This is a genomic window from Mucilaginibacter sp., from assembly GCF_965277465.1.
Classification (GTDB): Bacteria; Bacteroidota; Bacteroidia; order Sphingobacteriales; family Sphingobacteriaceae; genus Mucilaginibacter.
Window position 1 is genome coordinate 2,248,506 of the sequence record NZ_CBDICW010000002.1, and the last position, 57,671, is coordinate 2,306,176.

Genomic DNA, 57,671 nt, shown 5'->3' on the forward strand with positions numbered 1-57,671 from the left:
CCCATGGTTTTAGGACCACCTTCACGCAATCTTCCTCTTTCTTGTCAAAAATCTCGTATCCATGAGTAACCTCGCTTAATGGTAAACTGTGACTGATGATATCATCTAATACCACCTTTTCTGTTTTCACCAAATCGATCAGGTGGTCTATATAATTCAAAACCGGTGCCTGGCCCATTTTTAAGGTGATACCTTTATCAAATAAGCGATGTAACGGAAAATTATCATAAGTAGAACCATATACACCCATGATGGAGACGGTGCCCATTCGGCGCACGGCTTTAAATGCCATATCTAGCACCTTCATGCTCCCGACTTCGAAATTGATCAGGGCTTTCGCTTTATCCATGATGTCGCGTTCCGGCTCAAAACCAACTGCATCTACGCAAACGTCAGCACCGCGGCCATTAGTCATGGCACGGATAGCCTCTACAACATCCACTTCATGCGGATTAAGGGTTTCTACCTTGTTGACTGCTTTCGCTTTTTCCAGGCGATAATTAAGCGGATCAATAGCGATTACGCGGCTTGCTCCATTCAGCCAGGCTGCTTTCTGCGCCATCAAACCAACAGGGCCGGAACCAAAGATGGCGACAACCTCACCACCTTTCAGTTGGGCCCAATCAATTGCCGACCACCCGGTCGGGAATATATCGGTCAGGAACAAGACCTGTTCGTCTGTCATGTTTTCCGGCACTACACGTGGGCTGATATCCGCATAGGGTACACGAACATATTCAGCCTGTCCGCCTGAATACCCGCCGTACAGGTCAGTATAGCCAAACAGTGCGGCACCTTTCTGATCGGCCATATCGCCGTTTGGCCCGTAATGTTTGTAGTTGGAATTTTCGCAGCCGGGTGAAGCTCCATGGGTGCAAAAGAAACAATGCCCGCAGGCAATAGGGAACGGCACTACCACACGGTCGCCCTTTTTTAGTTTAGTAACGCCTTTTCCCACTTCCTCTACTATACCCATAAACTCATGGCCCATGACCATCGGTTTAGTTTGCGGCACACCGCCGCTGAGAATATGCAGGTCTGAACCACATATGGCTGTGGACGTAACCTTTAAAATAACATCCGTGTCCTGTTCCAGTCGCGGATCTTCAACGGTATCATAACGGATATCGCCTGGTTTGTGAAATACTGCTGCTTTCATAGATGTTTTTCATTTTTGATGTTTATAATTAACTGGAAGGAAATTTATTTGTTTAAGAATATTTAAAATAATCCCAAACAGATTATTAAGGATTTTGTAATAGAAATATGGCAACGAAAAAAGAACCCAATATTTTCCGCGACGGAGCACAGCAAAGCCCTTGGCAAAGTGCTTTATCTACTGTAAATCGGCATAAAGCCATGGGGCAGGATACTGTTTATGATGCTATTATTATAGGCGGCGGCATAACCGGACTTACAGCCGCATTGTTATTGCAGAATGCCGGGGGCAATATCCTGCTGGCTGAGGCGCACACGATTGGATTCGGAACTACCGGTGGGACAAGTGCACATATCAATACCTTCGCAGATACCACTTATAAGGAAGCGGAAAGTGCTTTTGGGAAAGAAGGTGCGCAACTTTTTGCAGATGCTATCAATGAAGGTTTTGGACTGATTAGTTCCAATATTAAAAATTACCGGATCGAATGCGATTATGAAACAAAAACAGGCTTTTTATATGCCGAAGATGAAAAGCAGGCCGACCAACTGGATGATATATTTTCCGGGGCTAAAGCAGTTGGTGTCGCCGTAAACTACACGATCAAAGTCCCAACCCCGCAAAGTTTCCAGGCCGCGCTGGAGTTTGAGAGGCAGGCGCAATTTCACCCTACGAAATATGCTCTTGCTTTGGCTAAAGCCTTTACCGATGCCGGTGGTATTATTTTACAGCATACCAATATAGAACGCGTAGAAAAGGAAGATGAGAACCACATCGGTATATCCGGGGGTTTAAAGATCAAAGCGAAAAAGGTGATCTACGCTACGCATATTCCGCCTGGTATTAACTCTTATAGCTTGCGTTGCGCGCCTTATCGTAGTTACGTTCTCGGTGTTAAGCTGAAAACAGATACCTACCCGGATGCGCTGATCTACGACATGCAGGAACCTTATCATTATTTCCGAACACATGAGATCGACGGTGAAAAATTATTAATTGCCGGAGGAAACGATCACAAAACCGGGCATGATAGTCCGGAGAAAGCGTTTGCAGACCTGGAAAAATATGTACGTAAAAACTACAATGTATCATCCGTTAAATACCAATGGTCAAGCCAGTATTATGTACCTGTTGATGGTTTCCCTTATATTGGGCAAATGCCGGAAGCCTCAGAAGGTGTTTATTGCGCCACAGGGTATAACGGCAATGGGATGATGCTGGGTAGTATCGCCGGTAAAATATTATCTGATCTGGTTCAGGGGAAAGCTAATAAATATGAAAAAGTATTCAGTCCTTCAAGGTTAAAGCCCGTTGCAGGTTTTAAAGCTTTTGTTCAGGAGAATGCAGATGTCGCCTATCATTTTGTAGCGGACAGGTTCGGCATTCATGAAACAGATTCCCTTAAAAGAATGCAGCCTGGCACGGGAAAGTTATTAGAGATAGATGGAAAAAAAATCGCGGCTTATCGTGATGATCAGGGGGAAATATTTGCGCTCAACCCTGTTTGTACCCATGCCGGTTGTATCGTCAACTGGAACGGCGAGGAGAAAAGTTGGGACTGCCCTTGCCATGGCGCTCGCTATGATGTCCATGGACAGGTGTTGACCGGACCGGCCACGCTCTCACTTGCCAAAATTGATTTTAAAGATAAGCAATAGGATTAAGCATATTGAAGTGTGAATATTGTTTACGTCTGCTCCGGGAAATAGTCGATGTGTGAAAAATGCTGACATATCGGCTATCGTATCGTTAAACTATAAATAAATGTCTTGCTATCTATAGTTGTTAATGTGTACAGGAGAGAGGAAGACTTCATCAGCTTAGCCTTTTATTGTCAAAATAGCGTTCAAAAAAAGTAATTACCCGTTAACAACTTCTCCTCCGTTGACATGAATTACCTGCCCGGTAATGAACGACGCATCATCCGACGCCAAGAATACAAAGGCAGGACCGAGTTCGGAGGGCTGGCCGGCTCTTTTCATGGCCGTTTCTGAACCAAACGAGCGGATCTTTTCCTGGTCAAATGTTGCCACTATTATCGGCGTCCATACAGGTCCTGGGGCGACTGCATTTTTACCTCAGATTTATATCAACGCGACAATATCAGCGTTCCAGTCAATTTTGCGAAGTTTTGAATGCCGGGCAAAGGCGGCCGGAGAAGTTCCGCTATACCTTTTGAATTCCCTGGTTAGATGAGACCTGTCTGTGTAACCAAGATCCTGCACCAGTCTTGCAATGTTTGAATCCGGGTGTAACCATAAAAGATTCCTTACCTTCTCAAATCGCATAAGACACGATATATCCTTAACAGAATAGCCGGAGCATTGCTTAAAATTTCGTTCCAGTGTACGTACTGTAGCGTGAGCTTCGGCGGCCACCTGGCTTACACGAATAGTGCCGTGTTTTCGCTGCATGGCAATTCCGGCTTTAAGTAATAAACTGTTTGCATTCAAACGTAATCGCACATTGAGGAAATAGCGCTTAACCATGTCCAATCCTTCATCTAAGTTACCGGTTCTTATCTGAACAGCTAAGGTATCCCGAAGCTCTGCTAGAGGATGATCAAATATGTGCACATGGTCCTTACCTGGAGGCAATCCGAGTAAATCAAATACCGTCCATGGAAAGCATCTCACTCCGATAATTTCCAGACAATTTTCACTATTAAAAATAACCGGCTTGTTCAGCAACCCGACCATAAATGGTGACGGCAACGCCTGATATAAGCCATTATAAACTGTGCTTAAATCGCTTCCGAAATGAAATATAATTTCGGCATAGCTGTCAGGTTGAACTTCAAAACTGGATCGCATATCTTCAGCATCCCTTTTGTTATACCAAAAGCATTTAATTATATCCCGTAGCTCTTCAGGAGGTTCAAATTCTTGATGCCGCATTTGTTAAAGATACAATATTTTCAAATCATCGATAAATATTAAGGTAATTTAATGACACCTCAACCGAAAATGCAGGACACTAAAAATATTCCGTTACCACAATTTTTCCACTAGTCCGCAGATTGATATTAGATTTTGTGCATGTGCGGTATCCTGCAGGTGAATCGTACGGGGAGATCTAACCTTGATTTTGACGGCCTCCATTAGTTCTCTGCCAAATTCCAATTTTCTATCAGCGGATTCCAAATTGATGAACTTGTGCACATACCTGTTATTTCGAGATAGTTCGGCCGATGAAGAAATTGCGGCGCATAGCAATTTGCCACCACGCTCAATAATTTTAAATGATTTTCCTATTTTTTGCCGCCAACCAGATCAATCACCCAGTCGTTATTTTTAACCAGCGCACTGAAATCTTGATTTTGTAATTAATAACCTTGTCTGCACCATCTGATTTGCAAGCGGAAGCGTTCGCGCTCACGAGCTAAAAGGTTTTGATCGCTTGAACTATTACAGGGTCTACCCTCCTGCAGCATTAACTATAAGTAATTATTATAACAGCTGTATTTGCTCGCCTGCTGTCAGAAGCAATAGGCAGGTACGAACGAAGTAGCCAAAGGGGCGGCTTCTATCTAATCAATTTGTTCGGATTAATCGCCGCCTGATTTTCGTGAACAACAACATATACGGCATAGGTTTCGTTAAGAGTGGTGGTAAAAACTTTATGCAATACCTTGAATTGTGTAAGGCTACGTGAAATCTGCTCTATGGGCCTGACAGCCATCTTCAGCGGATAGCTCGCAGACAAAGAGGGATATGCTCCTTGACTGCTCCGCGACGAATTGGTATCTCTAACAAATTAACTGTTATCGCTGAAATCTTTATTAGCAGAAATTCATCGCCTGGCTCGGGCCTTTCAACTTTAGAATACTTCAGCACCTACATCACCATGCACTGAAAAATTTATCTTATTCTTCATAATTTTAATTTGAGCCCCCGAGGATGGTCGCGGAATGGCGTAAAGGCCAGGTTTACTGTGAATTCAGTAGATAACAATTCATCCAATAACTACTATAACAAAATGTTGACCGAATCCTTCTGATAACTGCAGAGACTTCAGGAGTCGCTAAAAATGGTGCTGTATATTTTGTCGTGTTTATACAAGTTTTGGAAACAGGCATTTTGATAATTTTGCGGCTAAATAATTTATAATATGATCAAAATTGAAAAAACCGATGTAACAACAAGTCAACCTATATACGATGTGCTCATATCCGGCGCGGGTCCTGTTGGTCTTCTTCTAGCCTGTGAGCTTGCGCTTGCACAATGTTCAGTTCTCATACTAGAAAAAGCAGAAAATCCGCATTCACCTTTAAAGCAGGTGCCCTTTGGGATTCGTGGCCTTTCTGCACCTACTATCGAGATGCTTTACCGCCGGGATATCTTAAAAGACCTTGAACTACATAAAAAGGTCAATGACTCTCAAAAAAGCGCGGGAGAACAGCAGAAATCAAAGCCCAGGCGTCAGGGTGGGCATTTTGCGGGCATTCCATTTTTGGACAGTAATATTGACCAGTCGCGATGGAAGTTTCGCATTCCCGGTTCTACTGATACCAGTCTTATTTCAGAAATGGCAGAGATAGAACGTGCCCTGACCCGGCGGGCTGAAGGCCTTGGCGTAAAGATCAGGCGCGGAATTGCGATAAGCGGATTCCATCAAAGCGATGATTTAATAGCTGCGGAATCAAGCGGAGAAACATTCACCGGCAAATGGCTTGTAGGCTGCGACGGCGCCCGCAGCGCTATACGAAAAGCGAGCGGGTTTAAATTCGAGGGTACTGAACCTGAATTTACAGGCTATTCCATTTCAGTGGATCTGGCTGATCCCGAGAAACTTCAGCCTGGCCGAAACGTAACACCAGATGGGATGTATATGCAATCACAGCCGGGCTATATTGTGATTCAGGACTTTGATAGAGGGGTATTCCACGACTCCGGTCTGCCTATTACGCTTAAACACCTGCAGCAGGTACTTCGCCGCGTGTCCAACACGGATATAGGCATCAAAGAAATATATACGGCAACCACCTGGACTGACCGTGCGAGACAATCCACCCGCTACCGCGACAGACGGGTGCTACTAGCTGGCGATGCCGCACATATTCACGCGCCTTTAGGCGGCCAGGGACTTAATCTCGGACTGGGAGATGCCATGAACCTTGGCTGGAAACTTGCGTCAACTATTAAAGGTAGAGCTCCGGAAGGTTTATTAGATACTTATTATGCGGAGCGTTTTCCAATCGGCGAAAAGGTGCTCGAATGGTCGCACGCGCAAGCCGCGGTGATGGATCCGAGCCCGCAAGGACGGGCGCTAAACGCAATCATCCGCGACCTCATGGACACTGTCGACGGTGCTACTTATTTTGCAGGCAGAGTTTGGGGTGTAAACTTTCACTACGACTTCGCCGGTGATCACCCGCTGGTCGGACAGAGCGTTCCCAACTTTCAATTTAAAGCGGGTAAAAGCATTGGCGAACTTATGTATGATGGTAGGGGTATCCTGCTTGACTTCGACATGAATGATACACTACAAAATCTAGCTAATGAATACGTGAATGAATTTAATTATATCGCTGGTAAAGCTAATGAGCAATTAGGTTTGGGAGCACTTTTGATACGGCCTGACGGAATTGTCGCCTGGGCCGCCGATCAGGAGCATCCTGATCCTGAAGGCGCAAAAAAAGCTGTTGAGAATTGGTTCCTCAATTAATACTATCGTTTACAAGAGTTGAATTCACTGCCTTTTTTACAGGATCCGCTACATGAAAAATTCCCTGATCGTTATTTTTACCGCTATTGCGCTCGATGCTATCGGCATCGGTCTAATCTTTCCCATCCTGCCCGGCCTTCTCAGAGAAGTGACCCATGCTGGAAATATAGCAGCATACATAGGTATTACAACGGCCTCATACGCTGTTATGCAATTTGTCTTCGCACCTGTTCTTGGCGCACTGAGTGATAAGCTTGGACGCAGGCCGGTATTGCTCCTGTCATTGATTGGCGCATCGATCAGTTATGTATTTATGGCATCTGCAACAACGCTTTGGATGCTATTTATCGCACGTGCCATCGCCGGATTGACCAGCGCGAATATAGCAGTTGCGACTGCATATATAACCGATATAACACCCGAAGAAAAAAGGGCAGCTGTATTTGGAGTATTTAATGCCATGTTTGGCATTGGTTTCATCATCGGTCCTGTGCTTGGTGGTATTTTGGGAGATTACTGGCTTCGGCTCCCATTCATTTTTGCGGCAATTCTTAACCTCTGCAATACGTTACTGGCGCTGTTTTTACTTCGGGAATCACACGAGCCACAGCGAGGCAGAATAAACCTGTCAACATTGAATCCACTACTACCAATGAAATGGGTTATATCAATGAAAAGACTGGCACCTCTCATCATTCTGTTTTTTATTTTTGCGCTATCAGGTGAAGTTTATGGTACGTGCTGGACGCTCTGGGGCATGGATACATTTAAATGGAACGGTTTGTGGATAGGACTTTCGCTGGGCACGTTCGACGTCTGCCAGTCTCTTGTGCAGGCTTTTCTAACTGGCCCGGCTGTAAAGCTGCTTGGAGAACGTCCGGCTATCTTGGGGGGCCTCGCGTGTTCATGCTTTGCTTTGATAGTGATGGCTTTTGCGAAACAAGGATGGATGATTTTCGCTATTATGCCCATTTTTTCGCTTGGCGGCATCGGCGCGCCAGCGCTGCAATCACTGGCTACAAAACAGGTCGGAGAAGGACAACAAGGGCGATTTCAGGGCATTTTATCATCAGTGGTCAGCATGGCAGCAATTCTGGGGCCGATTGTTTTCTCTTCCGTTTATATTCTGGTTCGAAAACAATGGCCCGGCGCGATTTGGCTTTCCGTTGTTTTTATTTACATCTTCAGCATGCCTTTAGTAAGCAGATTGCGCCTTAAAAAGCAAGATCGCGATTTCATCTGACGGAATAGTACCGTCGAATAAGGATGGTAAGATATTTTCGTAGACAAGCTGTTCTCATAATAAAAAACGATTTTAATCTTTAAAATTTCGTTCAAAACCAAAAAGACGTATTGTTATTACGTGAGCCATCAAATCTTTTGCCCGCTCCGGCCAACTGGAATTTTGATCTTAATGATTGCGACAAGATCTTGCGTATTGATTCTGCCGATACGGTAGGCGAAGCAGTAATTGATATTTGCAAAACTGGGGTTTTCAATGCATCGAACTCGCTAACTAAAATATGCAACGAATGGCTGCTCTTGCTATTACCATTAAAGATATTACAAAAAAGGCCTCTGCAAAATTATGGTATATCTTGAGGTGACACACTATGCCCACAGGAGCTTTTTTGTATATTACAGATACAGCGCACCATCGCCTGATAGTTGTCAACGGTGAAGGCTGGTTTATTGAGGTAGACCTAGCCTCTATTACGGAGAATTGCAGAAACCTGCTTGAATATAGTCAAGGTCTTCACAAGCCAGTAATTCTGGTTACATCTCAGTTTCTTCAGCTTGAAAAATTGTTTCTCGATTGTTTGAAAGCGCTCCTGAGTAAAAAGACAGCGTTTTTCAGGAACGTATTCAATTAGCAGTATTACAGTCCTTTATTTTTTATCAGCCAGAATATATGAGCAGAAAGTTAAAGGAGTATCACTCTCACCTAATGGGAAATTTGCGAACAATTTATGCAAATTTTAAAATGGGATCTGCTAAAGGATCAGGCAACATGGAAACAAATGGTTTGCTCATTACTTATTGATACATCATGAAATTGTTCTTGAAGCCAAGCGGCATTTCTACCATATGTATTTGAACGTTAAAGAATTTGCCCATCTATTCGGCTACGCAAATTTTTCTTACTATCATCGCCTATAAAGTTAGTGTTCAATTACTATATCTTCTTAGGTGCTGCATCTCACCTTTTAATAATGGTAAATTAGGTAATTCAATTTGCCGGCATCAAAAAAATCACCTTTCTGTATCGGGCACCTATTAATTAGCTGGCAGAAGCGGAAGTGTATAACATGAGGACTATCTCCTTTGTCATTAACATAAAGTCTGTAACAGATTACAGATTTATTAATTTTTAAGAAATTTTATGCAAAATAATTTTTAAACAGTTTATGAGCGCGTTCAGTTACACCGTGGTAGAAAATATCAGCATTTCTTCAACCGCTTTCCGGATATTTTCATCGTATTGCTTTGCATATGATCGCCTCGTATCTTGGCGCTTTAAGAGAGACTAAAGTGGTTGGAAGTTACTACTCTCAAAAATAATGTTTAGACTATTTGCCACTCTTTTAACGGGCTTATACCAATCACAATCGCTATTTCTTTTATTATCATAAGTAAGCTTTTGTATCCACCATTTCCATGCCTTTCAATTTGTCAGCGTAATTCCGCTTAAATTCCTGAGCCTGGCAATAATGCCCCAACTATAAAAGTTATTTACCACACCAATTAGCAGTGTATTTGAACCGGCTTTAAGAGGGATGTTGACCATCGAATTATCAATATTTAGGCATCCGTTCGGAAATTTGGCGAGCGGAAGTCCGAATTGATTTTTATCGGCATCAATTAATTTATTATTCGCGAAAACATAGACTTCATCACAAAAACCAAGTTGCATCTGCATAACCTGATCCTTTGTTGAATTAATGGTGGTTTTCAACCAAACGTAACGGCTGGTGTCGCTTGCTCCAAATTTGCGGGATAAGTTGACAACCCCGCGCCTTTCCGCAGTAATCCCGTTCCATTGCGTGGAGTCTTTGGGCAGATCACCGGTTGTTAGTTCTCTTCCTTGTCCCTTGATCCTTGAGGAAGTAACATCCCATTGCCGGATATAATTCATATCGTGTTTAGTAGGGTCAATTCCTTCCAGGGGAGATATATTTCCTACATCATTTGGCTTAATGGTCAAATTTGCAAAATAGGCAAGCCCGTCAAATCCGATTGTTCCTGCTTTGCTGCTACTTTCCAATCTTGGAATTTCTAAAACGGGCTCATTCATATCATTTACATACATGCGCATTTGCATACCGGAAACTACCAGCTTAACATGGTTCCATTCCTTGTTGTGTACAGGTGCCGGCCCATCATAAGGCGACATCATATTAAAGAGCAGCACACCGTTTACAACCGGTGCATATTGGATATCATCGTTGTCGCGCTTGCTATCATCCCTTTTGGTTCGCAGGTAAACGTATTCGCTTTCCTTTACATTCTGCTGACGGAAGTATATGCCTATCGGACCGAAGCCCCTTGTTTCCGCATCGATCGGCTGCGTATCGAACTCGATGGTGCCATTAGTAAAGATTAATCCTTTCAAATTGATTTGTCCGCCGTTGGGGTGCATTTTAATAGCTTTTACACCTTTGTAAGTGACAAATTCCGCTTTTGCACCGGTAGTATCCCACCTGGAAGTTTCAAAAGGAATGATTGTTGATTTTTGATTGTTTTTGAGCTGGGCATTGCAGCCGAAGCAAAAAAACAGCATTAAAGGCGCGGTCAGGAATAAGTTTTTCAAATCCATGTTTGATGATTTTGGGATAAAGGAACACATATTTCAGGGAGGAATTTCCTTTTTTCTTAATAAGAAATCTAATGCGCCCTTTTTTTTTCGTCCTCATTTGAAGTTTCCCTTTTCTTCGCATCCTTTACATTCTTACCGAATTTGTAGCTAAATGACAGGCTAATATTTCGTGTATCGCCTTTCATGAGTGAGCCATTATCCTGGTTCAGGTAGTGTGAACTCACATTAAATGAATTTCCATAGAAAATATCACTTGCGGCCAGTTTCACCGTTCCGTCATGAAAAACTGTTTTACGGATACCGAAGCTAACATCATAAGTTCGTGCGATATCAAATATTCCGGCAATATGCGGCGTGTTATACCAAGCGTTTAATTCTGCTTTCAACCCCGCACCTTTGTTTATGGTAAAGGCTTGGTCAACGGTCCCGCTGAAAGTTAACTTATGGTAATCGTAACTTCCCTGCAAGTATGCTGACCTTTCAGTTTGCCGGGAGAAATCAGCCGTGGCGTTAACCTCCCACCATCCTGCCGGATTAAATGGCGCTGAAAGGCGGACACCTGCGTTCGAACTGAAGCCGAGATTTTGCTGGGTAGTATAAAGGAGATGATCCACGTTATCCTGTACCGTTGCGTAGGTGAACATGTCATGTGTAACATTGTAATAACCTGTGATGTTGTACTGCTTCTTCCAGGTATAGCCAAGTTCTATATTCTGAACAAATGAAGGCTGTAATGCAGGATTTCCCTCAACAAATGAATAAGGTGTAACATAGGTTTTAAAGGGGTTCAGCCTGAAATATTCGGGACGCTGAATACGGTAGCTGTAGGTCAGTTGCAGATCACTGTTGTCGTTTAGTTTATAAATCACATAAGCGGTAGGGAAAAGCTTAAAGTAACTACGTTTATTTAACGAATCAAGTGTAGCTGAAAAACCCCGGCTGTTTGTGTATTCACCGCGTAAACCGCCTTGGAATGTCCAGTTACCTACGGTTCCATTAATGCTGGTGTACAATGCTGCTGTATTTTCCGTGTAGGTAAAATGATCGCTCTGGTTACTGGCCAGAACGGGTACCGCACCTGCGTTGTTAAAATAATTAAAGGTATTGTCAGTTTTTATGCTGCTGTACTTTATTCCTGATGTCAATGTCCAGCGCTTAAATAATTTGCTGGTATAATCTGCCTTTCCCGAGTATATATTGATACCCTGAGTGGTTGGGGTATATATATGATAAGGGGCTGATGCAGGGCTACCGTCAGGCAGGAAGGAATAATTATCCAGAAACTGCCTGTTAGTTGACCTAAATGGAAGGTAATCAAAATCTACGGTCAAACTTTTTCCGGTTGTATCGATTTTCAGCGTATAATTCGCGTTAAACCCGATCTGGGTGGTATTGCTTTTACTGTTCGTTATGGTATGAAGCAGGGAATCAGGTGTTGCGTTGCTGCCGCCTGCTACGGAAGTGTTGGTTTCGCTATGCCCGTTACCAGCCGCATTATAGCCGGTAACCAGAAATCCGATTACCTGGTTTTTACTGAGCCGGTAATCAGCCCCAAGTTTATAATTATTGACTGCTGATTTCCGGTGATTAACAACATCACTGTTCCAGAAAGAAGGATTACCTGGGGTATTGTAGTTTACAAAGTCTGTTTCTTTATAATCTTTATCCCTGTTGCTGTAATTGTAACTGCCGAAAACATTCAGTTTATCCTTACGGTAATTGAAAATCGCCCCGGCATTATAGCTTCCATAGGTCGCCTGTGTATAGCCGGAATTCAGGGTGACATTCAATCCATCCGATTTTGATTTTTTGGTTACGATGTTAATGATCGCCCCACCTTCTGCATCATATTTTGCCGGCGGGTTTGTAATGACCTCTATTTTTGAAACCGCGTCTGAGGGAAGCCCCTGAAGATAGGTGGTCAGCTCATCGGCCGATAAATGCAGCGGCCGGTCATCGACATATACCGTTACATTTTTTTTATCAGCAGCCAGTGTATTGCCGCTGTTCAGCTGAACGCCCGGTGCTTTGGTCATGGCATCCCAGGCACTTCCGCCGCTGGCGACAATGCTGTTTTCTACATTAAATACGACCCGGTCAATTTTTCTTTCAATAACCGGTCTCGCGGCTGAAATGGTAACCATGCCTAACTGCTTTGCATTTTCCTCCATAATAATAAGCAACGTGTCTTTAGGCAGCGTAATAGACTTTATAACGGGCTTATATCCAATAAGTGTGGCAGTGAGGGTAAAACTACCGCTACTCTTTGTATTCATAGTGAAGCGCCCTGAATCCGCAAGCGCATAAGTCGCCGCATAATTTTGCTGGCTCAAAGCTATGGTTACCGCATCAAGCGGATTCCCCGACCGGTCGGTGACCATTCCCTTAATCCGTGTTTGAGCGATTAACAAAAATGGCAGATTTAAAATGAACATTATCAGTAACTTTTTCATACAGCAAACCTACCACGGGTTAAGATAAAGGCGGGTTAAGTAAGATTAAATAAGGTTAAATCTTAAGTATGCTGAAACTCAGTCACTTTTATTGACCACTTTTGTTCTGTGAAAATTATTGCAAACAGGTATTTAATTCCAATTATGTCCGGCATTATCCTGCTGGCCGTCTGTCTGCAGCTGATTTGGCTTGACCAGCTTTTTAAAAAACAATATCAGCTTGTTGAAGAGGAACTGGAACAGGTGGTGAACAAAGCTTCAAGAGAGACGATGTACAAGAACCTGTTGGGAGATATAAGTGGAAACGGCGACTACCGGCAATTTTTTTTGTCCCCCAGATGGATCAATTTGAAAACTGCGTTTGACGCGATCACTGACAGCGAGGTTAACCGTTACTTAAACAGCTCCTTTGCTTCTTCCGCGTTCAGGGACAGTGTTGTGGTTAATATTCACTTACAGGTTTACAGCGGAAAGGCTGCGGTGAATCATGTCGCAATGGCTCCTAGTTCTCCAAAGCAAGTAAGCCCCGGAATGTTAGCGATTGACCAGCGTTCTGTGTTAAAGATGGACAGCACCGTAAAAGTGTTGCTGAAACAGGCTGATTTAAATGTGGACGCCTATTACGGAGCCTTCCGATACCGGAACAATGACGAACAAATAACATATAGTATCAACAATCCGGTAACCCATCCTGCTTTCCGTTCCCGTAAATATAGTTATGACCTCAGATCCAAAAATAAATACGAACTTATCGTGCCAGGTTTGGACAGTCTGGTTTTATGGCGGATGCGTATTTACATCTGTTCAGCATTTGTCCTTATCCTGCTGATTGGTTTCGCCTGTTATTATATCTTGAAATCCATCGCCAACAAACAGTTGTATGCAGAAGCTAAAGCGGCATTTACCAATAACATGTCCCATGAACTTAAAACGCCGCTTGCCATTATCGAAGTTGCTCTGGATTCTATCACCCGCTATAATTTATTGGCTAAACCCGAAAAACTTAACACTTATTTAGAGATCAGTAAAACAGAACTGCAAAGATTAAAACAGATGATTGATAAGGCACTCCGGCTGGATGATTTAGATAAAGGAAATATTAAACTGCACCAGGAACTTTACGACGTTCAGCAATGCCTAAAGCTTGTTGTAGCTTCGATGAGCGTTCAGGTCATTAATAAGAATGCGACAATTATATACGAGCCTTTGGAAGAACCCTGTTTTGTTAGCGGAGATCCTGTTCACTTGACCAATGTCTTTTACAACCTGATTGAGAACGCGCTGAAGTATGGCCAGGCGGGTGTACATGTTGTGGTTGTCTGTACCTCTGATGCAAATACAGTGAAGATCAGTATCAAAGATAACGGGCCGGGTATTGAAGCGATCTACCATGATAAAATATTTGAACGTTTTTTTAGGGTTTCCAGCGCTTACGATGTGCCGCATGTTGAAGGTTCCGGGCTCGGCCTGAATTATGTAAAGCAGATCATTGAAATGCACGGAGGCAGTGTTAATGTTCAGAGTGAGAAGGGAAAGGGAAGTAAATTTATGGTGTATTTACCAGTATTTAAGCAGCTATGAAAGTGTTATATGCGGAAGATGAGCCGGTTTTATCCGGTATCATTACAGATGGCCTGGTGGAAAGCGGTTATGAAGTTTTGCAGGCGCGTAACGGGCAGGAGGCTTTTGATCTGTTTAAAAGCGCGCAGCCGGATATTTGTATACTCGATATTATGATGCCTTTAAAAGACGGCTATAAGCTTGCTGATGACATAAGGGGGCTGGGATCTAAAACACCTATTATTTTTTTAAGTGCAAAATCACTTCCTGAAGACATTATCAAGGGCTTTAAGAGTGGCGGGAATGATTATCTTAAAAAGCCATTTAATATGGGGGAATTATTGGTCAGGATCGAATCCTTGCTGAAGCGGTTCGGGTCAGATGCGTCTATCGATAAGAAAGTTACCGTTTATCATTTTGGAAATTGTGAGCTGGATACGGTCAGCCAGAAATTGGTAACCAGTTCGGGAGAATACAGGCTGTCTTTTAAAGAAGTTGCGCTGCTCGAAATGTTATTGCTTCATAAAAATAAAATATTAAAACGGCAGGAATCGTTGCTGGCGATATGGGGGGATGATAACTACTATAATTCTAAAAGTATGAACGTGTTTATGGCTCATGTGCGCAGGATGCTTAAAGATGAGCCGGGCGTAGAAATTGTCAGTTTACGTGGCATGGGTTATAAATTAATAAGCAATGATCATTAACAGCAAAATTATCTGGCACTTCAACAACCTGGGTAGGGTTTTGCTGACATGTGTTTTATTCTCAACTCAAAGATATATACATTCATTGGTGTCTTAGCCGTCTATATAGTGTTTGCATATTAGCGGAGTTTTTAACCCATGACTTATGCAAATAATTGACAAATGCACCTTACCAAATGGCTGTATACCAAACTTTACTTTTACAAATAACCAGTATAGGAAGAACCGCCTGCGATTTTTGCGGCAGCTTTGCAATGCACGCAAACTATGTACCCCCCCCTATAAAATAAATCACAAGTAAACCCAACTCAGTCCACATTAGTAGAAATTTCAGACCCGTGCTACCATATTTATTGTATCTTTAAGAAATTTGTTTCACGTTCTCTTAAACTTTTAATATGCCAAAACAAATCGACCACATCCTTGAAAGGGAATCCTTGCGTTTTGCTTTCATTGAACAATCAACGATTCTTTATAATGCGAAATACAGCCTCATTGTCAATCTGCCAACATTGATCGGGCAGGCTACTTTTAAAAATTTAAAACATGCGTTACAGGAGAATCTGGACGACTCTAATACCCAGATGGCAGCTTTAAAAGAGATCTTTCGTTTGATGGACGAGTCCTGGCTAACCCAGGAATGTTTAGGCATAGCAGCGGTTGTTGCCGAAGCGCTGCGACAGGTGAGCTTTAAACAGGACAATCACTATAAGAGCGATATGTCCATTCTATTTTATTTATCTGTGATAGATAATATGCAATTGGGAGCTTGCAAAATCTTAAACCTGCTGGCCGTAAAACTTGCTTTTCAGCCTTACGCACAGTTGGTTTTGGAATGCCTGGACAATTCGCGAGAAAACTCAAAATTAATTCACTTTGTGGCCGAAGAATATTTTGCTAATTGATCAAGCTGCAAATTGCAACGTTAAGACAAGAATCCTCACAAAATAGCCCAGTCTTACAAAAGCCATGTTCTCTACCATTGCCAACTTTCTTGTGCGCACAACTATAAGCTCAGTATTTATACACCTAAATAGTTTACTTTTTACTTTTTTTAAAGACATCCCGAACTTCCAGCATTTAAATATTACTGCAAAAGTCTGACAGGAAAAGACCAATCCTTTGACGGCATACCAATAACCTTTTCAAAATGCCAAGGGTACCGTAAAGCAAAATGAAGAACCTACTCCTTCTTCGCTTTCCACCCAGATCTTCCCCTTATGGTCAGTGACAATTTTTGAAGTGATGTATAAGCCCATCCCCAGCCCGGTATGACTTTTTAAGACATCTTTTGCACGGTAGAATTTTTCAAAAATAGAAGTCATGGTTTCTTTTGTCATGCCGCGTCCTTGATCGCTGATCCTGATCGTTACCTGCTTGTTATCTGACATTTCCGTCTCTACTAAAATCCTGGTATGTTTATCAGAATATTTTCCGGCATTCCCCAGCAAATTGGCCAGTACCTGCTCCATTCTTAACTCGTCGATCAGGACCGTTAGTTCATCGCAGTAATTTGTCACAAATTCATGATGCGGCAAAATGTGTTGCATCACAGCTACCTGCTTTGTAAGGAAGCCATTTAGCCTGACATTAAGCATATGATACTGCAAATTGCCATTCTCTATTTTGGAAATGTCGAGCAATTGCTGGACAAGGGTCAATAGCTTATTAGATTGCAAGTCGATCTTGGACAATAGTTCCAGCAGATTACTGCTGATTGTCTCTTTAGTCGATTTTGCCATTTGGGTGTAAGCTTTCAATACTGTTATGGGTGTTTTTAACTCGTGACTCGCTATTGAAATAAACTCGGTTTTCTTTTCATTTACCAGCTTTGAGCGCCGCAGCTCTTCATCCTTTTCAGTAGACAGGTGGTTCAGTTTAGCATTCCGCTGTTTGATCTCTTCGTAAGCATTGATCGGCTCCTCTTCCTCAAATTGTTTTTTAAATGTTCCGATCATTCCCGGATTAAGTTTCAAGTATTTGGGCAAACCAATTTTCATTATAATCGTATTTGCTGTGCTGGTTTCGATAATTTCAAACTCAGGAACTAGTTTTTGCGCGTAGTAAAAACCCGTATCCGCACTGGTAAAACGGATATCAGGGTCGAAAGAAACTGTTGCCATCAGGCTGTAGCGCATTTCATTCTGCACCAGGCCAATGTAAAGGATACTTTTATCGGTGTGTTCAATCACCGTACGGGCAATCTCAGAGACGGAGTACTACTGGTTTATGATAACGTTCGTAAGCGTCCTTTAGCAATTGACTAAAAGGTTTCCAGCGAGGATCAAAATCTTCATTGGCCCATTTTAAGAAATCTCCCGTTCCAATAATCCACTGATTATTATAATAGTAATTGAACCCCAGAATATCTAAAAGATCGGGTGAGCCACCCAATTCTGGACACATAGCGCTCGTCAATATATCTACCGATTGAAACTGGTTTAAATGAGCATTTCGCGCGCTGACCTTATCGTCCTCTGAACAGTTAAGTGGCGGTATAACGTTTACTAAAGGTTCAGTGCTTAAGATATAAATTCCTGGCATTAATTCTTTCATCGCTTTAACCCCTGCGATATATGCGCGCATCAGAGCGTATTTGACTTCCCATCCTAAATGTACACCATAAGGTGAAGTGCCTCTTACGTCACCGCCTAACCAGGATATAAAACTAACTTCATTAATAGGTGTAACAATCAATGTTTCCCCTGGGTATTCAGCTTTAAACATCTGTACAAACGCTTTGCAAAGGCCGACAAACCTGCCTGTAAAATGCGGATGAAGCGGGGTCAAATCAACTGGATAACCAAAATGACAGATATCCCACACCTGCTGAATGCCTTGTCTATGAGCCTCTTGCAGCATAATTTTAACTACGCTAAAATCATAATTATAGGGAATCCGCTCGACATAACTCCACCTTATTCCTTCTCTTACGGTGCTGATCGCGAATTCTGCAAGGTTTCTGTAATCACTATCTATGTTTTGTAGATGATTAGTAAGTTCAAGAAAATCAACGCGGTTTCCAAATGCGTTTAAGTGATCCGCGCATTCGAATCCACCCATCCAAAACGATCTAAAAGGATTTGTCATTCGTTGTCCTGGCTAACATTTACAATTAGACCACGATCAACGTTTACATCATTAACCTGCTTTATTTCTTTGAAAACCGATAATACTTGCGCTACCACCTGATTCATATTGTAATATTTATATGTTGCTAAACGCACTACCAATAGAATATTGCTTTGCACGGCTAGAGCCTGATATCTTTTGTACAACTCATTGTTTTCTGGTCTCGGTATTGGATAATAATGGCCCCCGTCGCTTTTAAGAAATTCGTACACTACATTCGTCTTTTTGTGCTTTTGCCCGGTCAGATATTTAAACTCTGTTACTCGGGTAAAGTCATAATCGTTAGGATAATTGATTGTCCCGGTATAATAAATATTTTGATTAAGTGTCTCAAATTTAAAATGAATGGAGCGATGTGGTAATTTACAAGACAAAAGTCAAGGTATTCGTCTACCGGTCCTGTAAATATCATTTTTCGAAAATAGATCTTATCTACAATTTCGTGATTGTCCGTGTTGAGTATGATTTTAAAATTAGGATGCGACAACATTCTCTCAAACATTTTTATATATCCATGAAGAGGCATTGCCTGATAGGTGTCTGTAAAATACCTATCATCTTTATTGTTTCGGGCAGGAACGCGGGCGGATGCATCGAGCTCGGATGGGTTCAGATCCCACTGTCTTTTTGTGTAATCTTTAAAAAAAATCTCGTACAATTCACGCCCAACTGCTTTAACTACGACATCTTCAGATGTTTTCACTTGAGTGACACTTTCGTTAATTGAAGAAAAATAATCAGTTAAATCTAAAGAATTCAAGTTCATCCCGTCCAAATTATTTATAGTGTTAAGATTGATTAAGGTTGGAATATTGTCCGTGCGTGTGGGCTACCACCTTGTGCTGGTTATTTCTCCACGCTGTAAACTTGGAAAGATAATTAAATGTAGCAGGACTATTGGTATGGAATATATGCGGCTCGTACTTATAATGAGAATACCCGCTTTATCGTAAAAATCATATACGTTCACGCCAATGTGATTCCGTTTATCGATTATTAAACCTTTCTTTCCCCCAACTGCAGCCAGTGTTTCGGCAAGGACGCATCCAGCAAATCCAGCACCGACGATCAGATAATCAAACATAACGCTCCGCAGCTAAAAGTTGATTTTTCTGTTCGATAACTTTAAGCATCTCATTTTTTATGCCCTCAAATGTTTCGTCCCAGGAATTAAGTGCGAGAAATGCATCTATGTCAACTAAACGGTCAACATCATCGCGTTCATCAGCCAAAATTTTTTCAGCGAGTTTTATAAAATCGGCAGCAGTTGTACCTATGCTCACTAAACTATTTAGTCCATAGGGGTTTATGACGTCGATGATGGGAGTAGAAATCACAGGTAGTCCCGCGGCAAGGTATTCAGGCGTTTTGGTTGGGCTGGTGAATCTTGTTGATTCATTCAAGAAAAATGGAATTAGTGCAATGTCCCAGCCAGCGATATAATCCGGCAATTGATCATATGTTTTAGGACCCAAATATTGAATGTTGGAATGGCTTTTTCCAATAACTCCTTTTCAAGAATCTGCAAATTATGCGGCGCAAATTTAAATGCTGAAAGTTCGTCCATACAATCATAAATGACCATCTGAGGTTCGTAGTTTGCGGAAAATTCCAAAGCCATAGGAGTGTAATACCAAAAAGCAGTTTCGGCTAAGTTGAACATTTTTATAAACTCTCCGAATAATTGAGTTAACCCCGCTATCGTAAATTCATGATTCAATCCAGGCTTTAGATGAGGAACTATTACAAGTACCTTATTTCTTAAAACACTTTCAAGGTAAGTCTCCTCATGAGCGTCAAAAACCGGTTCCTCAATGTAATAAACTGTTGAAAATTGTGCCAAGCGGCTGGCAAGGTGTTGCGGCCGCTGATAAACGAAATCCCATCTTAAATGTGAAAATATAATAAGCTGTTTAGGAAACATCGGAAAATTGTTTGTAAAAGTCTGATTGAAGTTAAATCCATTAAAGTTTTCTTATTAAGACAAACTTTAATGAATTTTGTTGTTGATTTCTAATTAAATATTTATATTTCTATTTAAAAAAGATTTTGCGAATCAGCCAATTTTTCTTTAATTCATAAGAGCGATATTTCATTAAGAAACAAAATTTTGTCTTAAATAGCCGAAGAGATTATCGGAATTACATTTCTAATTTTAAACTAATCGATCCTGACCTATATTTAGAAACTATATCAGTTGTATTGTTGGAGATGAGCTGAATATGGTATTGTAACTTAAATTATTATAATCATTACTCCCTTCACTACTATCGAATAATGGTTGTAAATAGCTAAATAAGTGGAATATACTTACGTTTATTCCATAATCTAAAATAAGCTTTACCTTCGGAAAAACGGTAAAAGCAAGTCGCTCGAATGTGTCCAGATTGTGGGATCATTAGGGTAACGCAATGACCTGTTGGTAGATTGATAATTTGATGAATATCTGTTGCTTTGACGAAATGTGATGTTCCGGGAATGCGTTCGATGTCAGTAATTATTACTTCATTAAAATTGATAGTATATATGCGCTCAATATATCCGCCGCTTAGGATATGAGTTACAAAATCGAATGGATGATCGTGTGGATCACCCATATCTGTTGCGTTAAACTCATTTAGGGATGCCGCAAAAGGTAACCCTTCGATATGATATTTTTTAAATACTCGCGAAAGTTTTTCCGGTCTAATCAATAATTTCATACACTCTACGTTTACTAAAAGATTCAAAGTCAAATCAAGTATTCTGAATCAACTAATCAAAGCTTTTAAAATTCACTATCCAATTTCAGCTTTGATTATCGCAGATAATCTAATTTACATATTATATTCTTAAAACTGGCGACACGGTTTCTTATCCGTTAAAAAACAAATAACAACTTAACTGTATTATGCTAATTTGAGATTGAGGGGTCTTCAAGTAATTACAGCGTTGTACAATATTGTACATTGAACAATTAAAAGGAAAAATTAATCTCCTAGGAGTTAGCAATTTCTGAATTGCCAAGAATATGTCTTATTTATCATCTTCTTAATTCTTCTTCTTAAAATTTGCTCAGGTAAACTCTTTTCGACAAGTTTGACAGCAACTTCAAAAGAATCAAAAATTATTTCTCCTCCCTAGCAAGAAACAGGCGTTCGGTTCCTGTATTTGAATTAATATTTCCATGTACATTTTTTTTCGACTTAAAACATTAAAAGTGATAGTTTGATCGAAGAATTTTAATAATCCTGTAATGTAAGAATCAATGGTTTATTCTTTTAAATAATAACCCTCCATAAGAAAGATTAGTATCCGCAAAGGAAAAGGCAGAAGCTACTTTTTTATTAACTTTAAATATAATTATAGCGTCAGCATCTAGATCGGGATTTTGCCATTTAACGTAAAAAATATTTTTTCCCAAAGGTTGCAAAACACCTCGTAGCTGTGGCGATCGCTCAGAAGCAAACCATAAAGAACTTTTATAAAGGCTTACTTTTACATTGCCAAACCATTTATCTTTATACAATCCAATATAGCCTCTTTTATTAACAGTTTTGCTGATATTATAATTTTGTATTTGTGCGAGTATTTTGGTCTTCTCCTGATGTGCAAATTGCTCGCCCGATTTTAATCGCTTCAGCGAACTTTCGGATTCATCTACGCCTTTTATGTCAAGGTAGCTATCTAATATTTGATAAGTGATAGCATCTATTGCATTGCTTTCATTATTGCTTAAGACAACTACGCCTAAGCCTATCTCCGGTATCATCGCAACTTCTGATACCATGCCAACATCCTCGCCAGTATGCATGACCTGTTTGTAGCCACCGACATCCAAAATAAACCAGCCTAAGCCATAATCGGCGAAATGTGTGCGATAAATACCGCTGTTGCCAACGGGTATAATGGTTTGCGGCGACCAAAATTCATTTGCAGTTCGTTCTGTAAGGAGCTGGCGTTCCAGGTTAAGGCCATATTTTCCATGATTCATTAGCATAAGCATCCATTTGCTCATGTCTTCTACGTTAGAATATATGCCACCCGCAGCATCATCTTTTTCAGAAGCATATCGTGTAACTACTCTAATCGAATCATTTATTTTTTTATGCGCATCTATAATATTGGCATTTTGTTTACAATCATTATATGATGCTGCGCTGTTTACCATGCCTAATGGCTCCAAAATTTGCTTTTCAACGAAATCTTCCCAACGCATTTTTGAAACTCTTGCAACAACTTCACCGGCTACTAAGTAAAGATTATTATCATAAGCAAACTTACTTCTGAATGAATAGGCAGATTTGATATAACGTAAATTGTAAATAATCTCGTTTACCGTAAAATTTGTAGAATCGGGATCGTGCATTATATCCCCGACACCGGTCGCCAACCCGCTTCGGTGGCAAAGCAGATCCCTTATAGTAATTTCTTGTGTTGCCAAGTTATCGTAGAGGCGAAATTCTGGAATATAATGGGTGACTTTATCATCCCACTTGATCTTGCCCTGATCAACCAATATACCAAGTGCAGCAGCGGTAAAGGCCTTAGTATTCGATGCTATACCGAAAATGCTGCTACCTCCCTTCCCTATATTTTCTGGCGTTCTTCACTGTTCCATTTGAATAAGCGTTTGCTTGGTTTGCGACAGTAATTCTTAATCTGAAGGTAGCAAATCATCCGGGTGAGTGGCGGAGCCCGAGCGTAAGCATACGAGCGTTAAGTTTCCGTCTTACTGAGGGCTGCAACCTGCGGAAAAATGTATTACATTCGATAGATAACCTTTCTGCCTTTCTAATTTCGGCAAGGTCAGTTTCATAAGATTGCTCCTGCGCCTATTTAAATCTTTAAAGTTTCAAAGAGAGAATTTTTATTTATTAATAGGTGAAATAGCTACCCAACAGTTAAGTAAACGGGTAATATGACAACTATCTACACGGATATATATTATATATGAAGAACTAATCGAAAATACTAAATAAACATTGTGGGAATAGCTTTATTGCGGTATATAATTTATAGTTTCACCCTGACGGCAATCATCAACTCCGTAAAGAGATAACATATATTATTATTAAATATTATACTTCGATAATAAATGGATTACTACCGGGAAACGAATAATTTTTTTGCTAGCTCTTCTTTTTTCTACACAATCGCTATCGGGATGGACAGCAAGTACCTGTATGTCAGCGAGAATTACAACCATAATTTTGATCTTCTTGGTGATTCTCTTCTCGGTAAAAATTTTTCCATCACTTTGCATCCTGATGATATTCCGCTTTGTACAACTGCCGGCTTAAGCTGTTTCGAAAACCCAGGGAAGCTCATACCTGTTACTCTTCGTAAACACAATGGTGAAGGAGGTTTTATCAGCACACAATGGGAGATGAAGGCATTCTTTAATGGTAATGATGAACCTAAAGGAATATTTTGTGTAGGATATAATATAACTGAATTGGTTACCGCTAAAATAGAAATCGAAAGCAAAATTAACCAGCTTTCTGAAATAGGTTTTATTCAGTCGCATGGTGTCCGCAGACCACTTGCAAATATTTTAGGACTTGCCGAATTATTAGCTGATGCTGATCCTTCTCCTAATATAAAACATCTTCATGAGCTACTTTTCAGGAGTGCCCGGGAGTTGGATTTAATAGTTATAGCTATTTCTAATAAGGCAGATCAGCAATCAGAATAGATAGAATTAAATAACGTAAAATTCACCTAATTGTCGCATAACATTTCTTTTAACTTGTTTTCAAGCGTCAACTTTTTAATTCAATATACCCGAAGATGTGCAGATATGGATAAATACGAGATATATTTTTATAAAACAAATTACCATTGATATTTATTTCTGACACGGAAAAATTAGCGGGCATTAGTGGACAAGTTGTAGTTATAACAGGTGCAAGTAGCGGTGCAGGACGTGCAGCAGCATTGAAATTGCAGAACATCAAGCATATTTGGTGTTAGCCTCCCGAAACGCAGCATCACAAAGTTTAGTCCAAACAGCATGTGAAAGCTTGGGTGCCGAAACCGTTAACGCGGCTATTAAATGGAAAGACAAGATTGATATTTGGATTAACAATGCTGGCATTTTAGCACGAGGGGATTTTGATACCAGCCCGATGGCGGTACATGAACATATTATCAGAACTAATCAGCCGGTAATCCCGCTACGCTTCGGTAGCCGTCACTTATAATTCCTAGCTCCATTGCCTTTGCAGTAAATGGTGCGAGGTTTTATCACTGCTACTTTGCCAGCATGAGAACCAGCCTGAGGGACGTGCCATAGAAATCAGCAACGGTCCTGAAGATAAAGAGTACAGGTCAATATAATAAAGCGCTGCTACCCTGAAGATCGATCCCTAGCCATTCCAACACATCAATTCAAAATTTATTTTGAAACACGGCTCGTTCCGGAATTATCGCTTGAAACCTCTGAAGGATTTCGCTCCGCTTTTCGAAAAGCAAAAGTCATTAAGAAGCGCTGGATGCTAAAAAAGAAAAGCCGCTAGAAAATCTAAGCGGCCCTCTCAAAACTATTTAACTTATTAAAAATTATTTCATGCTGTCATGGATTTTTTGAATTGCATTCAAGTGCATTTTTAACGTTGGCAGGGTCTTAATTGCAAATGCTTTCAGGTCGGCATCTTTCAGGTTTTTACTGGCGTCTTCAAACTCTTTGATGTCATTTTTATGGTCGTCGATCATGTCGTTGACATAGGCCTTATCAAAATCAGCCCCGGACTTAGCCGACAAATCATCTTTTATTTTTTGCTCCTTGTTATCAAGTGCTACAGGAAGCGTAATTCCTTTAGATCTCGCTAAAGCCTTTAACTCGTCGCCGGCTTTCGTATGATCCGTGATCATCATCGTACCGAAATCTTTAACTTTGGTATTTACCGCTTTTTCCTGAACCAGTTTACCTAATTCTACCTCTGCCATTCCTCCATTGGCGGCGGCAACCGCAAATTTGGCATCGTCTTTATCGACTGCCGCCATAGATGAATCTTTCTTGGCTGTATCTGCTTTTGCCGTGTTTACGCTATCCGCGCTTTGCTTACTGTCTTTTGGTCCTGAACAAGCTAACAACAAGCCCGCTACGGCGAAAGCTGAAATAATCAGATTTACTTTTTTCATGTTTTTATTTTTTAATTTTTAAAATTTGATGCTAGTGCTATCAATTGCCGGATAAGCGACGATTGATATGACTATTTAGTTTTCTGTTTCTATACTTGCACTGTAATTGACATGGTTTTCGGCTATTTCAGTTAATAACGCATCAGCAGATTTTTCCTCATCTATTGTCAAAACCAGTAGTTCTGCTATCTCATAATATCCAAGCGTTTTGGCGAGGCTGATCATACCTCCATAAGAAGCAATTTCGTAATGTTCAGCTTTTTGACCCGCAAAGATCAGGCCTACGTCCCTTTGAGCAGTACCTTCTTCCGTAAAGCTGATGATATTATCTCCTTCCTCTACAATACCGGCCATTGCATCGCATTTGGTTGTATCCGGCTCAAGCCCTAATATTCCAAAGGCCTGCTCCAGGCGGCTAACGTGAACTTCTGTTTCCTGCAAATGATTAGCGAAAGCAGTTTTTAATTCCTGTGTTGTAGCAGCCTTGGCCATATCAGGTAAAATGTCAACTAATTCTTTTTCGGCCCATAACAGATCTTTCAGTTCTTCTACAAAGAATTTCATCAATTTTGAGTTCGAACAGGCATTAGATTGTTGTTCTTGCCAATCTTGTTCTTCAATAATACTGTCAGTTTCCGGCCCCGATGGACTTTGCGCGGACTCAACTTCAGCACTTTCAAATTTAGCAGGTGCGCCAGTATAATCCTCTCCCGGATAGTCAGGATTAGACGCGGCAGCATTATGCCGGAAATCATCCTCAATTTCGCTTACGCGGGCTTGGTCACGAAAAGATTTGATCAGGTCATGACCTCCATTGATACCGATTAATTGTTGTTTCAAAATTGCTGTTAATTCCGGATTGAGCGCATGACCAGGATCAAGCGCAGATTTATAAGCGCCCTTAATTGCATCCTCTCCGCATTCGCACTCACTAAGAATTGCTTCCAGATCAGCCCCAGTAAATACAGATTTTACATCCAGCCATGCCCGGTGCAGCGATCCCGCGGTACTGGTGCCCTCTTCAGCGTCGGCACCGGATTGCTGAACGATTTGGGTCAGCTGATCAGCGTTTGCCTGGCTTTCACCTGCAAGCTTATTGAATACTGCCGTTAATTCATTGTTTTCATGTTCGAGATCCTGAATTGCTTTTTCGAAGCCTTCAACACGATCGTTGTTAATGTGAATGAGATCATTGATCACATCAATTTCATTAGCTGAAAATGCCATAGAAAATTGATTACTGCTATTTTCGCAAGCTGTTTTGTCATTAAGTTTCGCGGCGATGTCGCTGGCATGATGAGCACGAGCGTCAATTTCTTGTGGTGATTCCTGCTTTAGGTCGGTAGCCAGGTTTTCTTCAATTTCACCCCGAACCTGTTCTGCGGGTAAAGTAGTGGTTTGCCCATTATCAAGTATAAGGATCACTTTGCCGTCAAATATTGTTAGTACCTCCCCTGATCCTTCAGGAGAGGTAATTCTTCGTCCTACCGATAAATTATCCATTGCTGTTAAATTAATAATCGCTCCACTGAACAACGCCATCCGGCTCCGCAGTTTTCACTTCTTCGCTTTTAGCTTTACTCATTCCTTTATTGAGCTTTTCTGTATCTTTAAGTTCTTTACTGAAATTTTCAGGCAGCTTGGTTTGCCCTTCTGTTTCCTTCACCTGTGCTAAAGGATTCTCCACAAAGATGAATTCCTTACCCGTTCCCTTGATCTCGCCTTCATTCCATGGACCGCGGACCGCTCCGTCAGAAAGATTGTAAACGTTTTGAAGATATCTTGGATCAGCAGCCAAAACACCTGGAGGGAAATTCGGCTGAATACTCTCCAATGCAGCCTCAAACATTTTGTAATGGGTTACTTCGCGGGTCATCAAAAATGAAAGCGTTTCTTTCACATAAGGGTCATCTGTAAATTTCATTAAATGCTCATATACCAGCTTCGCTCTTGATTCAGAAGCCAGGTTTGTTCGCAGATCTACAGTGAGGTCGCCATTTGAATTAATGTAAGAAGCGCACCATGGAATTCCCTGGCTGTTTCTTGGTGTTGGACCGCCACCAGTAATAATCGGGAATTGTGGGTTAGCAGATAACGCAGCATGAATTACGCTTTCCTTTTCAGCCTTGCTATTCATAGCAACCATGATCTCGCTCTGTTCAGCCGCATCTTTCAACGCCCCATTGACTCCTTTTAATAACATCTGAATGGTAGCCCCTACTATCTCCAGGTGACTGAATTCCTCGGTAGCGATATCCATAAGCATATCATACTTGTCAGGATGAGGTTGTTTGGCGCCAAAAGCTTGCGTAAAATACTGCATGGCTGCAGCAAGTTCTCCATTTTCCCCGCCGAATTGCTCCAGCAATAAATTGGCAAAACGCGGGTCAGGGCGGGATACCCTGGCGTTAAATTGTAGGTCTTTTACGTGATGAAACATAGTGTGTTTTTTGAGTGAATATTATAGTTCTAATTTATTTTATTAATATTGAATTAAATTCTCTAAATACAACTCGATGGGAGGTTCATTGTTTCAGCAGTTAATAAATTTATTTTAACGCTGCTAAAATCTCATTAATTGAAAATTTTGCACCGCATAAAAACTCATCCGCTGCTCCATAATAGAGCGTCAATTCATCTCCGTTAACAATATGCCCGTTCGTAAAAACCACGTAGCCAAAAAAGCCACTTAATTCATAAGATGCTGTTGGAACCATTATCGGTTCAATAGTTCTCGACAGAATTTTTGATGGATTATCTAAATCCATCAGAAATGCACCGAGGCTGTACTGATGAGACTCATTGGCACCATGATATATTTCCAGCCAACCCATTTTTGTTCTTATGGGCGCTGCGCCGGCGCCGACGCGGATACTATCCCAATGACCCTGTCGGGTTCTGATCAGACATTGATGATTTCCCCAATGCTCACCATCAATGGAATCAGCCATCCAGATGTAATTACCACCGATCTCCTTGCTGCTCGGTCGGTGCAAAGCATAAAATCTCCCATTTATCTTTTCTTCGAAAATTGCACAATCCTTATTATGCGGCGGAAAGATCATCCCCCTATTTTCAATATGTCACCAATCTTTGGTGGTACGAAGGGCTACGCCAACTCCACTATCAGAAACAGCAGTATAAGTCAGGTAATAAGTTTCCCCGATTTTGGAAACCCGGCAATCCTCAATCCCGAAGCGTTCCAGATTACCTTCGCCAAATAGTAAGGTTTGCTGATCCGGTTCACTAAATGAATTCCATCTTTACTGTTCAATAAGCGCAGGTGTGAGATTGTGGTCAAGTAATCCAAACCTTTGTAATTAACTACCCGGGCGTCGGTAGCAATCAGATCAGGATCGTTCAACGGGACTTCAACGATCTCGGTATTCCCGGTCGCATTGATCACCGGAAAGAAAATCACTCCTTCTTTTTGAGCAACACTTTCAGCTACTCGGACGAGCAACCATATCTTTTCCTGAAAAATGAACACTCTTGGGTTCATCCCTGCTTGGTTTAAGGTCTTTGGGTAGTAATAATGGATTTTCAGGAAAACGACGCGCGAGATCTTTCATTCATGTTAAACCCTTTATTTTTAAAATAAGTTTTCTTTATAAACTATTTATTAATTACAAAACAAATGCTTAAAGGGAAAAGTTATTGGTAAGCTATTTATCAATGCCATTATCTTTCCGGAAGAACAAAAAATGTTTAACGGTTATTTTTTACGATGAATGCCCGATTACGCTTCATCCATCGACTGTAAAAGTAGAAGTCCGAATTGATTACAGCAATAAACCGATAATTTATAAACTAAAAAAATAAATAATAACCTAAAACGATCAATTTGGAACAGAATTTGTAAAACTATAATTTAAAAAACCTATGGAAACAACTGAATTAAAAACTGAATTGTTGAATGACCTGATTGAAATTAACAATGACAGGATCAATGGCTATGAAAAAGCTATTAAGGAATTAAGTCCGGCAGACGAGGATTTGAAAGGTTTATTCGTTTCGATGATAAGTGAAAGTCATCAATACAAAATGGAACTGGCGACCGAAGTGGCTGCAAGCGGCGCTGATATTGAAACGGGTACAACCGGAAGCGGCAAAATATATCGTGCATGGATGAATTTAAAGGCTGTATTTACAGGGCATGACCGAAAATCAATTTTAGAAAATTGTCATTTCGGTGAAGATGCTGCACAAAAAGCATACATATCTGCTCTGGAAGAAGAAGGGTTGCCAACCTATTTACGCGAGATAATAGCAGATCAGCAAGCCCAACTCAAAATATCTCACGATCGTATTAAGGCATTGCGCGAAGAGATGATTTAATTATCACAAGTATTAAATCTGTTCTTATCTGAATTACATATTTGCCAAAAATCTAAATAATTCCGCTGCCGTAGAGCTCAATAAGCAATTAACATTTTATCAAGGGTCGCATTCGCGACCCTTATTGATCAAAATTATGAATACACCACCACGTAACCCTAATACTAAACCCGATCCCCAGGAATTAAAACATTTTTTTATCAGTCACCTGAACCGTATTTTTTGTGCTAAAAGTCAGTTGGTAGAAAAATTACCTGAATTAAGCACAAGATCACATTTCCTTGATCTTAAACAAGCTATTGATGAAACGGTAGAGATCGTCAATAATCAGATGGGCAGGATGAAGCAAATTTATATCTTACTTGATGCGTGGTACCAACCGGAAAGCTGTGTTGGACTGACAGGGATCCTGGATGAGGCATTTCAATCTATTGGAAATCCGCATGAAAGTGCTCCCTTAAGAGATTTATCTATCCTTTTTTATATGCAAAATATTGAAAGTATTGAAATAGCATCATTTAAAACTTTGATGAAGGTTATTGAAAAACTGGACGAGCCTGAAGTGACGCAATTGTTACTTGAATCTTATGATGAAGCCAGAGAAGACAAAATATTACTCAATCAAATAATTGAGCACTATTTATAACGCTGTTGGGTTATGAATTGCGCGTATTTTATTATTAAATTTTAACTAACATTAATTAATAGGCAAATTAAAATAAAATATTGATCCTTTACCAATTTTACTCTCTACCCAAATTTCACCTCCATGCTGATGTATAATCTCGGCACTCAGGTATAATCCGATCCCGAACCCGGAAATATGACTTTGACTAGGATTTTCAACCCTATAATATCGGTCAAATACATGGCTTATATCATCCTCTTTTATACCCAAGCCTTCGTCGGCTACACTTACCTGCATCTTATCATTTATCCTATCGCAACGTACAATTATCTGTGTTCCTTTAGGAGAATATTTTATCGCGTTACTAAGCAAATTGGAAATCACAGAGCCGATTTTATCCGCGTCAGCAAATATCAAAATGGGCTTACAAGCAAATAATTTTATAACATGCGAAGAAGAAGTTAATTTAGACTCATCAATGATGTCACTTACCAAATCTTCCATCTGAAAGTTCTTTTTATCTAATTGAATTTTACCAGACTCAAGTCTGGTAACATTCAAAAAGCCGTTAATCAGATTGGTCATTTTTTTAACTTGATTATTAGCATTAGTCATAGCACTTACTAAAAATGAATCTTCACTATTTTTTAATTTGGCGCTGCTAACTTGTACCATTGCAGCTAATGAAGTAAGCGGGGTTTTTAATTCATGGCTAACCATTCCTATAAAATCATTTTTTCGAAGATCATCTTCTTTTTGTTCGGTAAGGTCAAAGATTGCACCGGTTATATAAAGGGGCTTGCCAGATTCGTCGTAATAAGCCCTGCCGTTAGCTTTAAGCCATTTAGGCTTGCCTCCATCCATTGGATTAATCCAATATTCTTCGCAAAAATCTTGCTTGGTTGCCACTGCCTTATTGATGCCGGCAGTCACCTTAGCACGATACTCCTCGAAAATTAATCCAAACGCAGTTGTAAGCGTTAGTTGTTTAGTTCTTGGAATGCCATGGATTTCACGACTTCTGGACGTTATAATTAACTCATCAGTAATCAAATTCGCCGTCCATATCCCAATACCGGAAGCTTCAATAGCTAATTCCAGACTATCCTGCGTTTTTCTAAGCTCTCTTTGACCGCTTATAATATCTGTGACCTCAAATACAAATACAAGGATCCCATCAACATTTTCGTTGAGATCGGTTCGGGCCTGATAAATGAAGTTAAAAAACCGATCCTCAATAGGACCACCTGTATTCCTGGCTAAAGGAATCAGTAAAGCTTCGCCTTCAAAAGTTATACCGGTTTGATATACTTCCTGAAGAATATTCCAGATCGGCTGATGTTTGATTTCCGGGACTGCATCTAATAATGGTTTTCCTAATAATTGACGGCCCGGAAATAAGGCTTGATATAAAGGATTGATCAGTTCAAACGTTAAGTCACTTCCGTTGAGTACACAAATGCCAGCAGGCGCTTGCATAATAAATTTTCTCAGGCGGTCACGCTCTTTTTGTATGGTATTTTTAGCAGTTTCTTTATTTTTCCGGTCTATTACTTGCGAGGTATTTTCAAGTACCCATACTGCTATTTTATTTACACTACCCTTATCATCCGGAATAGGGGCATAAACAAATGTGACAAATATTACTTCTTCTTGATTATTCCGTACCAGCGACAATTCTACTTCATCCGCATAATAAGGTTGACCCGTTTGAACAACATCATTTAACGCATATTCGTAAATATTGCGAACTTCTTCGAATGCGTCCCAATAATATTTGCCTATAATACTTTCGTAAGTTTTACCGGCAACCTGGAGGAATTTATCATTTACCAGTTCAGCAACAAGGTTTTTTGCATCAAGTATGCAAATGCCAATCGGGGCATTTCGAACTGCATGTTTTAGATTCTCTCCGTTAGTAAATTGCATGCGCTACAGTTTTATAGAATTTTTAAATTTATTGAACATTAAACTTTACATTTTGTTAGTTAAAAAAATGCTTTTATGTACAATTAATTTAATTTAACGATTATTTATAAATACCCTGTGCTTTTTTAATCGTTTTTTCCAAATCAATTACAGCGCCTAAGACACCTTAAACAGATCGCCGGTCTCTTTAAAACGGCCAATGGCATTTCGAATATTGAAATCTTGTATGGTTAGTCCGCGTTTTACTTCATCTCAGATTAGGGGTGTAGAAACCGTAGCACCTGGCTTTGGCCGTAATGAATAAGGACCGGCAATGATCGCACCCGGGCGGTTCTGTAAAAAGTCAAAATACATTTTCCCATTTCGTGCCGCAATGCTCCACTCCAAACTTGTATAATCCGGGATTTGTTTACGAACTATTCTAACAATAATATTAGCGAAAAGCTGGCTTTGCTGACAAGTATATTTGCCTTCGAGAGGTATATATATATGTGCATCCAGGTAGAACCGGAAATTTTGGGGTATGACGGCACATCAATAGCGTCTAAAAACTCTTTAGTGATCCGCGCCGCTTCAACCACCTGGTCGTAAGTATGTTTGTCCAGATCCAAATCGATTAAGCAATAAACCGGATCATCCGGTATTTGTGCACGGCGAAACCGGGGATTGATCTCAATGCAGCCCAGGGAGGCCATCCAACGTAAGCTGGCTTCATCAGTTCCGACAAAGTATTTGGAGACCTTCTTCATCGGTCACATGATCAAAAGTTTTTGCCCAATCAGGTGCTTTATCAGTAGCATTTTTTGGTAAAAGCTTTGTTTATGTATGCCGCCCGGAAAGCGGTTAAACGACACAGGCCTGTTCTTTAAGGAAGGCATTATGTATTCTCCGACCTTGTAATAATAGTTGAGCATCTGCCCCTTGGTGATCTTACCTTCCGGCCAGTAGAGTTTATATTTCAATACCTATTCCAGAAAATTTATCTGACTAAGAAAAATCTAATCAATGACTCGGTGAATGTAGTAACATCGCTCATATCATGCAAACCATATGCGCCAACTGTTGTTATTCATAAATAATTGAGAAATGGATAATAAGCAAAATATAGGGGTTCATGACCGAGATCTGGTCAACACCAGTGAATATTACGAATTAGAATATTGGTCAAATAAGTTTGGCGTGAGTATAGAAAAATTAAAATCAGCGGTTAGAGCGGTTGGCAATTCAGCTGAGGCTATTGAATCGCATTTGAAAAGTAAAAAGTAATATGGAAAAGCTATACTTTTAAGCAGAACAGGAATTTGGGTGTAGAGCTGAAAGCAAAGATTATAATGGCGTTCCACCTGAATTCTTGAAATGGGCAGCGTAGTACCGGCAAAAAATTCAGAAATGTATATCGCTAGTTAGCTAAAATAGATTTCAAATGCAGGTCTACTGAGTCAAAATAAGACCCGACGAATAGACAGGATTCATTTTTATTTCTAAAGATACCTCGTCGATAAGTAAGTTATATTTATTGATTTTTTGGAAAGCCATATTGATAATAATTTTAGCTGAGCTTGAGAATTATAACCAAATAAGTTAGCACGATGATTGCCGTCAACAATTTTTAAATTTCGACGTTGAGGGTTAAATAGAAATCTTACATGACTAAGCACATCTGTATTATAGAAGACGACGCAAACCTGGCCTTGACCATAAGTACTATTCTGGAAAATAAGGGTTATTTTGTTTCCGTTTTCGACAGATTTCCTACAATGGAAGATTTAATACTTTCTGAACCGGATCTTTTTATCATCGACGAAAGACTTCCAACGATCGGCGGACATATTATTTGTATTATGCTACGATCGAATTTAAAAACGAAACATATTCCACAATTACTTATGTCAGCCAGCCCTATGCTTTATAAATATGCAGAACTTGGCGAAGTGAATGACTATATAAAAAAGCCTTTCGACCTGAAGGAGTTCTTACAAAAAGTAGCTTTGCTGGTCATTACAAACTCTAATGGCCTGATGGATATGTGACCGTAACGCATTTGAAATGGACAGAAATTTTGTTCGGACCTTTGGATTTGACTATATATAAAATCAAAGAAGAGTTTATTTATGTACTTAATCATAGAGCCTTTACAATACGCCTCATAAATGGAAGGCTAAGTATAACTTAAAAGAATTATTTTTTGGTAAAGCCGTAAAAGTCAAATTCAAACCAGGCAATTATTCATAATAGCTGAGGAAATTGTCGCAAGGATGTAAATTATATTATTTAAGATAATGGCTTAGGGATTGTGAATGAAGATCTCACTAAAATATTTATACAATTTAAAATCATTGCTAATGTAAAGAACACAGACAAGTGCTGTGTGGGCTCAGCAATAGTTAGACTATTATTAAAAGAAATAAGGGTTAAAAAACGTGGGAGGGAATTAGGGGAAGGTTCTGTCTTATACCATTTTTTTAAAATAGTTTCCACCTACGGTGTTTATTATATAAGCTGCAAAGGTCCTGACGACAAATCAATCATAGATGCATACTTAACTCATCCTGAATATTTTATAGAAAAGTAAAAAACTACATGGTTCAAAACTTCGAAAGATAGTCACGGAAAGAGACAAATGAATAACAAAATAGGTCATAGGAATTTATCAATACGGTGTCTCCATAATTTTTATAATTGACAAGAATTGTATGTGGATAACATTAAAAGTTTTTTAACATAAGAGCATTAAAATCGCTTTACAATTTTTTCAAAAGCAGCATTTTAAACGTTTCACAAACAAGCGCCGTATACAATACAATTACAGTGGCATTTAATCACTTAATTGATAATAATGAACTACTCACTTTAAAAGTAGATTAAAAGGTTCGTATTTGAAGCCTTTATCACCATGCTCGCGGCTAATATTGGAGAATTGATCTGGTGGGAATTCCCGGCATGTCCTTGTCTATTCTCACCTACCCTCCTGAAAATGAGCGTCGAAATCTAAATTTTGAGGAATAAATTTAGGATATGTGGAATCCAATCAAACTTTTCCTATTAAAATTAAAATTAACAAAACGATTTTGAAAGATTTGAAACAAAAATGCTAAATTATACTTATAAAATAAATTAAAACAACACTCATGAACTCATTACTTTACATTTTAGCAGTTATCCTCATCATTGGCTGGGCCATTGGAGCATTTGTTTATTCAGTTGGCGGGCTAATCCATATCTTGCTTGTCATAGCAATTATTGCCATTATAATTGGTATTATTCGGGGACGGTCAGTTATTTAATGACCTAAAAATTATGCGAAAATAGTTTTAAAGCCCGTTAAGCCGGGCTTTTTCTGTATCATACCTCATATTTTTATCCTAGAATTAAGACGATAAAATGAATTTTCTACATCAAAATAAAATCGCAAAATGGAATAGAATCTAATACTTTTATTGCAAACATTTTGATGAAGCTCCTCCCAAAAACATTGCTGATAGTAATTCCACATCGTTAAAAGAACTTTAGAGATAGAATTTGATCGATTATATAATTAGTTTAATGAAAATCTAATTAATATTAATAACCATGCCTTAATATGCCTACCGTCAATGAAACTAATCCGAAAAGTAAAAACAAATGTATCAGTGGCCCTTTAGATAAAACGAAATAACAAATACCCCAGGTGACAATTGACAATATTGCAAGAAAGTATATAAAGTTAGTCATTCGCACGTTATTTATAATAATATACGCTTTACGGATATGATTGTTTTAACGTGAAAAGTTTTATCATAATTGGATAAATATTAAATTATCTATTCTATTTTGGCAGAAAAAGATGTTTTTTTTTATTTAAGAGGCGTATTTTTTTTAATTAAAAAAAGCCTACTTAGAAAAAATTCAATTTTTTTGTAAAATTTTTCAAATGCTGTTAAGGATAAAAGATAAATAAGAGCGATTGGAAATGCTATAATTACAAAATTGTCAACAATATTCAGGTTCCATTTAGAAAAATGAGCTAAAAATGTTGGAAAGAAAAAACCATGAAATATATATATAGGCAAAGTCCGTGAACCAGCTGATGTGAAAAACACTTTTTTAGATGGTGTAAGTATAATGAAAGATATTCCTATTAACACTACTGAAAAGAATAGGCCTATCCTATTAAGAGCACCTTTCAAGTTAGAAAAGCCTTCTGAATGATAAGATTCATCCCATAATAAGGTTCTGAAATTTATATTGTTAAGATAAAGAATGCAATAAGCGCCTATTAATATTATCAAAATACCAAAAGGCATTAAGAATTTCTTTTGGTGTATGGTATGGATACGGCTTAAGGGACAAATGACTCCCAATACAAAAAAAGGAAGTAATCCGAAAGCCCTGGATAAAACGGCACTATAACCAATTGTTGCGTTTAAGCCAATTAAAACTGAAATTGCAAGTGATGCAATAAATGGATATTTTATTCTATTGATAATAGGTATACTTAATTTCCACAAAAATAAACACAGTAAATACCATAAATGATAGGGCGGGTTGAAAATGTTGAAGCTAAATGTTTTAAAATGTACTGCCTCCTTTAAATCCCACATTAGACAAAAAAAGATATAGGGTAATAAAATTGCCGATGTAAGTTTATAGGAGTTAGAATCGTTCTCTGGCTTTGAAAAACAGCCTGAGATAAATACAAAAAGCGGCATATGAAAAAAATAAATACAGGTAGTCAACACCTTGAAAAACCGATTTTGATCCATGTAAGCACCATAAAAATGGCCAATAACAACAAGCACGATTAAAATAAATTTAAGGTTATCAATTAGATAATCGCGTTTACCAGCGGGTTGCAAAGTTTCCATATTTACCAGTAGGATATTGAAATGTTATATAGTTCTAAAGCACTTTTTTTCCAATTGTATTTTTCAGCCTGAATGTAACCTATCTCTCTTAACTTCGTCCTTTCATTGTCATTTTCCAGTAATCTGGTTATAATTTCAGCTATTTCGGTCGTGTCGTTTGGGTCAAAATAATAACACGCATTTCCTAGAATTTCTGGTAGCGACGATGTAGCAGAAGCCATTACCGGGCAACCGGATAACATAGCTTCAATCGGTGGGATACCGAATCCCTCGTAAAAAGAGGGAAAAATAAAAAGGGCAGCGTTGCAATACAGAAATTTTAATTCGGCGTCGCTTACGTATCCCAGATAAGTGACATTATCGCTAGAATCCACGACTTTTAAAGTTGACATTGTGCCGCCTGCAATCAGCATGTTATACTTTTTAAAATCACTTTTTACGATTGCCTCACTTAAGCCGTTAAAATTCTTGTTTAAACTCAGGCTACTTACTGCTAAACAGTAAGGCTTAAGGTTACTGATTTTTGTTTTGAAATGAAAATCCGGTTCAACGTTTTTTAAAATGTGTTCCCCGGCATTATAAATAACTTTAATGGCATGTCGTTTAAATCCGGCGTGTTTAACCAGTTCATTCTTTGAAAATTCGGAAACTGTAATAATACACCTTGCGGTCTTGCTGAGCCAAATCAGCGCAAACTTATACCAGATTCGAAAAACAGGTGTAAAGAAAGAAGGATTTACAAAAACAGAAGCATCATGAATAAAAACTATTTGCTTTCGTTTTATCAAGCAAGAAATAGTGCAAAAACTTAGCAGTAAACAGCCATAGGTGTACATAGGCAATTCAATTTGTTCCCAAAGATTACCTTGCAAAAAACCTTTCTTCAACAGCTTGATATGCTTTAAGCTAATTGAGTTAACCAGTTTGCCGGAATAAATCAAAAAGAAGGTCTGTTCATTTTTAGGGATACTTCCTTCTTCCAAAAGTTCATCGAGCGCTAATACAAGTTCAAAAGCCACTCTCTGCACCCCCGTTATAGGTTGCGTTAAAAATCTGCCATTTAAATAAATAATTTTACTCATGTCTAAAAATTACTTCCAGGAGATACGATAAAGATAAAAAAGCATAATTAAAGCGGGTGGGATAGCAAACATATTCATTAATGTAAACCCAACTATTGGAGTTGCCACAGCGCCAAAGGCGATAATTGCTGTCGCACGAATAATTATCGAATCATATTTCAACACCCAACTCTTTAATATACCGATAAAAACACCGGTTAAAAGCCCAGTAAAAAAAGAGAATAATATAACCCCCAACCATTGAAAGGAAACATAACCCCACAATGGAAGTGGCAAACGTAACCCTCCAGATCCAACGTCATTGACATCACGTCCCGGTGCGATAATTCCCAGCGTATAAACTGACGGATTCCATTCATAATGTCCAGGAATCAATCCGCCATACATTGTTCGGCCATAAGTCCAAACAGGTTTTTGATCAAATTTGACCATAAATTGCATTTGATCATCAATATCCGGCGCACTTCTTCCTATAACTTCCCATACATTTTCGTTGCCTTCAAAATGCCTGACACCTACGATGTAGTAAAAAAATGAACTAAGAACGAATATGCCAATTAGTATCACCATCAAAACGACAAAATGGGCTCTGCTTTTAAATGACATTACAATAATGAAAGCAAATACAACCCCACCAAATGCACCACTTCGTTCCAAGGAGGCGATCATCAGAAACAATCCCAGACTAGTTAGAAATAAAAACAACTTCGATCGCTTTTTATACCAGATTATACAGGCGATTGGCGTAATGGTACTTATTAAAAAGAAGGAAATTCTGAAAAGGATAGCAACTCGAAGATAAGGCTCCTGGTATTGACCTCTGAACAGTTTTGCCGCAATTGGCTCAGCGGCAAACATAGGCATAAAACCCATGCCTATATAACTGGCAATCAAACCGGCCACCCCAATTACCATAAAGATTTTCGTAACTTTTATAGCTCTTTCTTCGTAGGCTTCCCTTGTCATAATATCAAAAGAAAACTGAGTTGGCAATCGTCTGCCTATTACGAATCCTATGATCAGAGCCGGAAGGAAAAAAAGAATGCCCAGAACGAGGACCTTGGTATATAAATCGACTATTGCAGGCGGATAGTTATCGGGAACGCCAAGAATCAATGCAGGTACGATTATTGAAATAAAGCCACCTGCCACCATACCATGTGTAACGACGTTATATCTGCTTGGCCATACAATATAACCAGAAAAGCTAAACAATGTAAGTGCTACGAATATTAAAAAACTGTCCAATAGGTTAGATTTAAATTAAATTACCAAAAATTAGCTCATTATATGTTTTTGCCATTATCTGAACGTTGAATTTCACTTTAACCTTTTTTCTGGCAGCTTTCCTAACATAATCCAGTGAATTAAAATCATCAATCACAGCTTTCAAAGTTTGGACAAGTGCGGGTGAACTATCCGGAGTAAATAAAAATCCATCGATCTGGTTATTAATTATCTCAGGTGTGCCGCCGGTTGCAGACGCAACCACTATTTTTTCGCATGCCATAGCTTCATAAATTGTTGTTCCTAAAGGTTCGCTATCCTTTAAATTACTATTGCTGATTATAATGTCGCAGCCATTGTAAAAACTAACCATATCGTTTATAAAGCCGATGTGCCTGATTTGAGCATTCTCCGCGATTGCTGTAAAAAACGCTTCTGAGTAATCTGGCGTCGCTTCTTCAAAACCTCCTGCAAATAACAGAATTACATTTAAAGATGGTTTCGCTATAACCTTAAAGCATTCGATGAGTTTAAGCTGCCCTTTGCGTTCATGAACAACTGCAGGCATACCTAAAATCAAACAATTTTCAGGGAGACCATGAAATTCTCTAAAATCAGCGCGCTTAGCAGGATCGGCTTTGAACAAGGAAATGTCCAATCCATTGTAAAGAACGAAAACTTTTGGATTTTCTCGGTACTTTTTCTTAACAGGTTTAGAGACTGCTAATGTAAAATCATAGACTTTTGCGCAAATTTTTGATAATTGGTGCTCAAAACGTGAATAATAAGTAATATCATGATCACTCCAAATCCATTTCCGTGACCGATAAAATATCCTGGAATAGGCAATCACCGGGATCAAATATGATGCAGGCATTATTGTATTGGCATGAATTATTTTTATATCATTAATTTTCAAATAGCGGTGGACTTGATACGATAAAAAGATGTAATTACTCATTGCATTGAATAATGATTTTAGACGACCATTTTTACTCCTGTTTAGTTTTTTTAACGCTTTCAACAACGATATTTTATAACTTTTCCCGGAAGCAATAATGTCGCTGGCAAATCTGCCAGGGGATATAAATAGATGAGCGTCTACGAGATTCACATTGAATGCCATCATTCGTTCTAAAACAATTTCCGCGCCCTGAGCTTTTTCGCCACCAAATACATATAAAATTTTATTCATATCAAATCAAGTTCTACTTTACTAATAGCAGCCTTTAAGAAATAACCATTGATGACTTTTTCGCGTAAGACCAATACATTTTTTCTCATTTCTTCATATTGATCTGTAGAAAATTCAAATTTTTCAAGTTCCTTGAGATTCTCAACAAGGAAGCCAATTCCATATTTTTTGATTACAACGCTTAGAGCGGAACTTGCCGGTGCAACTACGGGAATGCCAGCTGCTAGGTATAAAGAAAATTTATGCGGATTATTATATTTCAGGTAATTCCCAAGTTTATCATCACAACTATTTACCGTTTCACCATCCCATATCAACCCAAAACCGCCGGTCAATTTCGTGGTTATTTCGGCAGGGCTGTATTCTCCCAACCATACTAAGTTATCAATGAGATGACTCCGTTCTAAGTTGAAAAAAGGGCCAAATACATTGAAAATCCAGCCTTTAATATCCGCTACGTTATAAATAAACGTACTTTTACGAAGATTTCCCGCGAAAAGTATAGAATTAGAATATTTCGCTTCGCATTCATTAATGGGATGATCAGATAAGTAATCAAATATTTCAAGTGAAATCGCCTTCTTTTTGAAACCATGTTGCTGCATCCAACCCAACATTGCAGGATTATGAACAATCACTTCATCAAAGTAATTAAGATTTTTAATTTCTAACCTGTTTGCCTCATTATTATTGCCCCCCGATCTTAAAGCTTCAAGATCATGGATGATACAAAAGATTTTAATCCTTTTAAGCTTTGCTATTTTTATAAAATAGCGAAAAACGTTATTGATGCTCAATAGTGGATATTGTATAACTATAATTGACCCTTTTTGTATTGATTTAAAAAAAAAGATAAGCTCTTTTATTAACAGTAAATAGTATTTAAATTTATTCTCGTTGTCCCATACAATTATCGTATAATCAATATATCCTAATTCTGAAAATATTTTATTACAATCTTCAACTGCTTTGGTAGCCGCTGAATTTACAGTGGTGTTTTGAAACCGGATGCAAAACTGATATTTCGTCATTATAGGTAATTAATTGTAAGTTTATACTTTGTCGATTTTTGGATTGAAGCCAATTGATTTCCAACCAGAATTGAGCAACACGCCAATAAATTTTAATTGATTATCCTTCCTGATCCGCAATAACTTATATGAAGTATAACCTAGCTTACCCAACATCCAAAAGATATAATAAAGGAAACCTTTAGATCTTTTGACCATGAAAAATTCATTTCTGAATCCATAACTGTGTTTCCAAAGATTATTAACATTGTCTCTATAAAAATCAGGAAAATAATTAGAAGGTGTTTTATGCACTACTACACTATCAGTACAATAAATTCCCAGGTAGCCAGCCTTGGTAATTCGCCTGGTATATTCCTGGTCATCACCCCAGATAAAAAATTCCTTGTAAGGTAACCCGAGCTGCTTGACTGCCTTTACATTAATTAAAACGGAAACAAATGAACTATTCTCTACCAATAACATGTGGTTTTCGTCATAAGTATTGAATGGAATACTATTATTAAATGATGGAGTTATTGCAGGTATATTCATTAGATGCGGTGTACCATCCGTCCAAATGCATTTGCTACTTAAGAACCCTACTGGGTTGTCCATTAAGGGTAATTTATTCACCAACATTTCTAAGGCATCGGGCCTGCAGATCGTATCGTCATCCATTACCCATGCCCAATCAAAACCAGATAATACAGCTTGTTTAATACCCGTATAAAAACCACCGGAGCCTCCGCTGTTCTCTTGTTCTATAATATTAAGATTTGGTTGTTGACTCAACCATTCAGCGGTGCCATCTGTACTGCTATTATTAATAACGATAATTTGTTCTACAGAGAAAGTTTGACTTTTAATGAGATCAATAGCTTCCTGCAATAAATTAAGTCGGTTGAATGTAACAATTATAGCAACAACTCGGTAGTTCATCTATGGTCTTTCAGTTAATAGTTATAAACTTTAAAATTGTTATTGTTGTTTATAGCTGAGTTCTGGTCTTAGTTTTTTTAAAAGCTCTAAGTAGTATCGGAGGGATAAAGTCACGGATAATTTCACGTGTACTTCTTTCTTTAACATCGGCAACTACACCCTTCCGACCTTTAAAAGTAGTAAGGGTATCATTACTAATCTCATTTTGAGGTCTACCGTTGCTATAATAATATAATGCAAGAGATTTCCGGCTTCGATCAGGCGGGCAAGTCAGCGGATTAGGGTGGCCATGGTTTGATAAAGGAATGGTTGAGAATATTGCAACGGTGTTAAAAACAGGCAGTATTTTTTTTTCACATTGGCTCATATCTTTTCTCCAAAGTTCAAAATGTCCGCCAAAGCTATCTTCCCAGTCTTTATTCAAATAAACCAGAAGATTAATTCTTCTATCAAGATTAGTAAGCAGACTGGTACTGAAATCCGTGTGAACCTTAAGTACGCCACCCGGTTTAATCTCATGGTACCCCCCCCCCTCAAAATAAGGATCGGAAATAAGTTTCTCCTTTATGCCAGTTAACTCCTGTATGAATTCTAAAAAGGGCTCAGAATTCAAGTAATGAACCAATAGTTTAGTAACCTCACCAAAACTAGCTTCCCCCTTAGTTGCTAATTTTTTCTGATTATAATCATCAAATTTTTCAATGTTCTTGGTTAAGGAAAGATCAGGAAACTCGGCCAATACCGCATCCAGCATTTCAGGATTGAAAAAATCGTGAAAGACAATATTAGAAAAAGGCTCCGCATTCTGATATTCCAGCTTCCTTTCTGTCGCAAGCCTTTTTAGATCAATTTTTTTATTCAGATAGTCCATATTAATATTTCTATAAGTTGAAACTTTTAAATATATAAAGGTTAATATTATAGCAATGAGTGATCATTCCCCCTGATAACAATTTTTATTTAAATTTTGTTATCAGATAATAGGAGATAAATTTTAAATTAAAAAAATCATTAGCCAGTTTTCTTCTATTAGCAAAAATTACTTTCCGATTCTTGTATAAAAACAAAAATAATTTTAGGTCGATAACTTTTTTATGCGCACGGTGTTCTTGAAACACTAAAATCATCTCAGAAAGAAAGCGTTTATCATCTTCTTTCATTTCTTTAATTTGCAAAAAATACTTCCAAGCGGTGATGTGATCTATATGCTTGGCTCTCACTTTTTTTCCTACGTTAATGTGATTGTTGGCACCATGTATTCTGTATTTTACCAAATATCCGTCATCTGCGTTAATAGAACCGTTACAAGTTGCCAGCACACCAATCCACCAATCATAAAACATATTGGGGGGGATTGGACTGATCTTTTCCAAAAGGGATTTCTTAAACATGATTTTATGGCCACTTATTTGGTTGTCATAAAAAAGCTTTTTAGGATCGTTACCTGTGAACGGAGGTAATAGTTTACCCTTTGGATAATGCAATTCTCCGTCAATGAAATTAACGGACCTGGCATGTGTTAATACGACATCAGCCCTATCAAATTTATTTAACAATCGTTCTATTTTGTCCGAAAACCAGATATCATCTTGGTCCGACAAAGAAATATATTCTCCATTTGCAAAAGTTATAGCTTTTTCGAAGTTCTGATTATACCCGAGATTACTCTTATTTTCATAAAATATGATCCGGTTATCTTTCTTCATCCATTCCTTAATTATTTTTACGGTGGAGTCATTAGAAACATCATCAACTATTATTAATTCAAGATTTTTATAGGTCTGATTTAAAATAGAATCCAACTGCTCGCTAAGGTACTTCTCTCCATTGTAAGTACACATAACTATTGAAACAAGTGGCATAGCAGTCTTCACATTTATCAATTATTATTTCCCAAACCCAAATTGTCTTCTCCAAAGTGGACAGAAACTTTCTTTAAAGCAGAAGCAACAATTTGATGCATGTCGTAATACCTGTACTCTGCAAGTCTGCCACCAAAAATGATATTCTGCTCTTTTTGAGACAATCTTTGGTATTCGCTAAAAATCCCAGAGTTTTTAACATCATTAATAGGATAATATGGTTCCTGTTCATATGTCCATTCCTGCGAGTATTCTTTTGTTATGACTGTTTTAGGTTGCGTCCCAAATTCGAAATGTTTGTGCTCTAAAATGCGTGTATAGGGAATTTCGCGCTCTGTATAGTTAATAACCGCATTTCCCTGATAATTTTGTACATCGAGTAACTCATGCTCAAATCTCAGACTCCGGTACTCTAATTGCCCGTATCTGTAATCGTAAAATTGATCGATTTTGCCCGTAAAAACTACTTGTTTTGCCAGTGAATCCCACCTACCCCTTTCGTCGAAATAATCGTTATTCAGTTGTAAATCAATACCAGCCAGCAATCCATCAATTAGTTTATTATACCCGCCTATTGGAATCCCCTGATACTTGTCATTAAAATAGTTATTGTCAAAAGTAAACCTGAAAGGCAGGCGCTTTATTATGAATGCGGGCAGTTCAGTGGCCGGCCTTCCCCATTGCTTTTCGGTATAGCCTTTTATCAACTTTTCGTAGATATCGGTTCCAACAAGTGATAAGGCCTGTTCCTCGAGATTAGCCGGTTCACCGAGGTTCATCTTATCTATTTGTGATTGTATTTTGGCTTTTGCCTCCGCAGGTGTTTTCACTTTCCATAGTTGGTAAAAAGTATTCATATTGAATGGCAAGTTGAACAACTCGCCCTTGTAGTTAGCAACCGGGCTATTGGTATACCTGTTAAATTCAACAAATGAATTTACATAATCCCATATGACCTTATCGTTAGTATGAAATATATGGGCCCCGTACTTATGCACATTTATACCCTCAATATTCTCGCAAGAAACATTTCCTCCAGCATGGTTTCTTTTGTCAATTACCAAGCATTTTCTTCCTCTTTTGGTAGCTTCGTATGCGAACACGGCTCCAAACAATCCGCTTCCAACTACTAAATAATCGTATTTCTGTTCACTCATTCTAAGCTTTTAATTTTTTGCTGAATTTATTGAAACGGGTTTTCAAAAACTGAAAAAACGGCTTTGTGGACCAAAAATTCCTGGCGTAGAATTCCTGAACCTCTATACTAACAGGTGAAAGTGGTATTTTGTTACGCAAAATTAAAAATTGGTAAGCACCTTTTAATATATAAAACCCTGATTTAAAACCCTCCCGCTTGACAAATTTTAAATTGTTAAAAAAGGTACGGAAGAGGTACATGGTTTTATGCTTCGTAAAATATTTGTTTATAATCTCGAGCTCATTTCGGGTTGCGTAAACACGCATATTTTTCGATAATCTGTTGACTTTACTAACTCTGTGTACAACAATTCCTTTACTAAAAAATTGAATTAAATAACCTGCGGCGAGGCACCTTATGCCATATTCAAATTCATGTGTATAAAGGTAAATCCAGTCCGCATAACCTCCTATTTGATCATATAGTTGTTTTCTTATCACAGCACCACAACCGATAAAGCCCGTAATGCTGTCACCATCTTTCCATGCGTCATCATCTTTCAAAAAGACATCCATCTTTAGATTAATGTCGACGGTTTCGAAAGCTAAAATCCCAATTTGTGTATTTGCTTCCATGAAAACAATGCCTTCAGCCAGACCAGCATGGATATGACTGTCATCATCAAGTACTAAAAAATATTTATGCTTAGCAATTTTAAACCCTTCATTCCAACCTGCTATTCCATTATTTACTTTTTTAGTCACCAATGTTACGTCAGGATGGAGCTGCCGGATTTGGGCGGATGTATCATCGATAGAGGCATTATCGACAACAACAATTTCGACTTCAAACGGTACAGTTTTACGATAGGTTTTTAATATGTTAATAGTGAATAAAACATCTTCACACCTATTGTAGGACAGAATTATTGCAGAAACCATTTTCTAATTTTAATATTAATTTGAATATTCTTCATTTATTTAATAATTCCTGCTTTGCGCAGCCGCCGTTTAAATAAGCGACCATTCTTTAAAATAAAATTCATTATTGAGAAACCGGTTGGTTTGCTTTTTCTAAATGGAGTTAAGCGCAAGTACATTAAATACAAATACTTATATGGATGAGTATCTACATAATGCCAAGGCTTTGAAAAACTGGCAAAGTGTACAATTACAGGTATCTCGGGCTGCTCATTCTGAAGGTGTACTGCATTAAATTTACGGTCAAAATGCCCCCAATTGTTGGCGAAGAAGACATTTAAGATATCCTGATCATACCACTCAAATTTCTGCATATACTCATCGGCGATTTGGAGAAACTTTTCTGTCAATTTTCCCTGTCGCCAAGCCTGGAGATTAATAAGCATTACCCCCGCATTGAAATAATCTTTCAAATTAAATCCCAGCTTATTTAATCTGATTGTATTATGGGCTACAAATGCTTCGCTAGCTGCAAAAATGTAATGATCAGCAATCTCAATGTCTATCAAATTCTTTATGGAACCAGTGACCACGATATCTGAATCTAAAAACAATCCGCCGTTAACACTGGCGGGAATAATATCAGGCAGAAAAAGTCTAAAATAAGTTGCACTAGTATAATTATCGTTCGTAGTAAACCTTGAAAAATCGACATTTGCAATATTTATTAATTTTAGCTCAACGTTGTAGGTATCTAATAAAAAATGCGAGACCCGTTCTATATTCTGTAAATGGCGTATATTGTGTATTACATATATGTCAAACAAAATGTCGCAATTATTTTCCAATAAGGAAGTCACTGCCACAGTAAAATGCTGAATATAATTTTCATCTATACTGAAAAATACGTTAATTCGCTTATTCATATCAATCGTGGTAAACTTTTTTATTAATATTCCCTAAACAGCTTTGTCGGTAATAATTGACAAAATGCCTTAAATCCCGGTAATATTTATAAGGTATTTTAGAATATGAAAAATCGGTGTATTTAATATTTTTATAAGGGGTTAATAGCAAATATTTGAAATAAAATGATTTATAAGGATGCCTATTAAGATAATTCCAGGGCTTGGAAGATCCCGCGAAATGTATAATTAAGGGTGGTTTTTTTCTTTTCCAAATCATATTCAGTGCATTAAATTTTGAATCTAATTCATCCCATTTGTTGAGAAAAAACATATTCAAAACATCCTGATCCCAAAAAACAAGATCATCCATATAAGAAGATGCCATTTCAATAAGTTTAGCGGAGATATTATCCGTTCGCCAATTTTTCAGATTGACTAAAAGTACTCCCGCGTTAAAATAACTGTTAGTATGAAAGCCAAGTTCAGTAATTCTTTTGCTATTGCTTTCATTTTGTTCAGGAATTTCTCTTACTGCTGCGAGATATTTGCAACCCATATCATCAGATGCAGTTGTAGTGCTAAAATTGAACGAAGCAAGTTCTGTTAGCGGCCCGGTGATTATAGTATCGGAATCGAGAAATAGACCATTGTCTATATCTTTCGGAATTATATCTGCCAATAAGAGTCTTAAATATGTATTAAGTGATACATGATCCGCGATTCTATAACTATCAAAAATTTTACTGTCTTGATATATAAGTTGTATCTCAACGTCATATTTTTTTTTGGTGAATGCCAGAATTTCTAGTAAAAGATCGGAATCAAAATCGTGAATCAAAAATATATTTAGATCCATATGCTTATTTGTTTCCAACAGCGAGGTCACGGAAACTGTAAAGTATTGAATAAAAAACTTTCCTATGGCAAAAAATACATTCAAGCGTTGCTTCATATTTTAAAAAAAAATCAATTCGGTGAAATAATTTAATGTTCTTCCATTTTATATTTATTCAATTATGACTTATTAAGTTGATAATTTACTAAAGAACATTTTTTTTAAATTGGTTATAAATGCGTTTTTTACAAAAAGTAATATAAAACTGGAATAAAATAGAATGCAACAAAAAATAACCGTGATTTCTTTTATTAAATCATTGGATATGAGACTTCTAACAATGAATGCGATAGGAAAAAAGATCAATGAACCAAAGGAACATAGCATTAATAACCGTTTGTCAAAAACGATATCAATAATTTTCTTAAGGTAAAAATACGCCACAACTGTTGCAAAAGTCTCCGTTAAAATCATACCGATCGAAGCGCCCAGATAAGAATAGTATTTGATCATAAAAATATTGATAACAAGGCTGAAAATCATACTCGCAAAGTAAATCTTTAGTAATGCCTTTTCCTGTTCCATCGGTGCCAATAATTGTACACATACAATGTTTGCAAAGCCAATAATTAATATTAAAGGAGCTAAAATTTGCAAAGGAATGATAGATTCATTAAACTTATTACCGGCGAAAGTATGAATCAGAAAAGGAGAAGATATATAGATTCCAACCACGATGGGAAATACTAAAACGCAAATAATCCCAAATGATTTTTGTGCATATGAATTAATCTCCTGATAGTTACTTTGATCATAAGCCCTAGCTACTCGAGGTATAATCACTGAATTCACTGCACCTATAAGGGCCAATGGCAGACGAACTATTCTCAGAGCGGTCGCATAAATACCAACTGCTTTTTCTGATTGTAGAAATCCAAGTATTACACTGTCCATTAGCAGGTAAACACTGACGGCCAGGGTGGATCCTAAAATTATAAATAAAGGCTTAAGGTGATTTTTAAGAGCAACTTCGGAAAAGTTTATTTTAATAATTCTTTTTAAATAAAAAATATTAATAAATCCATTAACCACCACTCCGCTAGCCAGAACTCCATAATAAACAACCGGAGGAGAATTCTTTTTTAAGAAAATAAAAAGCAAGGCAACAGAAATTATGCGGACTACCAGAGTACGCGAAGTTATATAAGCAAACTTCTCCATTCCCTGAAAAAGCCATTCAGCTGAAAGAACACCGAAAATTACCATGGTTATACCTACTAAAACCAAATCAAAATGAGCCCGAAGATTCGGAATCAAGAATCCGATTATTAAGTAGATAATTGAAAAAACAAACGCTGAAATAATATGAATTAAGAATATTTCATTAAAACTCTTTTCTAAAGCTTTTTGGTCGCTTTTATGCTTAGAAATTTCCCTAACTCCATATAAAGGAATTCCCAAAGCAGCAAATAAAATGAAATATTGAGTGAAGCTGTCAATAAAATTGATAGAACCAATTCCGTTAGGCCCTAAAATTCTTGATGAGTAGGGAAAGGTTATCAACGGAAAAATAAATTGACTTACGGACAGTAAGGCATTATAAATCAAGTTTTTTTTAATCATTGCTCTGCCTTTCCTTTACAGGGAAAAAATAGTTTTTTATTAAATACATATAATACCGGGCAATCAATGCAGGGTGAAGTAACGGGTAATAATAATAATGAGTTGCCTTAAGTAGCTCAGGTACGCCCCTGTCAATCCACTCAGCCATCATCCAGCGAAAGCGTTGATCAAACGGATTAAAAAAGGATTTTGGTACGAAAGTTTTGTACTCACCAAACCTTTGTAATTCCTTTTCCGCCGTGGAACCTAATTCCAAAGATCTGGTACTACTAACATGTGTACGAAAAAAATTTAGTGGCTGACTTGAGTATGCGATCTTGCTTCCCTTATCCTTTAGAAGTGCTTGCCAAAAATACCAATCTCCGCAATAACGCATGCTCGTATTTAAATATCTTTCGAAATCAGCAGGTTTTTTAAATAAAACAGCACTTGCATTTGGAATGGTATTCCGATACTTTAAATAGGTGCTAAGCTCTGATATGCCCGTCGCTACATAATCATTTGTCCACTTTATTGCATCCATTTTATCGGCATGCAACGTTAAACCAAGTAGATTACCATTTTCATCCACATCTGTTGATCGACAGTAGGAAATTACTAACCCGGAAATTATATTAAATGGTGCAAATAATACCTCCAAAAAATTCGTTGATGCGTAATCGTCACTTTCAGCGATCCAAATGTACTTCCCTATTGCTAAGGTTAACCCTTTGCACCATTGTACAAAAGTTGAACCGCTATTCACATTGTTGTAAACTATATGCGATACCTTCGCATTACACCGATAAGTTTCAATGATAGCTCTACTATTATCTGATGAGCAATCGTCCAAAATTATAATTTCAAAATTTTGAAAACTTTGTGCTAATACGGAATCAATTCGTTTTCTAAGAAAACGTTCATGATTGTAATTTGGGATAATGACTGAAATATCTGGAATTGATTTCATTGGATATTATCACTTATAAATTTACCCCGCATAACACAATCATCCGTCCAATAATACTTCCACTGCGCAAAACGACCAGCAAGTATAATAGTACCTAACGGCATATTAGCTTTTTCGATCCAATCAGTCATTGGCAGTAAATCATCTTCTTCGCGTTTTAAACCTTTGGTACTCAACCACGCTAAAATTAAATCCTGCGCACTGACTCTCGCCTGGTCAAAAATAACATTTGCCCAATTAAGCCATTTAGTATGAAAAGAATCTATGTAACTTTCTCCTTTTATTAATTTCATTTCAATTAATTCATTCAATACCTGACGAGATACATTTGCTATGGATTCGGAAATTGGTCTCTCAGCGGAAAAATAGACTTCGACCTGTATCCCCGATTTGGCAGATTTTCCATTATAAGGAGATAGCATTTCAGTAAAGTTTATTCTTGTAGAGTAATAATCCTCATCATAAACATATATCCAATGGTTAGGCACAGGAGTTCCATGATTCACAACCACATTTACAAGGAGAACCTGAGAGCATTTCAATTCTTGAGCAGCGCGCTTGATCTCTTCAGGAGCATCACTATTTCTGATCAGCCCTGGTAGCGGCAGGGTACTTATTAGATTAATGTAACTTTCTTTATGACCATCGGCAAAAACCAGTTCTTTATTATTAAAAGAGATATATTTAAGCTCTTTATTATAACAGATGTTCAAACGTTTTTCAACATTTTTTATAAAAGAGTAATAGCCTCCTTTTTTAGGATATCTAACTGTACTAATGTAGTGGGTGGTTTTATCAATTGGCCCCTTGGCACTTTCAACCATATCTGTTACTTCCGGAAAATAAATACGCTTACCGATCCAATTAGTGGTAAGATTTTCAGGTTTGGTCGCCCAATACTTTTCGGTGTACACTTTAGAAAAAATTTTTGCAAAAGTTTTACCAAATGCAAAATCCATCCAATCCTGATAATTGGAAGGTTCATAATTAGGAGGAAATTCGTCTCTTATTTTGATAACAGCTGATATACAATCATTCCGTAAAGGTTCTGGAATTGCATACATATTTGATTGTGCCGGATGTATTATCCAGTTTCCTTTAAAATAATTAGTAGGAGCAGTTGAATACTCTAAAAATTCATTGTCGCAATTATGTGCAAAATAATTTTGAACATAAGGGTATTGGGTGAAGGATACATGCGGTCCTTCATCCCACGTAAAACCATCTATTATTTCACTATAGATGTGTCCTCCACCGTGTAATTTTGACTCATACAGCTGATACGCAATACCTTTTTTATAAAGATGATCAGCAATGCTAATTCCGCTTAACCCGGCACCAAGTATAGTATACATTAGGATTGATAGGTGAGATTAATATATTCTTTTAGCGCAACTTTCCAGCTTCGCATCTTATTCACATTTGCCTGGCTAAGATTTCTATTTTCAAGGCATTCATTAGCCGGCATATTAGCTTTACGTGGAAAAGCGTCGGAATTTACCGATTCAACGATAGTCGACATTTTTAACAGTTTAACTATTTCTGTCACATATTCAAATCTTGATGCGCAACCCTCATTAACGACGTTGAATGTACCATTAAAACCCTCCTCCATCAAGTATAAGATTTGTTTGGCCAGATCGGCGGTATAAGTTGGTGAGCCAAACTTGTCCCCCGCACTTTTAATCAAACTTGCGTTAAAAGCATCTTTCTTTCTAGCCTCGACAAAATTCTTTTTGTGTTGGGGAGTACCGCCAAATAACCAACCTGGTCTGACGATTAAAAACTTTTTCGTAAATTTTCTTACACGCTTCTCGCCTTCGAGTTTGCTATAATGATGATAAGTTACCGGATTGGTCTCGTCACTTTCATTATAAGGGGAGATTTTACCATTGCCATATACCCCACAACTACTAATATAAATAACTTTTGCATCTATTTTACGCGAAGCCTTAGCAATATTCTCTGAACCAATTATATTAATTTGATCAGCAATTTCGTGATGTTCCTCACAAAGATCAACATTAGTTACCGCTGCACTATGTATAACAATTTCGGGCTTGAAATCATGCACCTTGGTTTTTACATCCTGATAGCTAAATAAATCAATATCAGAAGAACTAAATCCTAAAACATTATGGCCAGATTCCTTTAACTGCGAACTTATATCGCTGCCTAAAATACCGGATGCCCCTGTTAATAATATATTCATTTAAAAAGTCCAGTTATAAGGTATTTCTATAGCTCCGGGTTCAAGACGTTTGCTTTCATTGGGATCGTGCCTCATATTTGAGACATTTAAGATGATGCTTTCTGCGCCTTCAGCAATACTTGCAAATCCAAACCAAATGTTAGGACGTATAACAAGCCTGCCATAGTTATTGGTAGACATCACAATTTCTTTGATCTCACCGAAGCTTTCGCTTCCCTGTCTATCATCGTAAAAAACAAATTTCACAGCACCTGAGGGCACGAAAAGATTACAAGTCATATTTGAATGTTTTTTCCAGGCTTTAGGGTCGTTACTTTTCGCAGTAGAAAAATAGCATTCGCCGAATTCAGGTAAATCCTTATCCAAACCTTTTATTGCATGCATAACACTCCCGCCTGTCGTATTAATAATACTTAAAGGATAAAATAAAACCCCTTCAATTATTTCAATGACCATAAAATTCCTTTCCGCTGAGCAACGATTATATATTCCGATATTTGATCTTTCGTAAAATCAAGCATGTTAACTTCATTAGATTTGTAGTAAGCTTGATACCAATCACTCGTAAACTTAGCGGTCTCATTAAAATTCAATGTTGGTTTCCACTCCATATGAAACAAAGATTTATCAATATTCAACTTCAATAAGCCTGATTCAGGAAAATCCCCTGACTCAATCTGCAGTATATCTGCGTTTTGATTGTCCCAATTGATAGCCAGTTGCCGAAGCAAGTCAAGCACAGTATAGTTCTGATCCGTTGGAGGACCAAAATTGTAGGCTTCTCCATTGATATTTACCTTGTCAGGATTATATAATAATTGGCCAGTTTGAAGATAACCGCTTAAAGGTTCAAGAACATGCTGCCATGGGCGGGTTGAATTAGGACTTCGAATGATCACTTTATCCCCTTTGGCCCACGCCCTGAAGCAATCCGGAACAATGCGACTATCAGCCCAGTCACCCCCACCGATAACATTGCCGGCCCTAACAGAGGCAATTTTTATTTTTCCCTGTTTTTTAAAAAACGAATGAAAATAAGTTTTTATGATTAACTCCGCAGCGCCTTTTGACGCTGAATACGGATCTTTACCTCCTAAATGATCCGTTTCCTTGTAACCCCAGGGCCATTCGACATTGTCATAGCATTTATCACTGGTGATCATTACTGCAATACAAGGTTTCTCTATCCTTCTAATCGCTTCCAAAACATTTGCGGTACCCATAATATTAGTATTAAAGGTATCCAGCGGATTATCGAAAGCAATTTTGACGATTGGTTGTGCGGCAAGATGAAACACAAAATCGGGCTCAATCTTGCCTATTATGGAAAGCATTGAATTCAAATCACGAATATCAGCGATATGTGATTCCACTTGACTGTTTATTTCAGAAACTTTATAAAGAGAAGGATCAGGGTATACTTCATTGGAGATACCATAGACCTTTGCCCCCAATTGTTTTAACCATAAACTAAGCCAACCTCCTTTAAAGCCCGTGTGACCAGTTACCAATACTTTTTTATTGTTGTAAATATTGTTAAACATATATTAAATCTTTACCAGTTTCTCCATTTAGCACGACCATTTGCCCAATCTTCTTCTAATTCTTGCTTATCTCTAAGCGTATCCATTGGCTTCCAAAAACCTTCATGTTTATAGGTAAACATTTGACCGTTTTTAGCAATGCTCTCCATAGGTTCTTTTTCCCAAGTTGTATTATCCCCAGCTATATAATTAAAAACTTCAGGCTGACAAACAAAAAAACCACCATTTATCCAGGAACCGTCACCCTTTGGTTTTTCCATAAATGACAAAACCTGATTCTCATTGCTAAGATTTAAAGCTCCAAAGCGGCCTGATGGCTGCACAGCTGTTACTGTACAAAGCTTGTTATGAGTTTTATGAAACTTAACAAGTTCTTCGATATTTATATCGCTCACCCCATCCCCATAAGTCAATAAAAATGGATTATTACCAATATGATTTTGTATACGTTTAATACGACCGCCGGTCATGGAATTCATACCTGTATCAACTAAAGTGATCTTCCAAGGTTCCGCCTGGGAATCATGTACTTCCAAACTATTATCTGCAAGATTGACAGTAACATCGGAACGGTGTAAAAAATAATTATTAAAATATTCCTTTATAAGATACCCTTTATAACCGAGACATACGACGAAATCATTATAACCATAAGAGGAATATATCTTCATTATATGCCATAAAATAGGCATCCCGCCAATCTCGATCATGGGTTTTGGCTTTAATATGGTTTCTTCCGAAATTCTTGTTCCAAGTCCACCTGCAAGTAGTACTACTTTCATTATGTTTATCTTAATATATTACTGTACAATTTTCGGACACTAATCATGACGGTAGTCAACATAAATGCAATCAAGACTCCGTAGATTATGCCTTTAGATTTACTCAGCCTGTCGTTAGGTAAGGGTAGCATAGGCCCATCCACGACCTGTATAAGGGGAGTTTCACGTTGTAGCATAGAGCGGGAAACTTCAAGATTCTTAACAGCTTCCGTATAAAGAGCTGTATTGGCTTGAATATCTATCTGTTTTTTTTGTGAGGGTACTCGCAAAACCTGCAGCACTGGATTTGGATCAGGATTTGCATCAATAGCGGATGCAGAACCACTGATGGAAGAATTCAGAACGTGCCTAACACTATCAACCTGATGTTCGAATAGATGTAAATTTTGTAAGCTTCCATGAGTTTTTGTCTCGATGTAAAATTTATTAACGGTAGAAACGATGGTTTCAGTAAAAGCCTTTGCAAATAGCGCGTCTTTTGAAGCAACCTTTACACTGATAATGCTTAATTTTTTATCAGGTTTATCAACAATTAAATAATTCTTGTTAATATCATTCGCAGCCATTATCATTAAACTATCCTGGATCAATCCGAACTTACCTTTAAGAGTATCAAAAGTTATGTTACTTAGTTTAGAATTGTTTTTCCACCCAGATCTGATCTTATTTATTTCGAAATACTTGTCAATCAATAATTGCTGTTTGCCCGGAAAAGAAACTTTTGTTAATAAAGCCTTTATAAGCATTGACCTCGATTTATATAGCTCAATAATATTATCGCCTTCAAACAAACCTGCATTCCCTCCCATATCGATGCCGGCCATGGAAGCTAATGCGGAATATTGAGTTAATGCCCCTCCATGCGATCCTGTCCCTTCACTGATTACAAACGTGTATTCAGCAGTGTAAACAGGTTTTTTTAAAATGGCATATAAAAGACCCGTCAGGCCGCCAATTAAAGAGCAAATCCCTATTATCAGCCATTTGCTATATAGATAACTATTAAAAGCTTTTAGCTTAAGGATTCCATTCTTTACAGTTAATTCATCCGGTTGACGATTCGCTGTATCCTTTGTTACGTCCACCATTATTTATGAAATGTTAAAATTCCTAAAATCAAAATTCCAAGTGATGCTAGTGCCCCGGTAAGTGCAATTGCTGATTGACTGAAATTTCCAGATGGCGGTGATTTTTTAGGCACATAAATCTGACTTCCTGGTTTTACCGTTGGATAATTAATGAAGAAAAGAAATCTACTAGTACCTTTAACTGTTCCATTTGGATATAAAATAGATGATTTCCTTTTTAACGCTCTGTCAGCAAAACCGCCTGCATTAAGAATATAACTCTTAAATGATTTTCCGGGGCTATAAACAACTGAACTAGGGATAAGTACTTGTCCGCTGATGGATACAGTCTCCTGTTGTTTAGGAACACTTATTACATCTCCGTCTTTCAATAGTAAATCTGTTTCAGACCGTGGATTTTTAATAATCTTGTTTAAATCAATACCAACATAATTATTTCGGAAGTTTCCTGTACTAAGAAACGTGGAATCACTTATAGATTGACTAACTTTTCTTAATCTCGTTTCTTGCTCAACCTTTATCAAATTAGTATCAACTTTATTTTTATCAAAACCGAGCGTGGCACTATATTCCCGCTTTAGTGTACCACCATCTGCATAGGCAAATACAGTTAGTCCTCCAGCTTGCTTAATGATGTCAGATATTCTTTCGTTCTTTGTTTGGATCGTGTAATAACCGGGATATAGGACTTCTCCCTCTATTTTGATCGTCTGTTGTTTCTGATAACCAGGTTCCGTATAAATAGATACTATATCGAATGGCTTCAAAGGAAAATTAGTGCTATTCAAACCTAACTGATCGATAACAGTAACTGTATAAACTTTGGCAATAATTCCGTTGACAGAATTTGCATCGCTACTCATCGCACGGCGGGAAACTTCAATCCGGCTGGGGCTGGCTGCCTCTGTTAAACCACCCGCCTGAATGATTGCATTCTCTAAAGTCATGCTATCTGCAAATGCATAATCACCCGGTCGTCTCACTTCCCCTTTTAC

At 38.3% G+C, this 57,671-nt stretch carries 55 protein-coding genes and 3 pseudogenes (2 of these 58 cut by a window edge); 14 read left to right on the forward strand and 44 right to left on the reverse strand.

Translation table 11 applies throughout. The annotated features are described in order from the left end of the window. On the reverse strand, positions 1 to 1,159 hold the 5' portion of the coding sequence (locus ACQY4U_RS22185) for a zinc-dependent alcohol dehydrogenase (protein ID WP_428331653.1). 50 nt of this gene lie to the left of the window's left edge; only the first 1,159 of its 1,209 coding nucleotides appear in the window; the start codon lies at positions 1,157 to 1,159; its stop codon lies off the left edge, out of view. Between the two features lie 107 nt (positions 1,160 to 1,266). Here ACQY4U_RS22185 and ACQY4U_RS22190 point away from each other — a divergent pair, with 107 nt between their 5' ends. Further along, a complete protein-coding gene (locus ACQY4U_RS22190) occupies positions 1,267 to 2,817 on the forward strand; it encodes an FAD-dependent oxidoreductase (protein ID WP_428331654.1) in 1,551 nt (516 codons plus the stop codon). A gap of 201 nt (positions 2,818 to 3,018) precedes the next feature. Here the strand turns inward: ACQY4U_RS22190 and ACQY4U_RS22195 are convergent. After that, a pseudogene (locus ACQY4U_RS22195) lies at positions 3,019 to 3,219 on the reverse strand (SDR family oxidoreductase); the annotation flags it as partial. A gap of 24 nt (positions 3,220 to 3,243) precedes the next feature. Further along, entirely contained in the window at positions 3,244 to 4,056 is an 813-nt protein-coding gene (locus ACQY4U_RS22200; RefSeq protein WP_428331655.1) for a helix-turn-helix domain-containing protein, read from the reverse strand. Between the two features lie 1,213 nt (positions 4,057 to 5,269). Between ACQY4U_RS22200 and ACQY4U_RS22205 the strand changes: the two genes are divergently transcribed. Together ACQY4U_RS22205 and ACQY4U_RS22210 are read left to right on the forward strand one after the other, a co-directional pair. Continuing rightward, positions 5,270 to 6,826: an FAD-dependent monooxygenase gene (locus ACQY4U_RS22205; RefSeq protein WP_428331656.1), complete on the forward strand. Its 1,557-nt coding sequence runs from the start codon at positions 5,270 to 5,272 to the stop codon at positions 6,824 to 6,826. A gap of 52 nt (positions 6,827 to 6,878) precedes the next feature. Continuing rightward, positions 6,879 to 8,069, forward strand: coding sequence for a TCR/Tet family MFS transporter (locus tag ACQY4U_RS22210; RefSeq protein ID WP_428331657.1), 1,191 nt, complete (start codon positions 6,879 to 6,881; stop codon positions 8,067 to 8,069). A 91-nt stretch (positions 8,070 to 8,160) separates the two neighbouring features. On the opposite strand, the gene ACQY4U_RS22215 is transcribed toward ACQY4U_RS22210, so the two are convergent. From ACQY4U_RS22215 to ACQY4U_RS22225, 3 genes are all read right to left on the reverse strand, one after another. Continuing rightward, on the reverse strand, positions 8,161 to 8,310 hold the full coding sequence (locus tag ACQY4U_RS22215; RefSeq protein ID WP_428331658.1) for a hypothetical protein: 150 nt from the start codon (positions 8,308 to 8,310) through the stop codon (positions 8,161 to 8,163). Between the two features lie 1,181 nt (positions 8,311 to 9,491). Then, positions 9,492 to 10,643: a hypothetical protein gene (locus tag ACQY4U_RS22220; RefSeq protein ID WP_428331659.1), complete on the reverse strand. Its 1,152-nt coding sequence runs from the start codon at positions 10,641 to 10,643 to the stop codon at positions 9,492 to 9,494. Positions 10,644 to 10,711: 68 nt separating this feature from the next. After that, positions 10,712 to 13,096 (reverse strand): TonB-dependent receptor domain-containing protein, encoded by a 2,385-nt coding sequence (locus ACQY4U_RS22225; RefSeq protein WP_428331660.1) that lies wholly within the window; start codon positions 13,094 to 13,096, stop codon positions 10,712 to 10,714. Between the two features lie 108 nt (positions 13,097 to 13,204). On the opposite strand from ACQY4U_RS22225, the gene ACQY4U_RS22230 reads away from it, so the two are divergent. The 3 genes from ACQY4U_RS22230 to ACQY4U_RS22240 all read left to right on the forward strand — a co-directional run bounded on the left by ACQY4U_RS22230 (position 13,205) and on the right by ACQY4U_RS22240 (position 16,268). After that, complete coding sequence (locus tag ACQY4U_RS22230; RefSeq protein ID WP_428331661.1) at positions 13,205 to 14,677, forward strand: sensor histidine kinase; 1,473 nt, start codon at positions 13,205 to 13,207, stop codon at positions 14,675 to 14,677. After that, positions 14,674 to 15,363, forward strand: a complete 690-nt coding sequence (locus ACQY4U_RS22235; protein WP_428331662.1) for a response regulator transcription factor — start codon at positions 14,674 to 14,676, stop codon at positions 15,361 to 15,363. Before ACQY4U_RS22230 ends, ACQY4U_RS22235 begins: the two co-directional genes overlap by 4 nt. A gap of 398 nt (positions 15,364 to 15,761) precedes the next feature. After that, entirely contained in the window at positions 15,762 to 16,268 is a 507-nt protein-coding gene (locus ACQY4U_RS22240; protein ID WP_428331663.1) for a DUF892 family protein, read from the forward strand. A 240-nt stretch (positions 16,269 to 16,508) separates the two neighbouring features. Here ACQY4U_RS22240 and ACQY4U_RS22245 read toward each other — a convergent pair whose 3' ends face one another. The 9 genes from ACQY4U_RS22245 to ACQY4U_RS22285 form a co-directional block, all read right to left on the reverse strand. Beyond that, positions 16,509 to 17,555 carry a sensor histidine kinase gene (locus ACQY4U_RS22245; protein WP_428331664.1) on the reverse strand — a complete coding sequence of 349 codons (1,047 nt, stop codon included), beginning with the start codon at positions 17,553 to 17,555 and terminating at the stop codon, positions 16,509 to 16,511. Positions 17,556 to 17,568: 13 nt separating this feature from the next. Further along, the gene (locus tag ACQY4U_RS22250) at positions 17,569 to 18,426 is read right to left on the reverse strand and encodes an amine oxidase (protein WP_428331665.1); all 858 of its coding nucleotides are present in this window, start codon (positions 18,424 to 18,426) and stop codon (positions 17,569 to 17,571) included. A gap of 23 nt (positions 18,427 to 18,449) precedes the next feature. Further along, a complete protein-coding gene (locus tag ACQY4U_RS22255) occupies positions 18,450 to 18,869 on the reverse strand; it encodes a UDP-galactopyranose mutase (protein WP_428331666.1) in 420 nt (139 codons plus the stop codon). Continuing rightward, positions 18,755 to 19,261 carry a UDP-galactopyranose mutase gene (locus tag ACQY4U_RS22260; protein WP_428331667.1) on the reverse strand — a complete coding sequence of 169 codons (507 nt, stop codon included), beginning with the start codon at positions 19,259 to 19,261 and terminating at the stop codon, positions 18,755 to 18,757. Before ACQY4U_RS22260 ends, ACQY4U_RS22255 begins: the two co-directional genes overlap by 115 nt. 63 nt (positions 19,262 to 19,324) lie before the next feature. Beyond that, a complete protein-coding gene (locus ACQY4U_RS22265; RefSeq protein WP_428331668.1) occupies positions 19,325 to 19,579 on the reverse strand; it encodes an NAD(P)-binding protein in 255 nt (84 codons plus the stop codon). After that, on the reverse strand, positions 19,572 to 19,946 hold the full coding sequence (locus ACQY4U_RS22270; RefSeq protein WP_428331669.1) for a hypothetical protein: 375 nt from the start codon (positions 19,944 to 19,946) through the stop codon (positions 19,572 to 19,574). The genes ACQY4U_RS22265 and ACQY4U_RS22270 overlap by 8 nt, the downstream gene beginning before the upstream one ends. Then, positions 19,910 to 20,419 carry a hypothetical protein gene (locus tag ACQY4U_RS22275; protein ID WP_428331670.1) on the reverse strand — a complete coding sequence of 170 codons (510 nt, stop codon included), beginning with the start codon at positions 20,417 to 20,419 and terminating at the stop codon, positions 19,910 to 19,912. Before ACQY4U_RS22275 ends, ACQY4U_RS22270 begins: the two co-directional genes overlap by 37 nt. Positions 20,420 to 20,786: 367 nt before the next feature. Further along, positions 20,787 to 21,197, reverse strand: coding sequence for a hypothetical protein (locus tag ACQY4U_RS22280; RefSeq protein WP_428331671.1), 411 nt, complete (start codon positions 21,195 to 21,197; stop codon positions 20,787 to 20,789). A gap of 542 nt (positions 21,198 to 21,739) precedes the next feature. Further along, positions 21,740 to 23,068: a serine hydrolase gene (locus ACQY4U_RS22285; protein ID WP_428331768.1), complete on the reverse strand. Its 1,329-nt coding sequence runs from the start codon at positions 23,066 to 23,068 to the stop codon at positions 21,740 to 21,742. Positions 23,069 to 23,572: 504 nt separating this feature from the next. On the opposite strand from ACQY4U_RS22285, the gene ACQY4U_RS22290 reads away from it, so the two are divergent. Together ACQY4U_RS22290 and ACQY4U_RS22295 are read left to right on the forward strand one after the other, a co-directional pair. Beyond that, complete coding sequence (locus ACQY4U_RS22290; protein ID WP_428331672.1) at positions 23,573 to 24,172, forward strand: hypothetical protein; 600 nt, start codon at positions 23,573 to 23,575, stop codon at positions 24,170 to 24,172. A gap of 271 nt (positions 24,173 to 24,443) precedes the next feature. Then, positions 24,444 to 24,680, forward strand: coding sequence for a hypothetical protein (locus tag ACQY4U_RS22295; protein WP_428331673.1), 237 nt, complete (start codon positions 24,444 to 24,446; stop codon positions 24,678 to 24,680). A 358-nt stretch (positions 24,681 to 25,038) separates the two neighbouring features. Here ACQY4U_RS22295 and ACQY4U_RS22300 read toward each other — a convergent pair whose 3' ends face one another. The 5 genes and pseudogenes from ACQY4U_RS22300 to ACQY4U_RS22320 form a co-directional block, all read right to left on the reverse strand. After that, positions 25,039 to 25,620 carry a DUF4142 domain-containing protein gene (locus ACQY4U_RS22300; protein WP_428331674.1) on the reverse strand — a complete coding sequence of 194 codons (582 nt, stop codon included), beginning with the start codon at positions 25,618 to 25,620 and terminating at the stop codon, positions 25,039 to 25,041. 75 nt (positions 25,621 to 25,695) lie between these two features. After that, complete coding sequence (locus ACQY4U_RS22305) at positions 25,696 to 27,123, reverse strand: DUF892 family protein (RefSeq protein ID WP_428331675.1); 1,428 nt, start codon at positions 27,121 to 27,123, stop codon at positions 25,696 to 25,698. A gap of 10 nt (positions 27,124 to 27,133) precedes the next feature. Then, entirely contained in the window at positions 27,134 to 28,060 is a 927-nt protein-coding gene (locus tag ACQY4U_RS22310; RefSeq protein WP_428331676.1) for a manganese catalase family protein, read from the reverse strand. A 109-nt stretch (positions 28,061 to 28,169) separates the two neighbouring features. Continuing rightward, a pseudogene (locus ACQY4U_RS22315) lies at positions 28,170 to 28,826 on the reverse strand (glycoside hydrolase family 130 protein). After that, positions 28,766 to 29,122: a hypothetical protein gene (locus ACQY4U_RS22320; protein ID WP_428331677.1), complete on the reverse strand. Its 357-nt coding sequence runs from the start codon at positions 29,120 to 29,122 to the stop codon at positions 28,766 to 28,768. The pseudogene ACQY4U_RS22315 and the gene ACQY4U_RS22320 overlap by 61 nt, the downstream one beginning before the upstream one ends. 380 nt (positions 29,123 to 29,502) lie before the next feature. Here ACQY4U_RS22320 and ACQY4U_RS22325 point away from each other — a divergent pair, with 380 nt between their 5' ends. Next, positions 29,503 to 29,958, forward strand: coding sequence for a PA2169 family four-helix-bundle protein (locus ACQY4U_RS22325; protein WP_428331678.1), 456 nt, complete (start codon positions 29,503 to 29,505; stop codon positions 29,956 to 29,958). A 136-nt stretch (positions 29,959 to 30,094) separates the two neighbouring features. After that, positions 30,095 to 30,604 (forward strand): DUF892 family protein, encoded by a 510-nt coding sequence (locus ACQY4U_RS22330; protein WP_428331679.1) that lies wholly within the window; start codon positions 30,095 to 30,097, stop codon positions 30,602 to 30,604. Positions 30,605 to 30,655: 51 nt separating this feature from the next. Here the strand turns inward: ACQY4U_RS22330 and ACQY4U_RS22335 are convergent, their stop codons facing one another. The 3 genes and pseudogenes from ACQY4U_RS22335 to ACQY4U_RS22345 all read right to left on the reverse strand — a co-directional run bounded on the left by ACQY4U_RS22335 (position 30,656) and on the right by ACQY4U_RS22345 (position 33,429). Next, entirely contained in the window at positions 30,656 to 32,515 is a 1,860-nt protein-coding gene (locus ACQY4U_RS22335) for a PAS domain-containing sensor histidine kinase (protein ID WP_428331680.1), read from the reverse strand. Positions 32,516 to 32,767: 252 nt separating this feature from the next. Beyond that, complete coding sequence (locus ACQY4U_RS22340; protein WP_428331769.1) at positions 32,768 to 33,040, reverse strand: hypothetical protein; 273 nt, start codon at positions 33,038 to 33,040, stop codon at positions 32,768 to 32,770. Further along, positions 32,932 to 33,429, reverse strand: a pseudogene (locus tag ACQY4U_RS22345) (hypothetical protein). Before ACQY4U_RS22345 ends, ACQY4U_RS22340 begins: the two are co-directional and overlap by 109 nt. Positions 33,430 to 33,601: 172 nt before the next feature. Between ACQY4U_RS22345 and ACQY4U_RS22350 the strand changes: the two are divergent. The 4 genes from ACQY4U_RS22350 (at position 33,602) to ACQY4U_RS22365 (ending at position 35,799) form a co-directional block, all read left to right on the forward strand. After that, complete coding sequence (locus ACQY4U_RS22350) at positions 33,602 to 33,781, forward strand: DUF3606 domain-containing protein (RefSeq protein WP_428331681.1); 180 nt, start codon at positions 33,602 to 33,604, stop codon at positions 33,779 to 33,781. A gap of 380 nt (positions 33,782 to 34,161) precedes the next feature. Continuing rightward, positions 34,162 to 34,545, forward strand: a complete 384-nt coding sequence (locus ACQY4U_RS22355) for a response regulator (protein ID WP_428331682.1) — start codon at positions 34,162 to 34,164, stop codon at positions 34,543 to 34,545. Between the two features lie 263 nt (positions 34,546 to 34,808). After that, on the forward strand, positions 34,809 to 35,087 hold the full coding sequence (locus ACQY4U_RS22360; protein WP_428331683.1) for a hypothetical protein: 279 nt from the start codon (positions 34,809 to 34,811) through the stop codon (positions 35,085 to 35,087). Positions 35,088 to 35,643: 556 nt separating this feature from the next. Beyond that, complete coding sequence (locus ACQY4U_RS22365) at positions 35,644 to 35,799, forward strand: lmo0937 family membrane protein (RefSeq protein ID WP_428331684.1); 156 nt, start codon at positions 35,644 to 35,646, stop codon at positions 35,797 to 35,799. Positions 35,800 to 36,348: 549 nt separating this feature from the next. On the opposite strand, the gene ACQY4U_RS22370 is transcribed toward ACQY4U_RS22365, so the two are convergent. The 21 genes from ACQY4U_RS22370 to ACQY4U_RS22470 all read right to left on the reverse strand — a co-directional run. Further along, positions 36,349 to 37,359 carry an acyltransferase family protein gene (locus ACQY4U_RS22370; protein ID WP_428331685.1) on the reverse strand — a complete coding sequence of 337 codons (1,011 nt, stop codon included), beginning with the start codon at positions 37,357 to 37,359 and terminating at the stop codon, positions 36,349 to 36,351. Between the two features lie 2 nt (positions 37,360 to 37,361). Further along, positions 37,362 to 38,441, reverse strand: coding sequence for a glycosyltransferase family 4 protein (locus tag ACQY4U_RS22375; protein ID WP_428331686.1), 1,080 nt, complete (start codon positions 38,439 to 38,441; stop codon positions 37,362 to 37,364). A gap of 9 nt (positions 38,442 to 38,450) precedes the next feature. Next, positions 38,451 to 39,689 carry a hypothetical protein gene (locus ACQY4U_RS22380; protein WP_428331687.1) on the reverse strand — a complete coding sequence of 413 codons (1,239 nt, stop codon included), beginning with the start codon at positions 39,687 to 39,689 and terminating at the stop codon, positions 38,451 to 38,453. 10 nt (positions 39,690 to 39,699) lie between these two features. Continuing rightward, a complete protein-coding gene (locus ACQY4U_RS22385; RefSeq protein ID WP_428331688.1) occupies positions 39,700 to 40,863 on the reverse strand; it encodes a glycosyltransferase family 4 protein in 1,164 nt (387 codons plus the stop codon). Next, positions 40,860 to 41,894 (reverse strand): hypothetical protein, encoded by a 1,035-nt coding sequence (locus ACQY4U_RS22390; protein WP_428331689.1) that lies wholly within the window; start codon positions 41,892 to 41,894, stop codon positions 40,860 to 40,862. Before ACQY4U_RS22390 ends, ACQY4U_RS22385 begins: the two co-directional genes overlap by 4 nt. 21 nt (positions 41,895 to 41,915) lie before the next feature. Then, positions 41,916 to 42,815, reverse strand: coding sequence for a glycosyltransferase family 2 protein (locus tag ACQY4U_RS22395; RefSeq protein WP_428331690.1), 900 nt, complete (start codon positions 42,813 to 42,815; stop codon positions 41,916 to 41,918). A 49-nt stretch (positions 42,816 to 42,864) separates the two neighbouring features. Continuing rightward, entirely contained in the window at positions 42,865 to 43,686 is an 822-nt protein-coding gene (locus tag ACQY4U_RS22400) for a 2OG-Fe(II) oxygenase (protein ID WP_428331691.1), read from the reverse strand. Between the two features lie 85 nt (positions 43,687 to 43,771). Then, the gene (locus ACQY4U_RS22405) at positions 43,772 to 44,689 is read right to left on the reverse strand and encodes a glycosyltransferase family 2 protein (protein WP_428331692.1); all 918 of its coding nucleotides are present in this window, start codon (positions 44,687 to 44,689) and stop codon (positions 43,772 to 43,774) included. Between the two features lie 5 nt (positions 44,690 to 44,694). Further along, entirely contained in the window at positions 44,695 to 45,834 is a 1,140-nt protein-coding gene (gene glf / locus ACQY4U_RS22410; protein ID WP_428331693.1) for a UDP-galactopyranose mutase, read from the reverse strand. Position 45,835: 1 nt separating this feature from the next. Further along, complete coding sequence (locus tag ACQY4U_RS22415; RefSeq protein ID WP_428331694.1) at positions 45,836 to 46,756, reverse strand: glycosyltransferase family 2 protein; 921 nt, start codon at positions 46,754 to 46,756, stop codon at positions 45,836 to 45,838. A gap of 35 nt (positions 46,757 to 46,791) precedes the next feature. Continuing rightward, positions 46,792 to 47,661 (reverse strand): glycosyltransferase family 8 protein, encoded by an 870-nt coding sequence (locus tag ACQY4U_RS22420; protein WP_428331695.1) that lies wholly within the window; start codon positions 47,659 to 47,661, stop codon positions 46,792 to 46,794. 1 nt (position 47,662) lies between these two features. After that, positions 47,663 to 48,595, reverse strand: coding sequence for a glycosyltransferase family 8 protein (locus tag ACQY4U_RS22425; protein WP_428331696.1), 933 nt, complete (start codon positions 48,593 to 48,595; stop codon positions 47,663 to 47,665). Between the two features lie 72 nt (positions 48,596 to 48,667). Further along, complete coding sequence (locus ACQY4U_RS22430; RefSeq protein ID WP_428331697.1) at positions 48,668 to 50,101, reverse strand: flippase; 1,434 nt, start codon at positions 50,099 to 50,101, stop codon at positions 48,668 to 48,670. Next, positions 50,094 to 51,050 carry a glycosyltransferase gene (locus tag ACQY4U_RS22435; protein WP_428331698.1) on the reverse strand — a complete coding sequence of 319 codons (957 nt, stop codon included), beginning with the start codon at positions 51,048 to 51,050 and terminating at the stop codon, positions 50,094 to 50,096. The genes ACQY4U_RS22430 and ACQY4U_RS22435 overlap by 8 nt, the downstream gene beginning before the upstream one ends. Beyond that, the gene (locus tag ACQY4U_RS22440; protein WP_428331699.1) at positions 51,047 to 52,405 is read right to left on the reverse strand and encodes a protoporphyrinogen/coproporphyrinogen oxidase; all 1,359 of its coding nucleotides are present in this window, start codon (positions 52,403 to 52,405) and stop codon (positions 51,047 to 51,049) included. The genes ACQY4U_RS22435 and ACQY4U_RS22440 overlap by 4 nt, the downstream gene beginning before the upstream one ends. Beyond that, positions 52,405 to 53,262 (reverse strand): SDR family oxidoreductase, encoded by an 858-nt coding sequence (locus ACQY4U_RS22445; RefSeq protein WP_428331700.1) that lies wholly within the window; start codon positions 53,260 to 53,262, stop codon positions 52,405 to 52,407. Before ACQY4U_RS22445 ends, ACQY4U_RS22440 begins: the two co-directional genes overlap by 1 nt. Next, positions 53,263 to 53,718, reverse strand: a complete 456-nt coding sequence (locus ACQY4U_RS22450; RefSeq protein ID WP_428331701.1) for a hypothetical protein — start codon at positions 53,716 to 53,718, stop codon at positions 53,263 to 53,265. It lies immediately after the preceding gene. Beyond that, on the reverse strand, positions 53,703 to 54,806 hold the full coding sequence (rfbG, locus tag ACQY4U_RS22455) for a CDP-glucose 4,6-dehydratase (RefSeq protein WP_428331702.1): 1,104 nt from the start codon (positions 54,804 to 54,806) through the stop codon (positions 53,703 to 53,705). Before rfbG ends, ACQY4U_RS22450 begins: the two co-directional genes overlap by 16 nt. An 11-nt stretch (positions 54,807 to 54,817) precedes the next feature. After that, positions 54,818 to 55,588 carry a glucose-1-phosphate cytidylyltransferase gene (gene rfbF, locus ACQY4U_RS22460; protein WP_428331703.1) on the reverse strand — a complete coding sequence of 257 codons (771 nt, stop codon included), beginning with the start codon at positions 55,586 to 55,588 and terminating at the stop codon, positions 54,818 to 54,820. Positions 55,589 to 55,593: 5 nt separating this feature from the next. Continuing rightward, positions 55,594 to 56,676, reverse strand: coding sequence for a Wzz/FepE/Etk N-terminal domain-containing protein (locus tag ACQY4U_RS22465; protein ID WP_428331704.1), 1,083 nt, complete (start codon positions 56,674 to 56,676; stop codon positions 55,594 to 55,596). Beyond that, positions 56,676 to 57,671 carry the end of an SLBB domain-containing protein gene (locus ACQY4U_RS22470; protein WP_428331705.1) on the reverse strand. Its footprint extends 1,464 nt past the window's final position, so the window shows 996 of its 2,460 coding nt (coding positions 1,465-2,460); its start codon lies beyond the right edge, outside the window — the gene reads right to left on this strand; its stop codon occupies positions 56,676 to 56,678. The genes ACQY4U_RS22465 and ACQY4U_RS22470 overlap by 1 nt, the downstream gene beginning before the upstream one ends.

Coding starts and splice junctions, on each gene's coding strand:
- ACQY4U_RS22190 (WP_428331654.1), top strand. CDS start 1,267: ATGGCAACGAAAAAAGAACCCAATATTTTCCGCGACGGAGCACAGCAA.
- ACQY4U_RS22200 (WP_428331655.1), bottom strand. CDS start 4,056: ATGCGGCATCAAGAATTTGAACCTCCTGAAGAGCTACGGGATATAATT.
- ACQY4U_RS22205 (WP_428331656.1), top strand. CDS start 5,270: ATGATCAAAATTGAAAAAACCGATGTAACAACAAGTCAACCTATATAC.
- ACQY4U_RS22210 (WP_428331657.1), top strand. CDS start 6,879: ATGAAAAATTCCCTGATCGTTATTTTTACCGCTATTGCGCTCGATGCT.
- ACQY4U_RS22220 (WP_428331659.1), bottom strand. CDS start 10,643: ATGGATTTGAAAAACTTATTCCTGACCGCGCCTTTAATGCTGTTTTTT.
- ACQY4U_RS22225 (WP_428331660.1), bottom strand. CDS start 13,096: ATGAAAAAGTTACTGATAATGTTCATTTTAAATCTGCCATTTTTGTTA.
- ACQY4U_RS22235 (WP_428331662.1), top strand. CDS start 14,674: ATGAAAGTGTTATATGCGGAAGATGAGCCGGTTTTATCCGGTATCATT.
- ACQY4U_RS22240 (WP_428331663.1), top strand. CDS start 15,762: ATGCCAAAACAAATCGACCACATCCTTGAAAGGGAATCCTTGCGTTTT.
- ACQY4U_RS22250 (WP_428331665.1), bottom strand. CDS start 18,426: ATGGGTGGATTCGAATGCGCGGATCACTTAAACGCATTTGGAAACCGC.
- ACQY4U_RS22260 (WP_428331667.1), bottom strand. CDS start 19,261: ATGAACTTGAATTCTTTAGATTTAACTGATTATTTTTCTTCAATTAAC.
- ACQY4U_RS22265 (WP_428331668.1), bottom strand. CDS start 19,579: ATGTTTGATTATCTGATCGTCGGTGCTGGATTTGCTGGATGCGTCCTT.
- ACQY4U_RS22275 (WP_428331670.1), bottom strand. CDS start 20,419: ATGTTTCCTAAACAGCTTATTATATTTTCACATTTAAGATGGGATTTC.
- ACQY4U_RS22280 (WP_428331671.1), bottom strand. CDS start 21,197: ATGAAATTATTGATTAGACCGGAAAAACTTTCGCGAGTATTTAAAAAA.
- ACQY4U_RS22290 (WP_428331672.1), top strand. CDS start 23,573: ATGGATTACTACCGGGAAACGAATAATTTTTTTGCTAGCTCTTCTTTT.
- ACQY4U_RS22300 (WP_428331674.1), bottom strand. CDS start 25,620: ATGAAAAAAGTAAATCTGATTATTTCAGCTTTCGCCGTAGCGGGCTTG.
- ACQY4U_RS22305 (WP_428331675.1), bottom strand. CDS start 27,123: ATGGATAATTTATCGGTAGGACGAAGAATTACCTCTCCTGAAGGATCA.
- ACQY4U_RS22310 (WP_428331676.1), bottom strand. CDS start 28,060: ATGTTTCATCACGTAAAAGACCTACAATTTAACGCCAGGGTATCCCGC.
- ACQY4U_RS22320 (WP_428331677.1), bottom strand. CDS start 29,122: ATGAACCCAAGAGTGTTCATTTTTCAGGAAAAGATATGGTTGCTCGTC.
- ACQY4U_RS22325 (WP_428331678.1), top strand. CDS start 29,503: ATGGAAACAACTGAATTAAAAACTGAATTGTTGAATGACCTGATTGAA.
- ACQY4U_RS22330 (WP_428331679.1), top strand. CDS start 30,095: ATGAATACACCACCACGTAACCCTAATACTAAACCCGATCCCCAGGAA.
- ACQY4U_RS22335 (WP_428331680.1), bottom strand. CDS start 32,515: ATGCAATTTACTAACGGAGAGAATCTAAAACATGCAGTTCGAAATGCC.
- ACQY4U_RS22350 (WP_428331681.1), top strand. CDS start 33,602: ATGGATAATAAGCAAAATATAGGGGTTCATGACCGAGATCTGGTCAAC.
- ACQY4U_RS22355 (WP_428331682.1), top strand. CDS start 34,162: ATGACTAAGCACATCTGTATTATAGAAGACGACGCAAACCTGGCCTTG.
- ACQY4U_RS22365 (WP_428331684.1), top strand. CDS start 35,644: ATGAACTCATTACTTTACATTTTAGCAGTTATCCTCATCATTGGCTGG.
- ACQY4U_RS22370 (WP_428331685.1), bottom strand. CDS start 37,359: ATGGAAACTTTGCAACCCGCTGGTAAACGCGATTATCTAATTGATAAC.
- ACQY4U_RS22375 (WP_428331686.1), bottom strand. CDS start 38,441: ATGAGTAAAATTATTTATTTAAATGGCAGATTTTTAACGCAACCTATA.
- ACQY4U_RS22385 (WP_428331688.1), bottom strand. CDS start 40,863: ATGAATAAAATTTTATATGTATTTGGTGGCGAAAAAGCTCAGGGCGCG.
- ACQY4U_RS22390 (WP_428331689.1), bottom strand. CDS start 41,894: ATGACGAAATATCAGTTTTGCATCCGGTTTCAAAACACCACTGTAAAT.
- ACQY4U_RS22395 (WP_428331690.1), bottom strand. CDS start 42,815: ATGAACTACCGAGTTGTTGCTATAATTGTTACATTCAACCGACTTAAT.
- ACQY4U_RS22400 (WP_428331691.1), bottom strand. CDS start 43,686: ATGGACTATCTGAATAAAAAAATTGATCTAAAAAGGCTTGCGACAGAA.
- glf (WP_428331693.1), bottom strand. CDS start 45,834: ATGAGTGAACAGAAATACGATTATTTAGTAGTTGGAAGCGGATTGTTT.
- ACQY4U_RS22415 (WP_428331694.1), bottom strand. CDS start 46,756: ATGGTTTCTGCAATAATTCTGTCCTACAATAGGTGTGAAGATGTTTTA.
- ACQY4U_RS22420 (WP_428331695.1), bottom strand. CDS start 47,661: ATGAATAAGCGAATTAACGTATTTTTCAGTATAGATGAAAATTATATT.
- ACQY4U_RS22425 (WP_428331696.1), bottom strand. CDS start 48,595: ATGAAGCAACGCTTGAATGTATTTTTTGCCATAGGAAAGTTTTTTATT.
- ACQY4U_RS22430 (WP_428331697.1), bottom strand. CDS start 50,101: ATGATTAAAAAAAACTTGATTTATAATGCCTTACTGTCCGTAAGTCAA.
- ACQY4U_RS22435 (WP_428331698.1), bottom strand. CDS start 51,050: ATGAAATCAATTCCAGATATTTCAGTCATTATCCCAAATTACAATCAT.
- ACQY4U_RS22440 (WP_428331699.1), bottom strand. CDS start 52,405: ATGTATACTATACTTGGTGCCGGGTTAAGCGGAATTAGCATTGCTGAT.
- ACQY4U_RS22445 (WP_428331700.1), bottom strand. CDS start 53,262: ATGAATATATTATTAACAGGGGCATCCGGTATTTTAGGCAGCGATATA.
- ACQY4U_RS22450 (WP_428331701.1), bottom strand. CDS start 53,718: ATGGTCATTGAAATAATTGAAGGGGTTTTATTTTATCCTTTAAGTATT.
- rfbG (WP_428331702.1), bottom strand. CDS start 54,806: ATGTTTAACAATATTTACAACAATAAAAAAGTATTGGTAACTGGTCAC.
- rfbF (WP_428331703.1), bottom strand. CDS start 55,588: ATGAAAGTAGTACTACTTGCAGGTGGACTTGGAACAAGAATTTCGGAA.
- ACQY4U_RS22465 (WP_428331704.1), bottom strand. CDS start 56,676: ATGGTGGACGTAACAAAGGATACAGCGAATCGTCAACCGGATGAATTA.